This is a genomic window from Pseudohalioglobus sediminis (assembly GCF_008370495.1).
Taxonomy (GTDB): Bacteria; Pseudomonadota; Gammaproteobacteria; order Pseudomonadales; family Halieaceae; genus Halioglobus.
On record NZ_VTUX01000009.1, the window covers coordinates 114,603 to 172,273 of the forward strand.

The window sequence follows — 57,671 nt, forward strand, 5'->3', positions numbered from 1 at the left end:
CAACTGGGGCGAGGGCTTCCCGCAATCGGAACCGCCGGCGCTGATACAGCCGGTACGTTCACGCTCGGTCGGCGAGTGGGCCGATCCCACTTACCAGTAGCACTGCGCAGCAGCACGCTCCATGCCGGGTTCTGCCCGGCTTTTTTTTGCGTTCTTGTCGGAGCCTGACTGCCGGGGCGTTTGCTGATGCATTTACATCGTTATGCTGGCTGCAAGCTTCGGTGTTGGGTCCTGCGGGGGAAAGGGTTCAGGGCTCGGAAGGCCAAGATACTCGCTCTGAACCCTTTCCCCCGCAGGCCCTTGCAACATCGAGGTTGCGTTGAAGATTGTGGCAGGGCCGGCCTCGCGGTATTGGCCGCGCCATGCCCAGCGCCTCCGGCGCTACCAGACCCCTCGGCAAACCCTAAAGCCCGCTCGATAGTGCAAGGGCCTTCCCGATACTGGGTTCAGGGTGAGTATCCTGGCCTTCCGAGCCCTGAATCCATTATCGGGAAGGACCAAATACCCAGGCTCAAAGCCAAAGGAGCAAACTAGATGCCATTACCTGCCATGCCATGAACCCGCTCCCTCGCAAACCCTAAAGCCCGCTCGATGGTGCAAGGGCCTTCCCGATACTGGGTTCAGGGTGAGTATCTTGGCCTTCCGAACCCTGAATCCATTATCGGGAAGGACCAAATACCCAGGCTCAAAGCCAAAGCAGCAAGCTCGATGCTCCTGCCCGCTGAGCCATGAACCCGCTCCCTCGCAGGCCCTAAAGCCCGCTCGATAGTGCAAGGGCCTTCCCGATACTGGGTTCAGGGTGAGTATCCTGGCCTTCCGAGCCCTGAATCCATTATCGGGAAGGACCAAATACCCAGGCTCAAAGCCAAAGCAGCAAGCTCGATGCTCCTGCCCGCCGAGCCCTGAATCCAGTATCGGGAAGGACCAAACACCCAGCCTGGTACGATGCCCCGCTGCACCGGGCGCCCAAATCCGGGCAGCATTTCACAACTCTGGCCAGCCCCCACCCCGGATTCAGATTGAGTTCAGACTCAGCCGCATAATGCGCGCGTCGCGTTACATAATGCAGCAATAACAATCGCGCCCAACAACAATCCAAACAAGCGAGAGTGAGAAGATGAGAATTGTGACTCAATTAGCCGTCGTGCTACTGGGATTCAGCCTGCTGGCAGCGTGTTCCGACGGCGGCAGTTCGTCCCGCCCGGTGGCGCAACCCGAGGTGGAACAGCCCGCCGAGCCGGTGGACCCCAACCTGATCGTCATAGAAGCCGGTGAGGGCTTCCAGACCCGCCTGATCGAGGCGCTGATCGGTGCCGAGCCCGGCCACGTGATAGAGCTGCCCGCGGGTGAGTTCGACCTCGATACCGCACTGGGCATCGACGTGGACAACGTCACCCTGCGCGGCCAGGGCCTGGAGCAGACAGTGCTCAATTTCGGCACCCAGACCAGCGGCGGCGAAAGCCTGCGCGTAACCAGCAACAACGTGCTGCTGGAAGACTTTGCCGTGGTGGATCCGCCTTCTGACGGTATCAAGTTCAAGTTCAGCAACGGCGTTACCATGCGCCGCATCCGCGTGGAATGGACCTGCGGCGCCTGCGAGGAAAATGGCGCCTACGGCCTGTACCCGGTGCAGACAGAAAACGTGCTGATCGAAGACAGCATCGTGATCGGCGCCTCTGACGCCGGTGTGTACGTCGGCCAGTCTGACAAGATCATCGTGCGTCGCAATACGGTTTCGTTCAACGTGGCCGGTATCGAGATCGAGAACAGCACCAACTCCGAGGTCTACGACAACACCGCCGTGGACAACACCGGCGGCATCCTGGTGTTCGACCTGCCCAACCTGTCCCGCGAGGGCGCACGCACCCGCGTTTACAACAACGTGGTACGCGGCAACAACACCCCCAACTTCGCGCCGGAAGGCAATATCGTTGGCGTGGTACCCACCGGTACCGGCATGCTGATCATGGCCTTCTCGGATGTGCAGGTGTTCGACAACGTCATCGAAGACAACCAGTCCGCCGCCATCGTCATCGTGCACTACGACATCAGCGGCTTTACCACCGACGACCCGAACTACGACGGTGCGCCGCGTCGTGTGTACATCAGCAACAACCAGTACGCCAATAACGGCTACGAACCCGCAGACCTGGCCACCGACGTGGCCGGCCTGTTCACCGGCCCCGGCGGCATCCCGCAGATCGTCTACGACGGCATCGGCGAAGCCGGCAGTCCGTTTGCCGAGGAAGACCGCATCTGCATCAACGAGGACGAATCCGTCACCCGTGGTGTGATCTTCGGACCCAACGGCACCGAGGTAGGCAGCGAGTTCTTCAACTGCGCCCACGCCTCCCTGCCCGAGGTGGTACTGGATACGCCGGATGAGATCCTCGAAGGCGAGAAGCCCCTGACCCAGGAAGAGATTGCCGCGCTGTGTACACCGCAGGGCAATGGCCCCAACTTCGAGGCGCTGGAAGTGAACTGCCCGTCGCTGGAAGGCTACAACCTGTTCAGCGACGCGCTGGAGCCACGCCGCGCGCCCAACAGCGGCATCGCCTATGACCTGATCACGCCGCTGTTCACCGACTACGCCGAGAAGTACCGCTTCATCTACATCCCGGAAGGCAAGCAGGCGGCCTACTCCAGCCGCGACAGTCTGGACTTCCCGGTGGGCACCATCATCGCCAAGACCTTCACCATGCCCAACGACTTCCTCAATGAGTCTGCCGGTGAGGTGATCATCGAGACGCGCCTGTTGCTGCACCGCAAGGACGGCTGGGCCACCCTGCCCTACACCTGGCGCGAAGACGGCACCGGCGCCGACCTGACCCTGGCCGGCGGCACCCGCTCACTGACCTGGATCCACTCTGATGGCAGCACGCGCAGCACGGATTACGTCATCCCCGACGCCAACAGCTGCAAGACCTGCCACAACGCCACCCGCCCGGAAACCGGCAGCGGTCGCAACATGGAAACGGTCATCATCCCCATCGGCCCCAAGGCTCGCTTCCTCAACATGGACAATGTCTATGCCGGCAAGCGCGCCAACCAGCTGGAATACATGTGGGAGCAGGACGTACTCGTGGGCCTTCCGGCTGACCTGGACAGCATCGACACGGTACCGGCCTGGGACGACCCGGCAGCAGACCTGGAAGCGCGCGCCAAGGGCTACCTGGATATCAACTGCGCCCACTGCCATACCCCGGACGGCTTCGCCAGCAACTCTGGCCTGTCGCTGGAATACTGGCGTGAGGTCGACACGGCCTACGGTATCTGCAAGCAGCCGGTCGCCGCGGGCTCCGGTTCCGGCGGCCTCAAGAACGACATCGTCCCCGGCGACGCGGACGCTTCCATCACTGTGTACCGCATGGACTCCAACGAGCCGGACGTGCGCATGCCGGAGATTGGCCGCAGCCTGGTTCACGACGAGGGCGTAGCGCTGATCCGCGAGTGGGTGAACAGCCTCTCTGGCGGCTGCGAATAAGCCACCCCTCTGGCAACTGTCTCGCAAGGCCGGTCATTTGATCGGCCTTTTTTTTGCTATCGCGGTGAGCATTGCATAGATGGCTTTCTCGTCGGGTGTTTGGCCTCACGCGGTACAGGGTTCAGAGCCTTGAAGGTCGGTGAGCCTTGCATAGATGGCTTTCTGGTTGGGTATTTGGCCCCGCGCGGTAAAAGGTTCAGGGCTCGGAAGGCCAAGATACTCGCTCTGAACCTTTTGCCACGCAGGTCCCGGCACCATCGAGTTTGCTTTGCAGAACGCTACTGGGTCCTTGTGCTGGGAACCGGTCTGTCCCCGGAAGGCCGACCCCCGGAAGGCCGGCCCCCGGAAACTCGTTTCTTGTCATCCCCGCGCAGGCGGGGATCCAGGGGCTGGCCATCCAGGGGCTGGCCATCTAGGTAAGTGACGGAACTCACTGGATTCCGCAATGGCGGACCACCGCCTTCGCGGGAATGACGGTTTTAGCGAGATATCCATGTTTTCTGACTGAAACCAGTTAGCGTCAGCTATATGGGTTAAAGACTCAATGGCAACTGGATCAGAGTCGGGCGAGCGGCTGAAATGACCGCTGCAAGTGCGCGCCGCAGGAGTGGAGCGAGAGGGTCTGCCCCGCTTTATCGGGTACAGCGAAGCGCTTTAAGGCTCGCGACCGACTAAGGGTACCCCGGAGGTGGTGCGGCATTCCGAGCGCGTGTTCAAGACGGCCAGTTTCAGGCACTCGCCCGACGGCTTTGGCGCCACGCGATCCCATAGCAAACCACAAAACCCGCTCGATGATGCAGGGGCCTGCGGGGTAAAGGGTTCAAGGTGAGTATCTTGGCCTTCCGAACCTTGAACCCTTTACCGCGCGGGGCCAAACGCCCAACCCGAAAGCCATCGGACAGCACTGTACATCCCTGCCTTCCGAGCCCTGAACCGTTTACCGCGCAGGACCAGGAACTAACCTCCAAAGCATTTACCTCCCGCAAAAACCCGCAGAACCGCTACCGCTTGATTTTCGCCACCACTCCCCGCAACCTGTGCAGACCGATAACGAAGAACCGCCGCCATGAACCTGAACCAGACCATCACGCTTTCACCCGAAGTCATTTCCCAGGAAGTTTCCGGGGAGACCGTGTTACTGGACCTGCAGAGCGAGAACTACTTCGGCCTGGACGAAGTCGGCACGCGCATCTGGCAGCTGATACAGGAATCCGGGCAGTTGCAAACCGTCTACGATACGTTGCTGCAAGAATACGACGTGACGCCCGCACAGCTGCAGCAGGATCTGGAAAAGCTGCTGCAAGCCATCCAGGCTGCCGGGCTGGTCAGCCTGGAAGCAGCCAGCAACGAGACAGCGGCCAACGATTAACACCCACCCACCGAGGGAAAGCCCCATGCCTACTACCCACCGCCGCGCCTGCCACCTCTGTGAAGCCATCTGCGGGCTGGTCATCGAAACCGAGGGCGAGCAGATTCTCTCCATCAAGGGCGACAAGGACGACCCCCTCAGCCGCGGCCACATCTGCCCCAAGGCGGTGGCGCTGCGGGACATCCACGAGGACCCGGATCGACTGCGCCAACCGGTGAAAAAAGTCATCGGCGACAGCGGCGAGACCCGCTGGGAAACCCTCTCCTGGGACGAGGCCCTGGACACCGCCGCCGCGGCCCTGGTGCGCACTATCGGTGAGCACGGCGTGCATGCAGTGGGCGTTTACGCCGGCAATCCCTCGGTACACAACTACGGCATGATCACCCATGCCGGCAACCTGTTCCGGCATATCCGCACCAACAACCGTTTCTCCGCCACCTCGGTGGACCAGTTACCGCACCACCTCGCCGCGTACTGGCTCTATGGCCACAAGGTGCTGTTTGCCGTGCCCGACATCGATCGCACGCAGTATTTCCTGATGCTGGGGGCCAACCCCCTGGCCTCCAACGGCAGCCTGTGGACGGTGCCGGATGTGAAGAAGCGCATCAAGGCGCTGCAGGCGCGCGGTGGCAAACTGGTGGTGGTCGATCCGCGGCGCACGGAAACCGCGGAGCTGGCCAGCGAGCATTTCTTTATCACCCCCGGCAGCGATGCGCTGTTGCTGCTGGCACTGCTGAACACGCTGTTCAGCGAAGGCCTGGTGGACCTCGGTCACCTGGCGCCCTTCACCACCGGGCTGGCGGAAGTGGAGCAGGCCATCGCCGGGTTCACCCCGGAGTTCGCCGCGCCCCATACCGGCATCGAGGCCGACGCCATCCGCCGGCTGGCGCGGGAGCTGTCGGCGGCGGAGGCCGGCATCTGCTATGGGCGCATGGGTTGCTCAACCCAGCGCTACGGGGCCCTGTGCCAGTGGCTGATCCAGCTGATCAACATCGCCACCGGCAACCTCGACAAACCGGGTGGCAGCCTGTTTGCCACGCCGGCGGTGGACACCGTGGCCACATCCGGGCCCGGTGGCTTCAACCGCCACCAGAGTCGCGTGCGCGGCCTGCCCGAGTTCGACCGGGAACTGCCCGCCGCGGCCATGGCCGAGGAAATCACCACCCCCGGTGAAGGCCAGATCCGCGCGCTGTTCACCGGTGCCGGCAACCCGGTGCTGTCCACCCCCAACGGCGCGCAACTGGACGCGGCGCTGGAACAACTGGATTTCATGGTATCGCTGGACCCGTACATCAACGAAACCACCCGGCACGCCGATATCATCCTGCCGCCCACATCACCACTGGAGCATGACCACTACGACCTCACCTTCCACCTGCTGGCGGTGCGCAACACCACCCGCTACAACCCGCCCCTGTTCGACAAGCCCGAGGGCGCCCTGCACGACTGGGAGATTTTTTCCGAACTCGGCAAGCGTGTCGCCGCGGGCCTCGGCCAGGACGCCCAGGAGGCGGTGCCGCCGGAGCAGATCGTCGATATGGGCCTGAGGGCGGGGCCGTGGCAGGAGCGCGGGCTCAGCCTGGCGGAGCTGAAGAACAACCCCTCGGGCATCGACCTCGGGCCATTGCAGTCGCAGCTGCCGGAGCGGCTGATGACCCCCGACAAACAGATCCGCTGCGATGCCGCGGCACCACTCGCGGACCTGGCCCGGCTGCACGCGGAATTTGCCGATGCAGGGCAGCAGGCCAACGGTGACGGCACGCCACTGCGGCTGATTGGCCGGCGCCATGTGCGCTCCAACAATTCGTGGATGCACAACTACCGCCGGCTGGTCAAAGGCCGCGATCGTTGCACCCTGCTGATGCACCCGGACGACATGGCCGCGCGCGCTATCGCCGATGGCAGCAGCGTACAGGTGCGCTCACGGGTCGGTGAGCTCGCGGTGACGGTGGAGGCCAGCGATAGCATGATGCCCGGCGTGGTCAGCCTGCCCCACGGCTACGGCCACAATCGCCAGGGCATCCGCATGGACATCGCCGAGGCCCACGCCGGTGTCAGCTGCAACGACCTCACCGACGACCAGTACCTCGACGAGCTTTGCGGCAACGCCGCCGTCAATGGCGTCCCGGTGGAAGTATCCGCGGCCGCGCCCTGAGCGCAGGCTGCTTGCCAGCTAAAAACTCCTCGCGGCTGTGGCCGCTCCTACAAGCACCAGCAACCCACCCCGTGGGAGCGGCTACAGCCGCGATAACCCCACGCCACAAAAGGTACCCGCCAGCTAAAAACTCCTCGCGGCTGTGGCCGCTTCTACAAGCACCACCAACCCACCCCGTAGGAGCGGCAACAGCCGCGATAACCCCACGCCACAAAAGGTACCCGCCAGCTAAAAACTCCTCGCGGCTGTGGCCGCTCCTACAGGCCCCACCAACCCACCCCGTGGGAGCGGCTACAGCCGCGATAACCCCGGGCAGAGAAATGTGCTAAAACAACGACTCCAGCTGCTACTATGCAAGCCGGTATACTAGACTCGTGCTTTCATGGCACCACTTCCTGGGGGAGACAATCACATGTCCGGATTCACGATATTCCTGCTACTGGCACTGGCGCTGGCGATCTATGTCGTCAGCATCTACAACAAACTGGTCAGCCTGAAGAACCGCTTCAAGAACGCCTTCGCGCAGATCGAGGTGCAACTGAAACGGCGCTATGACCTGATCCCCAACCTGGTGGAAACCGCCAAGGGCTACATGGCCCACGAGCGTGAAACCCTGGAAGCGGTCACCACCGCTCGCAACGACGCCGCCGCCGCACTCAAGGCGCTGGAAGGCGGCAACCTGGGCGGTGCCGACATCGCCAAGCTGGCCAGCGCGGAAGGCGCACTGCAGGGTGCGCTGGGCAAACTCAACGTCACCATGGAAGCCTACCCGGACCTCAAGGCCAGCGAGAACATGCAGCAGCTGTCCGAGGAACTGACCACCACCGAGAACCGCATTGCCTTCGCGCGCCAGGGCTACAACGACGCGGTGATGCAGTACAACACCTACCGCCAGAGCTTTCCGCCGGTGTTCTTCGCCGCCACCTTCGGCCACCCGGAAGATGCCAAACTGCTGGAATTCGAGGATTCCGCAGAGATCCAGGCCGCGCCCAAGGTGACTTTTTAAGCGCAGATGCGCTTGTACCCGCAGGTCTTGATCGCGGCTGTAGCCGCTCCTACGGGGGTCGGCGCGTGTAGGAGCGGCTACAGCCGCGATCGGCACTAAGATGGACTTCTTCCAGCAACAGGACATCGCTCGCCGCAACACCCGCGGCCTGGTGCTGGTATTCTGCCTGGCGGTGCTGGCGCTGATTGTGCTGACCAATGCCGTGGTCGCCGGCTTCCTGTTCTTCGCCGACGACTACAACGTCTACAGCGGCAGCCGCGGCGGCCTGCAGGCCTTTCTCTCCTACTTCAGCTGGCAGCGTTTTGGCGGCATCGGCATTGCCGTCACCGCGGTGGTGGCGCTGGTGGTGCTGGTGCGCTGGATACAGCTGTCAACGGGCGGCAAGGTGGTCGCTGAAAGCATGGGCGGCGTGCGCATCCTGCCGCAAACCCGTGACCGCGCCGAGCGCCGCTGCCTCAACGTGGTAGAGGAAATGGCACTGGCGGCGAACATGCCGGTACCGCCGGTCTACGTGATGAACCACGAGCGCGGCATCAACGCGTTCGCTGCCGGCATCGTCCCCGCCGACGCGGTAATCGCCGTGACCCGCGGCACCATCGATCACCTCAAACGCCATGAACTGCAGGGCGTGATCGCCCACGAATTCAGCCACATTCTCAACGGCGACATGCGCCTGAACATCCGCCTTGCTGCCATGCTCAAAGGCATTACCTTCATCGGCGACGTGGGCCACATCCTGCTGCGCAGCAGCAACCGCGTGCGCACCGGCGGCAGTTCCCGGGGCCAGGGCGCGGCCCTGCCTATCCTGGGCCTGGCGCTGTGGGTGCTGGGTTGGCTGGGCGGGCTGGCGGCGGGTTTCATCAAGGCCGGTATCAGCCGGCAGAAGGAATACCTGGCCGACGCCAGCGCGGTGCAGTTCACCCGCGATCCCCGTGGCATTGCCGATGCGCTGAAAGTCATCGGCGGCTACCTGCCTGGCTCGCTGGTACACGCGGCGCGGGCGGCCGAGATGTCGCACATCTTTTTCGGCGAGATCGAGCACCACCTGTGGCAACTGTTCGCCACCCACCCACCGCTGCAGGAGCGCATCCGCCGGCTGGACAAACAGTGGGACGGCAACTACATACAGCGCAAACCCAAGCACTACCCCAACCCGAAGATCGACCCCTCCGCGGTGGAAGGCCACGGGCGCGCAGCCATCGTTGCCGCGGCCATGGCCTCGGTGGCCGCAGCAGACAACCTGCAAGCCCGCCCCCAGCTGGAGGATGCCGACTTCCCCGATGACGTCCCCGGCCAGACAGCCCCGGACTACGAGGCCGAGACCGCCGAACAGGAAGGCATTCCCGTGGCCCTGGTGCGCCACAGCCATGAGCCGCTGGGTGCGCACGCGGTGATCAGCGCCCTGCTGATGAGCCCGGACGAGGCCATCTACCAGCAGCAGATGACCGTGCTGCAGGGCAGCGCAACGCGCGGCCTGGCCGAATTGACCCACACCCTGTACCCGGCGGTGGCGGCGCTGGGGGCACCGCGCCGGCTGCCGCTGATGGAAATGTGCCTGCCGGCGCTGAAAAGTATCTCATTCGGCCAGTACCGCAGCCTCAAGCAGACCCTGCTGCGGCTGATACAGGCGGACGCCCGCATAGAGCTGCACGAATGGTGCCTGTACCAGCTGGTGCGGCACTACCTGGACCCTGAGTTCATCCAGGTCAAACCCAGTAGCCCTCGGTACCGCAGGCTGGCCCGGGTCAGGCAGCCCCTGCAGGTGACGCTGTCGGTGCTGGCGCACGAGGGCGGCGGGCACACGGAAACGGTTTACCAGCTGGGCATGGCCGAGCTGGACCTGGCCGATACACCGCTGCTAGCGCGCGAACAGTGCAGCGTGGCCGCGTTCAGCAAGGCCGTACACACCCTGGCCGACGTCTACCCGCTGCTGAAACCGCGGGTGCTCAAGGCCATGACCCTGGCCGCCGGTGAAGACGGCCGGCTCAGCCCGGAAGAGAAAGAGATCATCGCTGCCATGGCCGCGGTCATGGACTGCCCTTCACCCGAGCTGCTCTGAGCCGGCGGCGCATCAATTTCGCCCTGCGACTTTCCAATCACCCCACCTGTGCTAGCCTGAATAATGCGCCGCCGGATTGCGGCGCCAAGCAATTACTTCCGTCAACCACAACAAGGATGTTATGGCCATGGAACAGACACTACCCCTGGGCGCGGGGGCTTCACATGCCTGCGCGCAAACCACTACTTTCCCGCCGGCGGCGCGCTATCGCACCACCGATCGTGTACTGCAGATACTGCTCAATGGTGACCTGTCGCGGCTGCGCGCCGAATCCGTCGCCGAAAGCCTGGGCATGAGTTGCACCACCCTGCGTCGCCGCCTGCGCGCGGACCAGACCCACTACCAGTTCCTGCTGGATCGCGCCCGCCAGTACCGCTGCGAGCAACAGCTGCGCGACCACTGGCTGCCGGGGAAATGCCTGGCGGACCAGCTTGGCTACCTGGAAGTGAACAGTTTCTACCGCGCCTTCCGGCGCTGGACGGGGCTGAACTACAGTGAGTACAAAGAGCGCTACCACAACTGACGGCGGGGTGACGCGAGTGCGGACGCACGCTAGTTAACCAGGCTCAGGCCCTTGTAGTTGCCGATCATCACCTTGTTGCGGCCGTTTTCCTTGCCGTGATAAAGCGCGGTGTCGGCGCGGGCGATACAGGCATCGAGGGATTCACCCTTGCGGAAAGCGGCAATGCCGAAGGTCATGGTGATGCTGAGGCGCTGGTCATCGAAGGCGACCAGGTTCTGCTCTACCGCCTCGCGCAGTTTCTCGGCCACCACGGCGGCGCCCTCGGTGTCGGTCTCGGGCAGCAGCAGGATGAATTCCTCGCCACCCCAGCGCGCCACCCGGTCCACCTCGCGCAGGCGGTCCTGCAGCAGTGCAGCGGTGCGCTTGAGCACGTGGTCGCCACAGACGTGACCATACTGGTCGTTGAACTGCTTGAAGTTGTCCACATCGGCCAGTACCACACAGAACGGTTTGCCGGAGCGGAAGGTGCGGCGGATCTCGCCCTCGGCCTCCTCGGTAAAGCCGCGACGGTTAAGCAGGCCGGTAAGGTGATCCACCCGCGCCACCCGGGCCAGCTGGCGGTTGGCCTCGCTCAGTTCCGCGGTGCGCTCGGCCACCTCGGTCTCCAGGGCGGTGTACATGGTGGTAAAGCGGTTGGCGAGCGACACCATCATCGACACCAGCACCGCCAGGAAGCCTAACGGCGCCAGCCGCGGGCTCTCCAGGGGCACCAGGTCGATGAGCATGTCGTTCAGCGCCGTGCACACGAAAATCAGCGTGCCCAGCAGCACGGTGCGCGCCTCGGCGTTGCCGGCGCGGGTCTCCCGGAACAGCACCCAGGGCGCCAGCACCATGCTGGGCAGGCACAGCAACTGCCACCACTCCAGGGTGAGGTAGTGCACGGTGTGCCCGGGTATGGCCACCACCAGCAGGGCCGCCAACACGAAGGTCAGCTGGTAGGCGCGCAGCCAGCGCTTGATGGGCAGGCGCAACAGCGACCAGATCATCTGGATGGCTACTGCCGGAAACAGGTAAACGGCCCCGAACTCGATCTTCTTCATGGTCAGGAAGGTGAGATCAGTGGCGTACTTCCACTGCGTCAGCATGACCCCGTAGATCGCGATATTGCAGGCCATCAGCCCGAACCAGAAAAACGTCTCCAGGCTGCGATTGCGCCAGTACAGGTAGAGGTGATAACAGCCGAAGAAGAAGGTCAGTACCGCGAGGATAAGCCCCGGCACTTCCGCGAGCACCGCATCGATCAGCAGGTCACGGTGGTAGCCCAGCACATAGCTCCCGGAAATCGCGCCGGCACCCCAGGCCTCTACCAGTTCCGCCTCGCCGCCCCACACGCGCAGCGCCAGCACCAGGCGGCCATCCGCGGCCACGGCACTCTGGGGAATCGAAAATACGCGCTCGCGATCGTAATCCACCTCATTGAGCGGCGGCAGGCGGCCCACGCTGCCAATCAGTTCGCCGCCGGCGTAGAGTTCGTAGGCACTGAGCACCTTGCCCATCTTCACCGCCACTTCCTCCAGCAGGCGGGTGCCGTGCAGGGCCGGGTCCACACCCAGGGTCAGGCGGTACCAGCCCATGTGCCCGTATTCCGGGTAACCGCTCATGGGCCAGCGCTCCGGCACGCGCAGGGTCTGCCAGTGCTTGTCTTCCAGCGCGGGATCGGCCCAGTTGACGTCGTCACCGGGGCGGAAACGCCACTGCCCGCGCAGGGACAGTCCCTCACCGAGATTTTCGGCGGAGACGCGGGGAATTTCCTGGGGTACGGATTGCGCGCGCGCCCATTGCCCCGCAGTGAGCAGGCAGACGGCAAATATGAGGGCCAACAGTGGCCATACCGCTCTGTTTGTTGTTGTCGGGTACATGGATCTGTTCGATCACCCCTGGCGGACGCGGCCTCATTATATGCCGCAGCGCCCGGGCGACCGCGCCACGGTGCCGGAAACATGAATCAGTTCACAGAAAAATGTGCACTTAAATCCAGCCGCGGTAGCGGTAGTAGAGGTAACCCACGTATTCGCGAATGGCCCAGGTGCTGCGCGCGAGGTCATCCACCGTCGGTAACCAGCGCGGCACGCTGGGCTCGGCCACCTGGCGCTGGAAGTCAGTGGGCGCGGGGATCACCGTCAGGCCCTGCTGCGCAAACAGTGGCACCGCACGGCGCAGGTGAAATGCGGAGCTCACCAGGTGGATGCTGGTGGCGCCCTGTTCTGCCAGCAGTCGCGCCGAATACTGCGCATTCTGCCGGGTGTCGCGGCTCTGGTTTTCCTGCAGCAGCGCCCGGGGCGGCACGCCCATCAGCACCAGGTGATCCGCCATCTGCTCCGCTTCCGGCCGGCCGCCCTCGGCGGCGCCACCGGACAGCAGCACCCGCGGTGCCTTGCCGGCGCGATACAGCGCCACCGCGTGCGTCAGCCGATCCGCCTGGGCGTTGAGGTCCGCCATGCTGCCCAGGTGGGTGTCTCCGCGCGAGGCCCCGCCAAGCACCACGATGGCATCCGCCACCGGCAGCACCGACATCGCCTTCGGCCGGTAGGCATCCTCCAGCGGCCCCAGCAGCGCATCGGCCACCAGCGCGGTACTGCAGGCGTACAACCAGGCCAGTGCGCACAGCAGCAGGCCGGCAGACAACCGCCGCCAGCGCCAGCACAGCAGCGCCAGCAGACCCAGCAGCAGCCCCTGGCTGAGCGGGTACACCAGCAGTGAGAGCAGTTTGGTCACGGTAAAGGAAATGCTTACAACTCCTGTATACTTGCGCGCTATCACTATAACAAGCTACCGAGGATCGCGCCCATGGCCTACGTCGCCCTTGTCACCCTGCTGCTGTTAATCCAGTACACCGTATACACCCTGATGTGCGGCTTCGCCCGCGGCAAGGACACCGTGGTGGCGCCGGCGACGAGCGGCGACGAGACCTTCGAGCGCGCCTTCCGCGTGCAGATGAACACCCTGGAACAGCTGATGGTCACGCTGCCGGCAATGTGGGTGTGCGCGTACTTCTATAGCCCCTACTGGGCCGCCGGTTTCGGGGTGATGTTCATGATCGGCCGCCTGGTATATCGCCAGGCCTATATGAAAGACCCGGCCAGCCGCGGCCCGGGCATGATGATCGGCTTTATCGCCAATGTTGCCCTGATAGCACTGGGCGCCTGGGGCGCCCTGTCACAGCTCTGACCCGGGACCTTCACCGCCTCGCCCGCGCACAGTAGCGCGACCAACGCGATCAGCTGTTGTAGCCCTGCGGGTTGGCCTCCTGCCAGCGCCAGGTGTCGGCGCACATTTCTTCCAGCGAGCGCGTGGCCTGCCAGCCCAGCAAAGTTTGCGCCATGGCCGGGTCCGCCCAGCACTCGGCGATGTCTCCGGCGCGGCGCTCCACGATCTCGTAGGGAATGTCCCGGCCGCTGGCGCGTTCGAAGGCGCGCACCATGTCCAGCACCGAGGCGCCCTTGCCGGTGCCCAGGTTGACGGTCAGCAGGCCCGGTTGTTCCAGGATGAAGCGCAACGCGGCCACGTGCCCTTCGGCCAGGTCCATCACGTGGATGTAATCGCGCACACCGGTGCCGTCCGGGGTGGGGTAGTCGCCGCCGAATACCGAGAGCTTGTCACGGCGCCCCACCGCCACCTGGGCGACAAAAGGCATCAGGTTATTGGGCCAGCCCTGCGGGTCCTCGCCGATGCGCCCGCTGCTGTGCGCGCCCACCGGATTGAAATAGCGCAGCCGGCCGATGCTCCACTCCGGATGCGCCGCATCCCAGTCACCGAGAATCTCTTCCACCATTAACTTGGAGCGGCCATAGGGATTGGTGGCAGAGGTGGGAAAATCCTCGCGGATCGGCACCGAGGCCGGGTCGCCATACACCGTGGCCGAGGAGGAAAAGATAATGCGGCTGACCTGCGCCCGCTGCATTGCCGCGAGCAACACCAGCGTGCCGTTGACGTTGTTGTCGTAGTATTCCAGCGGCTTCTCCACCGATTCACCCACCGCCTTGAGGCCGGCAAAGTGCATCACCGCGTCGATCGCGTGCTCGGCAAACAGGGCATCGAGGCAGGCGGCATCGCGCACATCACCGCGCACCAGCGGCACCTGCGCGCCACTGATCTCTTCCACCCGCCGCACCGCCTCGGCGCTGGCGTTGCACAGGTTGTCGAGCACAACCACGGTAAAGCCGGCGCTGATTAGCGAGACACAGGCATGGCTGCCGATATAGCCGGCGCCGCCGGTGACCAGTACGGTTGAGGACATAGATAGACTCGCTGATGCTTCCCGGTGAATGATGCAGTAACGCGCACGATGGTACACCGGGGCGCAGGCCAGACCAAACGTGCGGATGCAGCCGGTGACGCGATCGCGTATTCTCTTGCCCATGTCGACTGTGGCTACTACTCATCCCCCCTTGCGGCTCCGCTGCCTACTGGCCCTGTTGGCGCTACTGACCGTGACACCCGCGGCGCTGGCGGCGGGCACCCTGGAAGACGGCTACGACGCCTACGAACGCGGCGATATCGCTGCCGCCGTGGGCATCTGGCAGGAACTGGCCATCCAGGGCGATGCCACCGCGCAGCTGAACCTGGGCCAGTTGTACCGGCTGGGCCAGGGCGTAAAGCAAAGCGATGAGCAGGCGGTGGAGTGGTATATCCTCGCCGCGCAGAATGGCTCGGAGATCGCCGCTGTCACCCTGGTGCAGATGGAGCAGGATGGCCGCGCCAGCAAGGCCGATGTCGCCAAGGCGTTTCCGGATAACCAGGGCACCCTGGCCAACAGTCTCGCCGTCATGGCGGGGGGTACCGCGCCTGTAACGCCACCGGAACCGGAACCGGAACCGGAACCGGTTGCCGCCAGGCCCGCACCCAGGCCGGCAGAGCCCGCCACCGTGGCCGTGGCAACGCCTGTCCAGCCAGCACAGCCGGCACCGGCCGCCGCCCCTGCGCCGGCAAAACCGGCGGCTGCAGCACCCGCGCCCCGGGTGGCAGTGAGGCCCACGACCAAAGCCTCACCGGCCGCACCGCGCCAGCGCATTACGCCGCTGCCCCGGGGCCAGTACGTGATCCAGCTGCTGGCCTCCGCCAGCCGCGACCCGCTGGCTAACTATGCTGGCGAGAAGCTGTCCGGCTCGCGCGAGCGACAGCACATCGTCTATACCCGCCGTGGCACCAAAAAGGAGTACCTGCTGTTGCTAGGCCCCTATCCCAGCCAGGCCGCTGCCAACAGCGCCCTGGGCCGACAACCGCAGGCCGTGCGCCAGGGAATGCCCTGGGTGGGGGGGCAGCCCTGGGTGCGTACCACCGACTCGGTGATGAAAATTGCGCACTATGCCACTGAATAAGTTCAGATTTTGCCTTTATTCGAACGCCTAAACCCTTAAAATACATACTAAATAGAACCGGACACATCGAAGCAGACAGTGGCGCTGCCGCTCGATACCAGCCCGGCAAAAAAACTGCGCCCAAATTGATTTGACAGCAGAATATCCCTTGCTATTGTGTGGAGACGTGAAGGACGTCACGCACACCAATAGGGAAAGGATTCCGTATGTTACTCAGCACTTTGGCTATCGCCTCATTTATCATCGCACGGCTGTGCATTGCCAGCGCGCCGCGCCTGGGCCTCGTTGACCACCCGGATACGCGCAAGCGGCACGTTGGCGCCATACCCCTGAGCGGCGGTATCGGCATTTTCCTCACCATACTTTTTGGCACCCTGTTCCTGGGCATCGCCCCCTACACCCTGCCGATGCTGGTGCTTGCCTTCCTGGTATTCCTGGTGGGCGTGGTAGACGACTTCCGCCACATCCACGCCGGGGCTCGACTGCTTATCCAGTTTGGCGCCGGCGCCCTGCTGGCGAGCTATGGCGGCATCGCCATCTACAATGTGGGTAACCTGCTCGGCTTTGGCGACATCCACCTGCTCATGCTGAGCGTTCCCCTCAGTGCGCTCGCGGTGGCGGGCCTGTCCAACGCCTACAACATGATTGATGGTATCGACGGCCTCGCCGCCTCCACCATCGCCCTGCCCCTGCTGGTGCTGTTTATCCTCGCCACGCTGGCCGGCCACCCCCACGCCAGCTTCCTGCTGCTGATGCTGGTGCCGCTGGGGGTATTCCTGGTATTCAACCTCGGGCCTGACAACGCCCTGCTGCCGAAAATGTTCCTCGGCGATGGCGGCAGTATCACCCTTGGCTTCCTGGTGACTGCCTCGCTGGTGTTTTTCTCCCAGGGCGAGCAGGCCCTGATCGAACCGGTCACCGCCCTGTGGCTGGTAGCCGTGCCGCTGATGGATATGCTGGCTACCATGCTGCGCCGCAAACGGGCCGGCCGGCCGCTGATGGAGGCGGATCGCTCCCACCTGCACCACGCCCTGCTGGACCGCGGCATGGGGCCGCGCCGGGTACTGCTGGTGATGCTGATCCACGCGGTGGCTGCGGCCATCACCGGCCTGCTGCTGGAAGCCACGCCGGCCTGGTTCAGCCTGTTCTGCTACTTCCTGCTGTTTTTCGGGCACTGCGTATTCGTGCTGCGCTCGGAGCGCCTGGCAAAGGCCGCGCTTACCGCCTCGAAAGCGGCTGCCAACGACGCACTGCACCTGGATAGCTGCAGCGAAAAAGCCGCATCGTGATGTGCGGGCACATGACAGCCCCCGCTGTTGAACCCGCCCTGCTGCCTCAGTAAATCATCCGCGTAATCTGCAGGGCGCCATCGGCGCCGCGATCAATCTCAAAGTCGATACTCGCCGCCAGGGTCTGTGCCTGGCCGCGTCGCCTCGGTGCGCCGGTGATATCCATACGCGCCCAACCGCGGCGCGGCGCGGCCCCCGGTTCCCAGTTGACCTCGGTCACCTGTAGGCCCTGTATACGCACTCCGGCGAATACCCTCTGGAAATACGCACGGATAACATCACTGCCCTGCGCGTCAGGGGTTTGCGCATCCGCGGCAAACAACGCGGTGAAGGCCGCCGCATCCATGGCCCGGTAATGGGTGGTGAAGGCCCGTAGCAATTCACTCAGTTCGGCATCGGTGATGGGGGCAACATCCGATTGCGGTTCCACCAGGGCAACCGCGTTGCTGTCTGTCGCGCTGTCAGCGGCACTGGCGAGCCCCACCACCCCATCGATGGCCGCGCTTTCGACCGGGGCGGGTTCATCCAGGGTCAGCACCACCTCTTCCGGTGCCTGCGTTTCTTCGCTGCTGTCCCCGGTGTCGGCCCGGGTGTCTGGCTCAGGCTCAGGCTCGGGCCCTGGCTCAGGCACGGCCGTGCCAGGCGGGCGCTGCAATTCGGACACCGACGACACGGTCAGCTCCGATGTACGATCGAACAGGTACCAGCCGCCTGCCAGAACCAGCACCAGCGCCACCGCGGCGTACGGCAGGGGCCCGCGCGAGCCGTTGCCGGGGGCATCGGTATCTGTTGCCTGGGCCACAACCGGGGGCGCGGGTGCTGCTGTCACATCGGCTTTGGGCGCTTGCACTGCAGGGGCAGGCGTCGGCTCGGGGGGTGCTTCATCCGCTGGCTCAGCGGCTGGTTCAGCGGCTGCTTCAACAGGTGGTTCAGCGGGCTCGCCCAGCGCTGCCCAGGCGGTTTCCACCCGCTGCGCATGCCGTTCCGCCAGCTCCGTGCTGGCCTCACCCCAGTCCAGGGCAAACAGCTGCTGCAGCCGCTGGTAGTGCTGCCGGATCTGCGCGGCATCCGCATCCGCGGGCACACCGAGCACGCGGTGGTCGTCCCCGAGACCGGTAAACAGCAGTAACTCGATATAACGCACCAGGGCGTTGCGACAATCGTCCGGGTCGACTGCCAGGTCGGCGGCCGTCTGCTCGATGTTGTCATCACTCAGGCAGTGTGACGGCGCCGCCAGCAGTTCACCCACGCCAGGCGGCAGCGGCGCGGTGGAGCGGCGCTCGTCGTAGGGGCTGGGATAGCGGTAGTAATCCAGCGCCAGGAACAGGAGTTCAGGTATGTGTCGCATGCCTATGGGTCCCGATTCATGCGGGTTATTGGGCTGACACTATCATATTCGGGCCGCGTGCCAGAACCGTAAACCGGCGCTTGTGCAAGATTGCCCGTTGCGCTGATCGCTCGCACCCCGGGCCTACTCGTCGTCCATAAACGGGTTGCGTTGCGTGCTGGCCTCGCCCACCGGGCGCAGCTGCGGTCGGCTGCGCTCGGCTATTACCTCGCCCTTGCGCGCGCGCACCGGCTTCGGCGGCTCTTCCCAGGGATAGAAAAAGACCCCGGCAAAGAAGGCAAAGTAGGCCAGGTTGGCGGGCACAAACAGATTGAAGTCCACCAGTTCGTGCAGCAGGGTGAGCAGCATGGCCAGGCCCGCGCCCACCTGGATGTAACGGAACTCACCCCACTCGCCGGTTTTCCACAGGGCAAACCAGCGGCGCACGTACAGCGCCAGGAAAGCGACAACAAGCACCGCGCCGGGCACCCCGGCGTTGAACAGCCACTCCAGGTAGCTGTTGTGGGCCTGGTTCATGGTCACGCTGGCGTGGGCCAGGTCCTGGAACGGCGGGAACACCTGCTCAAAAGTGCCACTGCCCGCCCCCAGTGGCGAGAACTGGGCGATACCCTCGATCACGCCCTGGAAAGTGGTCCAGCGGCCGTCAGACATGGGGTCGCGCGCGGCAAAGCGCTCCCATACCGGGCCGAGGCCGATAGCAATGGCACAGGCCACGGCGATGGAAGTGACGGTGCCGGTGAGCCCGTAGGTATTGCTGCCGCCGATGCGCCGCGAAAACAGCACCCCCACCAGCAGCACGCCAACGATGGCCAGGCCGATGCCGGCGCGGGAGCGGCTGAACACCACCGCCAGCAATAACAGCACCGAGAGCGCACCGTAGAGAAAAGCCTTGTGCCCCTGCAGGGTAGACAGGTACAGCAGGCGCTCGCGCAGGTTGCGCGCACGCTGCACACGGCGCTGCCGCCCCAGCGTGGCCATGAACAGCGCCAGCGTGAGCATCAGTGTCATGTCGAGGAAATTGGCGTAGCTGTTGCGCCCGCGCCAGGTGCCCTTGGACAGCCCGCCGGACTGGTCCATGCCCACCATGAACGGCGAGTCCGGCCCGGTGCCGTACTGCAGCAACCCCAGCACCGCCTGTGCCGCGGCCATCACGAACACCAGCACCAGCGCCGTGCGCAGCTGTGCGTAGGGCAGCGCGCGCACCAGCAGGAATACCGACACCGGCAGCAGCAACACCATCCAGCCGAGCAGGGTTTCCCGCGGCAGCAACGTGAGCCGGGTGCTGGCCTCGCTGCCCACCAGTTGCAGGGCACTGAAGTAATCCGCCTGGCCGGGCAGGCTCAGCCGGCTGAGGCCTGGCAGCGGCAGCAACTGCAGCAGCGGCAGCGCCAACAGGGCCAGCAACAGCAGTTTTTCCAGCCCGCTGACGGCGATCACCCGGGGCCGCCACAACAGCAGGGCCAGGGCAAACAGGGCCAGCAGTTCCAGCACCAGCAGCGCCAGCGGCGTCTTGCCGGAGCGGAACAGGGGCGCCAGCAACAGCATCGCCATCAGGGCATAAAAGCCCAGGCGCGTATACCAGTCCATGACCCCGTCGCGGCTCATCGCAGCAATCCTATTTGCATATCGTCGAACCAGATGGCGCCGTTGAGTTCGTGGTCCACATCCCGGGAGCCCGCGGAGTAGAGGCGCAGCACCTGGCCGCTGCACTCGGCGGGCACGCTGACATCAAACTCGAAGGTGCGCCAGTCGCCGGCGCCGCTGAACAGTTCGCTCTCACCCAGCACCCCGCCGCTGCCGCTGCTGCAATACAGTCGCCACTGCAGGCCGCGGCGGGTTTGCAACTGGTCCGGACGCGCGCGCCCGCTCACCCGGTAGTTACCCGGGCCGAGGAAAATATGCTGGTATACATGACTGAAACGCACCTGCCGGCCGCGGAATGACAGGCGCAAGGCGCTGTCGTTGGAAGCGCCGTAGGTGTCGCCGCGGGTAATGCGGATGCCGCTCTTCTGCGGCGGGCGGGCCACCCAGCCGAAACCTGAGTCGTTGGCAAAAGGCTGCTCGAAGCCGCCATCGTAGAGGTAGCCGAGATAGGCAAGCTGCTCCTTGCTGAGGCCATTCACCCAGTACAGGTAGGCCTCGGACACCAGCCCCTCGCGGCGCAGGCGGTTGATAAAGCGGTTGCGCTCGTACTCCTGCAGCGGCAGTGCACTGGAGGCGTCGCGCAAGGCCACCAGCCCGCGCAGGGCATCCAGGTTTTCGGCCTTGTCGGCCACGTGGGCGAAGAAGCCGTTCCACCAGGGGAAGGGCCTCGGGTCGGCGGCGATGGCCAGCAGCACCTCGCGCGCCTCCGGGTCCGCCGCCACCTCCATCAGCAGGGGGTAGTATTCGCGCACGCTGCTGCGCTGGCCCACCATGGCCCGGGCGATGTGGCTGACGGCGCGGCCCAGTTCCTGTTCCACCAGGTAGTAGCGCGCCAGGTTGCGTTGCACCCGCGGGTGCACCGGGGCCAGCCGGTCCGCGAGTTTCGCCGCTTCTGCGCCGCTGCCACCGGCGCGCTGTTCCGTTAATGCCAGCAGGGCCAGGGCATTGCCCCGGGCCGGCTCCACGGCTATGGCGCGCTGCAGCAGGGCCCGCGCGGCGTCGAGGTCGCCGGGGGCGAGATCTTCATCAGGCTGTTCCAGCAGGGCCTGGGCCCGGGCCTCCAGCGCGCGGGGCTGGCTCGGGTCCCACCACAGGGCGGTGTCGAGGTAGGAGGCAAAGGCCTCACCCTCGGCATTCAAGGCCAGGCGCGTGGCGTTGTCCGCCAGGTGCAGTTGCAGAGCCTGCCAGGCGATCAACAAGGCGCCCGTGACCACCGCCAGGCGCCGCAGCCACAGCAGGTTGCCTGTACTTGCGCCAGCCATCAGTAGGTCATCCTGGTGATCAGCAGGTCGCCGGAATCGGCGCGGCCCACGTCAAAATGGATCTGTGCCTCCACCGTGGAGGCATCGCCGCCAGCAATCGGTGCAGTGGTAATGCGGACCCGCGCCGAACCGCTGCGCAGGAGCTCACCGCTGCGCCAGCGCACCTTGCTGAAGCGCACGCCCTGGACCTCGTTGTCGGCGAAGAAGCCGGCGTATAAATCGCGGATGTTAGTGCGCCCGCTGGCATCCGTGGTGCGCGCATCCGGCGCAAACAGCGCGGCAAAGGCTGCCGCATCGCGGAATTCGTAGTGGTATGTGAAGGCCAGCAGCAGGTCTTCAAGTTCCGCGTCGGTGATAGGGGCGGGGGCCGCTGCGGGCTCGATCGCGGCTGTAGCCGCTCCTACGGGGTCTGGTGCAGCGTCAGGCTGGGGCGCAGCAGCAGGTTCGGGTGCGGCCTCGGCCACCCCTGTTGGAGCGGCTACTGTGGGAGCGGCTACTGTGGGAGCGGCTACAGCCGCGATCTGGTCTTGCGCGTCAACCGCCGCAATTTTTTGTGCAGGATTCTTCGCGGCTGTAGCCGCTCCTACGGGGTCTGGTGCAGCGTCAGGCTGGGGCACAGCAGCGGGTGCGGGTGCGACCTCGGCCACCCCTGTTGGAGCGGCTTCTGTGGGAGCGGCTACAGCCGCGATCTGGCCTTGCCCAACATCCACCGCAATTTCCTGTGCAGAATTCTTCGCGGCTGTAGCCGCTCCTACGGGGTCTGGTTCAGCGTCAGGCTCGAGCACAGCATCGGCGACCGTTTCTGTGGGAGCGGCTACAGCCGCGATCTGTCTCGGCGCGCCCAGCACGGCGCGGGTGGCCTGGGCGACGCGGGCCTGGACCCGGGCCTCGATTTCGGCATCGCTCTCGGGGCTGCCGTATACCGTGCCGCTGCTGCCCGTCGGGGCTGCGTCAAGCCCGGTCTCGGCCGCGGCCGCCGCGACGGCCAGCTCTTCCCCAGCCTCCTGTTCACCGCCACCGGTATCGGGACCATCTGCGGTGGCGACAGCCGCGACGGTCAAGCGCGGCGCCTGGCTGGACTGGAACAGGACAACGAACAGCAGCCCAACGAGAAAGACCACGAGTGCGGCGTATAGCCAGGGCTTGCGCCAGAGGGCGGTGGTCGTGGGGGCCGGAGTGGGGGGTGAGTGCATCGCGGCTGTGGCCGCTGGTACGGGTTTGGTGAGCGGGGCCGGTTCTTGCGTGGCTTTGATCGCGGCTGTAGCCGCTCCTACGGGTTGCTGCTCGGGCGGGGCCGGAGGCGCCAGTTGCGCATCGTAGGCAGCGCGCTTGCCCGCATTGCGCAACACGTTATAGGCCTCGTTGATGCGCGGGGCGTACACATCATCCCAGCCATCGCCCTCGGTGTCGCGGTCCGGGTGGAACAGGCGCATAAGGTGAAAATAGTGTTCCTTGATCTGTGCCGGCTCGGCGTCCCGGTTCACGCCCAGTACGCGGTAGTGGTCACCGGGCACCTCGAACAGGACCTGCTTGATGAAGAACAACACCGCCTCGCGACAGTTCTCGGGCGTATCCCCCAGCACGTTCGCTGTGGCCTCGACCTGCTCGTCACTGAGGCAGCCACCCGGCGCCGCCAGCAACTCACCCATCCCCGGGGGCAGCGGGCCGTAAGGCTGGCGCAGCTGCTCGAAGCGACGCGGGTCGTGGTAAAAATCCAGCGCCAGGAACAGGGGTTCGGGGACAGGCTGCATGTTCAGGCAGACTTGCGTTCGTCGTTGTCCACGCCGTAGCTATAGCTGTAGGCGTAGCCGTAATCGCCGCCGTAGCCGTAGCTGGCCTTGTTCAGGTCGTACTTGGTGAGCACCCCGCCAAGCAGGTTGGCGCGGGAGTGACGCAGGCGCTTGAGCCCGGCCTCCACGCCACCATTGCGGGCCTCACCCGCGGCCACCACCAGCAGGGTGCCTTTGGCAACGTCCGCCAGCAGCAGGGCATCGGCCAGGCCCAGCAGGGGCGGGCCGTCGATTACCACGTAGTCGAAGCGCTTGGCGGCCAGGGTGGTGAGGTTGAGCATGCGCGAGCCGTGCAACAGCTCGGCCGGGTTGGGCGGAATGGGGCCGGAGGTCATCAGGAACAGGTTATCCACGCCGGTGGGCTGGGTCACCCGCGCCGGCTCGATGTCGCCGGTGAGGTAGTTGGTAAGGCCGTTGTCGTTGGGTTTGGCAAACACCTTGTGCAGTGAGGGGTTGCGCAGGTCGCCGTCGATCAGCAGCACGTTGCTGCCGGTTTGCGCGAAGGTAATGGCGGTGTTCACCGCGGTGGTGGTCTTGCCCTCGCCGGCCGAGGCGCTGGTGAAATGCATCACCTTGGGCGCGCCCTCGTGGGTGGCAAACATCAGTGCCGTGCGCATGGAACGGTGCGCCTCGGCCATGGCCGAGGTGGGCTCGAGATAGGACTGCAGGGCAATGCGCTCGCCCTCGGGCACGTTCTTGCCCATCAGCTTGGGAATAATGCCCAGCACCGGCTTGCCCAGCAGCTTTTCCAGGCCCTCGGCGGATTTGACCGAGTCGTCCAGCATCTCGAACAGGAAGGCCAGCGCCGCGCCGGCAAAACCGCCCAGCACCAGGGCCAGCATCAGGTTCATCAGCGGTTTGGGCTTGTGCTTGCCACGCGGCACCTCGGCCTTGTCTACCACCGAGATATTGTTGTTGGCCACGCCGGCGGCCACGCCCACCTCCTTCATGCGCTGCAGCAGGCCGTCGTAGAGCTCGCGGTTGGTGTCCACCTCGCGCTTAAGGGTCTGGAAATCGGTGGTGCTCTCATTGAGGCGCAGGATCTCGTCGCGGGTGGCGGCGATGCTCTCCGCGAGCTTCATTTCCTCACGCAGCTTGGCCTGGTAGCGGATCTTGATACCGTTGCGGATATTGGCGATCTCGCCCTTTACGTCCGCGTCCACCTGGTCGATCTGCTGCTGCAATTGCTGCATCAGCGGGTAGTCCGGCTTGTAGATTTTGAGCGACTCCTGGTACTCGGACTGCAGCTCAGTACGACGGGCCTTCAGGCCCTGGATAACCTCGCTGTCCAGCGCCTGCGCCAGGCCGTCTGAATCTGCAGTGAGCATTTCCTGGTACTGGGACTCGGCCTCGATGCGCTGGGATTCCACCTGCACCTGGGCGCGGTTCATCTCCTTGAGCTTTTCCATGAGGATGTCCTGCTTGTCCTCCTGGTTGATGATGCCCCGGGACTGGGTATAGGCCACCAGCGCCTGCTCGGAGTCTTCCAGGTCGGCGCGCACCTGCTTGATGCGGTCCTCGAGGAAACTCTTGGCGTAGGTGGAGGCCTCGAAGCGCCGCTCCAGGTTCATGTCCACGTAGGCGCGGGCGATGGTATTGACGATCAGCGCGGCCTGCTCCCGGTCGGGGCTGTCGTAGTGCAGGCGCACCAGGCGGCTGTTGCTGACCGGCTGCACGGTGAGGTTGGCAAGGAAGGCGCTCTCGAGATTCGGCGGCAGCGCCTCGCCCTCCTCTTCCTCGCCGAATATGAAGTCTTTGGTTGCGGACACCAACTGCCGGATAGCGCCCGGTTCAGCCTGCTCCGCCGGCGCCTCCTCCAGGCCGAGCTGGTCGATCACCCGTCGCGCCAGGGTGCGGCTCTGCAACAGTTCGTACTGGGTCTGGTAGAAGTCGCGTGAGCTGGCGGATTCCTCGGCGGTGACGTCCTGGAACTCCAGTACCTTGCCGGTATCGCGCTCTATCTGCACCACGGTGGTGGCGCGGTAGATGGGCGTCATCATGGCGGTGGCGATGGCGGTGACCACCACGATCACGGCCATGGTGATGATGATGGTCCAGCGCCGGCGCAGCAGCATGTTCCACAGCTCGCGCAGGTCAATAAAGTCATCGTCCGGCTCGGCCTGCTGTTTGGCCATGCCGGCAATGGCATCCTCGTAGCGCGCCAGCTGTTTTTGCATGTCGGCCAGCATCAGCTGCTGGTCGGGGGCGACGGGTTCGTTCTTATCCATTAATCAAGTCCAGGCCCTGTGTGGAGACGCGGCATCAATACGGCCGGAAGCCGATAAAGCCGCGCAGGGTATCGGTCACGCCTTTGATCACTGACTTGCTGCCGGACTCCGGCACCACCACACGGTCATTGCCGATCACTTCCGGGTCGCGTTTGTCGCCCGCGGTGATTTCATTGAGGTTAACCAGGTAGCCGATCACCTCACCGCTGGCGTTGGTGCGGAATACGACAATTTCCGCTTCATCCGCCAGCCGCTCCATGCCCCCGGCCATGGCCAGTGCCTGCAGCAAGGTGGTCTGGCCCTTGAGCGGGTAGACACCGGGCCTCTCCACCGCGCCGATTACCGTGACCTGGCGGCTGGCGTAGTCGACGATATCGATATTGACCTGCGGGTCCTGCAGGTAGCTCTCACCGTACAGTTCGGAGAGCAGATCCTCGGCCTGTTCGCGGGTGAGGCCACCCACCTTGACCGGCCCCAGCAGCGGCATGCGAATGTAGCCACGGGAATTCACCTTCTCGGTGCCGGACAGTTCTTCCACCTGGAACACATCGATGTGCAGCTCGTCTGCCGGACCGATACGGTAATCGCTCTCGGGCAGCACAATGGTGCCGCTGCCGGCATCCGGCACCGCGGGCAGGCGGGTCATATCCTTTACGGAGTCATCGCCCACCACCTTGACCGGCTCGCCCTCGGCGGCGGGCTGCCGTGACGACGCACAGGCAGTAGCCAGGCACACCAGCAGCAGTGGCAACAGTAATTTAGGGAGGGTATCTCGAAAAAAAACAGACTGGACCATGGGCTCCTTGCCGGCTCAGCAACAACATACCTTGAGAATACAGAAAAGCCGCGCCAGAAGGAATTGACCCAGCGCAGGTATTGACCCGAACTTGGCCCGCCTAGGAAAACAACCGCGCCAGCCAGGACTTCCTGGCCGGGCGCCGCAGTGCACCGGCCGGGGCGCCGGGGCGCAGGGCCGGCGGTGAGGTCACTGCATCCGGCGCTGCGTTATCCAGTATCGCCTGTGGCCGCTCGCGCACCAGCCGCCAGGACTCTTCCTCGCCGACAATCGCCGCCGCTGCAGCCCTGGCCTCGGCCAGCTGCGGCGTGCGGTTCTTAAGGTTGTGGGCGTCCGAGGCCAGCAAATGGGTGACGCCGTCTTCCAGGAAGCGCTCGGTGATGCGCTGGACCCGGGGGCCAAAAACCCCCAGCAGGCTGCCGCCGGTAAGCTGTATCCAGGCGCCCTGGCGGGCGGCGTTCAGGAACAGCTCGTAGTCGCTTTCGATATAGCTGAGCCGCTCCGGATGGGTGATAACCGGCACATAGCCGGATAACAGGGCGTTGTGCAGCAAGTCACCCAGGCGCGGCAGGGAAACGTGGTGCGGCGGCTCAAACAGGAAGTAGCGGCTGGCGGCAAGCGTGGGCAGGGTCGCGTCCTGCAGCTCCTGCACCAGGCCCGGGACCACCTGGATATCGGCGCCGTAGCTGAGCTGCAGGGGGATGCCTGCCGCATCCAGCTCTCCCCGAAAGCCTGCCACCGCCTCGCGGATGCCGGCGTGGGTATTCGGGAACAGGCCGGGGTAAATATGCGGGGTACACACGGTATGAGTGATGCCATCGGCCACGGCCAGCTCGGCCATGCGCAGGGCGGTGGCGAGGTCCCGCGCGCCGTCGTCAATGGCCGGGAGCATATGGCAGTGCACGTCAATCATGTTACAGCCCTACAGCGAAGCCTCCAGCATAGCAGCAATGGAATAACCCTTGTGAAAATACCGGTATTCGGGTTTGTCGATAGCCTGATCTGGTGTATTCTTAACCAATAGGAACGTGCCCTCAAGCGGCACACGTTGGAATATGACAACACGGAATGTCGATCATGAAGTCAATCAGACCCGTTATTCTCGCCACCAGCCTGCTGGCCAGCGGCGTGGCCATGGCCGCCGACAAGGAAACCATTCTCAGCTCCATGGAAGGCCAGGTGATGGTCAACCAGGGCCAGGCCTACGTGGCCGCCAGTGAGAGCATGCTGCTCTACCCCGGTGACCGCCTGATGGTCATGCGTGGCGGCAGCGCCCAGCTGCAGTTCGCCAACGGCTGCATCCAGACGCTGCAGGGCAATGAAATCGCCACCGTGGGCACCGCGGAATCCTGCAGCAACCTGCAGGCTGCGGGCACCTACAACCAGGTCGGCAAGGGCACCCCCGCAGCGAAAGGCGGCGGCGTATCCGGCACCGCGGCAGGCGGCACTGCCAGCACCGTAGGTGGCCTGGTCATTGCCGGCACGGCTATCGGCATCGGCGTCGGCATCGACAAGAACAGCGGCGGCCGCAGCGACCCGCCACCCGCCTCGCCCTGACAGCGAGGCCCCTGGACCACCCGACAACGCCCGGACACCACCCGGGCGTTTTTGTATCCGGCTGATGCGCACAAAGTGCTATCGCCCATCCACAGGCCGACGCACTCGTGCCACAATGCTGCCCATGCCGACCACCGCCCCATTACTCTCCCGCCCTCGCCGCGCTCGCCGACCGGGCAAACCCACGGCGCATAAAACCCGCTACGTACGCCCCAGGGCCGGGGGCGGCAGGCAAAAATCCAAAAACCGCAAGCAGCCGGCGCAGATTCTCCTGGGCATCGTGTTTATCGTTGCCCTGGTTGCGTTTTTCGACCAGGCCAGCATCCAGCCCGCCAAACTGCTCAGCGTGAGCGATGGCGACACCCTGCGGGTATCACTGGATGGACGGGAAGTGAAAGTGCGCCTGTACGGCATCGATACCCCGGAATACAAGCAGCCCTATGGCAGCGCAGCCAGCGAAGCCCTGCGCGGGCTGGTTGCGAACCGGGAGATCGAGGTAAAGGAGCGCGACAAGGACCGCTACGGCAGGCTGGTGGCCATTGTGTATGCGGACGGGGAAAACGTGAACCGGCAACTGGTGGAGAGCGGCTACGCCTGGTGGTACCGCGACCACGCCACTTTCAACGTGCCACTGGCGTTGGCGGAATTCAGCGCCCGGCGCAACGACCGCGGCCTGTGGCAGGATGAGGATCCCACACCACCCTGGGAGTGGCGCAGCAAGCGGCGTTGAAGGCCGGCTCAGGACACCCAGGTCAAAAGGGTCTGCAGCACCGGTATGGCCACCGCCACCAGGATCACGCCGAGCATCACGTTGATGCGCGCAAAACGCACTTCCATCTCGGCAAAGCGTGCATCCACCTGGGCGAAGCGCCGATCCATCTTTGCCTCTATTCGCGTCTCAAACTCCGTGAAACGCGTGTCCAGGTAGTCCCGGGTAACCAGGGCATCCATATTGTGTACAAAGACTTGCGTCATGGCTTTGGCGTGCACCTCCGCCTGCTCTCGCGGCACCCCTGAGGATTCCAGCGCGCGGGCGTATTCCAGCGGATCAAAAGCTATGGCTGCCATGCTACTCCCCTGATCAGTTCTTGACCAGCCTACCCAGGCGCCGCAGCGGGTGGAACATCAAAAACCGCCAGCTTCGGCCTTGCCATTCACTCGCCACTCACCGGCCGGGTTCCGCGGCCGCCGCCGTTACCAGCCACACCGCGCCGCCAAGCGCCAACTTGCCGTCGCGGAGGAACGGCGCCAGGGCCTCGGCGGCATCGTCGACAACGCGCGCTTTCACCTCGGGCGACTGCTCTGCCAGCAGGCGCGCTACCGGGCCCACCATCATCAGCTCCGTCACGGTTTCGCGCAGGCCGTTGCCGCTGCCGAAGGTCATCTCCACTGAGTGGGGCGCAATGGCGATATCGCCGAAGCCGCTGGCGGCGAGTATGGACTCCAGCCACTGCGGGTCGGCAAAGGCAAAGGGGCCGGGGGCGTGCGGGTCGGGCGATTCCGGCGCCGGCACATGGCGCAGTGCGGCCTGCACCGGCAGCAGGGTCCACTGGTTATCCCGCATGGCCTGCCAGCAGCAGAAGCCCAGGCGCGCATCCGCCTTCAGGGCCCGGCGCATATTGCTGAAGGCGGCGATGGGATCGTCGAAAAACATCACCCCGAAGCGGGAGAACAGCAGGTCGAAACTGGCCGCATCAAAGGCCCAGGTGGCGGCATCCGCCTGCAGGAACGTCAGTGCCGCCGCATCCTCGGGCTGGCCCCTGCCGCGGGCTATCTCCAGCATGGGTGCGGAGATATCCACGCCCAGCACACTGCCACCAGCGCCGATATGTTCCGCCAGCAACACGCTCTGGCTGCCGCCGCCGCAGCCGATGTCGATGGTATGGCTGCCCGGCTCGGGCTGCACGTGAGCCAGCAGATCGCGGGCAATCGGGTCCAGCAGCTTCGCCATGGTGGCGTCTTCCGCCGCCCAGCGAGCGCCTGCTTCACCGTTCCAGTATTCATGTTGCTGTTCGTTGGCCATGCTGATTCATCCCATTAAAAAGCCGTTATTCTGGCACACCACGCAGCAACCTGCCCGCAATGCCGGCGGGCAGCCGGCAGAGGTTTACAACCAAGAGGTTCAACGTTGGTGCGAGGGTTATGAAGCCACGGCAGCCGCCGGCAAAAGGAACCATGATTGCGAGTGAGAAAACAGCGTGGCGGCGAAAGCGCGGACGTACAGGAAAAAACGGCTCAGAACATCCAGGCCAGCAGGGTTTGCAGCATCGGTATGGCCACCGCCACCAGGATAACGCCAAGCAGTACGTTGATGCGGGCAAACTTCACATCCACCCCGGCGAAACGCTGGTCCATGCGCGATTGCAGTTCCCTGAACTGCATGTCCACCTGATGAAAGCGCTCATGCACCTGACGAAAGCACTCATCCACATGCTGAAAGCGCTCTTCCACCTGCTGAAAGCGCTCATCCACCTGCTGAAACCGCTCATCCACCTGATGAAAGCGCTCATCCACCTGGTGAAAGCGCTCATCCACCCGGGCAAAGCCCTGCTCCATCCTGGCATCCAGCCTGGACTCCAGGCGCGCTTCAAACTCAGCAAGGCGCGTATCCAGGTAGTCCCGGGTGACCAGGGCATCCATATTGTGTACAAAGACTTGCGTCATGGCTTTGGCGTGTACCTCCGCCTGCTCTCGCGGCACCCCTGAGGACTCCAGCGCGCGGGCGTACTCCAGCGGATCAAATGCTATCGCTGCCATGCTACTCCCCTGATCAGTTCCTGACCAGACTACACAGGCACAGCCACCACAGGAACATCAAAACCCGCCAGGCGATGCCACCCGCCCGCTACTTCAGGTTCCAGCCCACCAGGATCGAGTGGCCATCCACATCGGTACCGGTACTGAGCTGGTAGCCGATGCTGATATCTTCAAGGAAGCGATTGTCTGCAGACAGGTCTACACCAACGGAATAACCAAACTCATAGAAGTGGGTGAAGCCCAGCGCGTCGCGGTTACTGCCGGTGAAGGCGGTGGCGCCCACATGGGCGATGCCGAACAGGGACCTGCCCAGGAGTTTGGGGGCCCAGGGGTGTTTCATATCCAGCTTCAGCGACGTGGTACCGGTGCTCTCACTGAAACCCTGGAGATCACGGGATTCCGAGTAGCTGGCGATGTGGCTGTAGGTATAGCGCCCTTTTATCGACATATCGTAGCGCTCCCGCCACTGCCAGTTGTAATCCAGCCCTGTTGCGAGGCTGGCTACCCAGGCGTTGGTGTCCCAGTTGAACAGCACGCCATCGAGAATGGGGGCAAGTATCTCCTCGCTAAAGCCCCCGCTGTAATCGGCGTCGCTTTTCAGCCGACTCACGCCCAGATCAGCACCCGCGAGCAGTGACAGCCGCGGCGACAGATGCCAGCGCAGGCCGGCACCGAAGCCGGCACTCGCTGCCGTCCATTTCGCGTCAATGTCCTCCCCTTCCGATACAGTGAAGTCCGTTTCTTGCCGCGCGCGGCTGAAGGTGGCACGCAGCAGCACGTCTACATTGTCGTCAGCGCCAGGGATCTCGTACTGCAGGGGTAGCTTGAAAATATCGTAGTCGGCATCATCGGCTTTCAGGCGCGACGCGCTGATATTTGGCTCGATGAAAAAACTGAGCATGTGGACATAACCCGCGCCGATATTCGAGTTATTGATCTCTTTCTGCAAGGCGTCACGCAGATCGTCAAGCCAGTCATCGCCCGGGGAGGTTTGCGCCAGCCCAGCGGGGGTGTGCAACAGGCACATGCCAAGCACCCAGGGCAGGCACAGGCGCCCCGTGGAGCCGCTGCCTCGCCCGCCTGTTACCACCGGGCCCTGCCCTGCTGTATGTTGCTTCGCCGCGATGCGCACGGTGGCTCCTGCGTGGTGTCGATGAGTATCCGGACTGATCATACTAACTGCGCGCTTGCCGCGGCGCCAGAATCAGCGCGCGCCCGAGTGGTCAAAACTTGCCGCGTGAGAAAAGTGCCGATTGATAGCAGGCCAGCCGGGCAGATATCGCTGCATGATTTGCCGACTCTACGGAGACGGCGAACGGAATTGATGCGCAGGGCGGCCGGATCAGCCCAGCAGGCGGTGGATAAGCGGGATGACCACGCACACCAGGGTGATGCCCTGCATCCAGTAGAGCAGGTTGAAGCGGCCATCCATGCGCTCAAAGCGCACATCGACCTGCGCAAAGCGCCGATCCATCTCCAGTGCCAGATCAACAAAGCGCTTATCCGTGCTCGCCTCCATTTCAGCAAAGCGCTTGTCCATGTTTGCCTCCAGCTCAGCAAAGCGCGCGTCTATGCTCGCCTCCATTTCGGCAAAGCGCGCGTCCACAGCGCCGAAGCGCCTGTCCACATCGCCAAAGCGCTTGTCGATGCTCGATATCAGCTCGGCGAAGCGCCTGTCCATCTCACCCACGATCCGCGTTTCAAACTCATTGAAGCGGGAATCCAGATAATCCTTGGTTACCAGGGCATCGAAATTGTGCAGAAACATGGCGGTCATGGCTTTTGCGTGCACCTCTGCCTGTTCGCGGGGAACCCCCGACGCTTCCAGCTGGTGTGTGTACTCCAGCGGATCGAATGCGATAGCAGCCATATTACACCTCGAATTTACGCACACCAAGCGTACGCAAACGCGATGCGGGAGCGAACATCAAAAGCGGGCAATGAGCCAGGACAGGCCTCGACAGCAATAGAACCTGTAACCAGGCCCGGGTGGCATACGCGGTACTATCGCGGCTGTAGCCGCTCCCACAACATAACCAGCCCCCTGCCCCCTGCCCCCTGCCCCCTGCCCAACCCCCGTAGGAGCGGCTACAGCCGCGATCAACAATACCCTGGCCCATATCTAGTCCCGTAGGAGCGGCTACAGCCGCGATCAGAAATAGCCTGCCAATACCCTACCAGTGTAAACTTCAACCATTGGGGATTCGGGGGCCGACAGGGAAGCAAGACAGTGAGTAAACGCATATTCGTTGCCGGCCATCGCGGCATGGTGGGCGCTGCCCTGGTGCGGCAGCTGCAACAGCAAAGCGGCAACGAGATCATCACCCGCAGCCGCGCCGAGCTGGACCTCACCAACCAGCAGGCGGTGCAGCAGTTCTTCGCCGGCGAACAGATCGACGAGGTGTACCTGGCGGCGGCCAAGGTGGGCGGCATCCACGCCAACGACACCTACCCGGCAGACTTCATCTACGACAACCTCATGCTCGAGGCTAACGTTATCCACCAGGCCTTCGCCCACGGGGTGAACAAACTGCTGTTTCTGGGCAGCTCCTGCATTTACCCGCGCCTTGCTGAACAACCCATGAGCGAAGACGCGCTGCTAACCGGCACGCTGGAGCCCACCAACGAACCCTACGCGCTGGCCAAGATCGCCGGCATCAAGCTGTGCGAAAGCTACAACCGCCAGCACGACACCGACTACCGCAGCGTGATGCCCACCAACCTCTATGGCCCCGGCGACAACTTTCACCCGGAAAACAGCCACGTGATCCCCGCCCTGCTGCGCCGCTTTCACGAGGCTGTGCAAAGCGGCGCCAGCAGCATCACCATCTGGGGCACCGGTAAGCCGCTGCGGGAATTCCTGCACGTGGACGACATGGCCCGGGCCTCGGTGCACGTGATGAACCTGCCGCAGGAAGAATACGCCGCGGTGACCCAACCGCGCCTCAGCCACATCAACGTGGGCAGCGGCGTGGACTGCTCCATTGCCGAACTGGCGGAAACCATCGGCAAAGTCACTGGTTTTACCGGCACCATCGACTACGACATTAGCAAACCGGACGGCGCGCCGAGAAAGCTGATGGACAACAGCAAACTGCGCGCCCTGGGCTGGCAGCCCGAATACAACCTGCAAGCAGGCCTGGCCGACGCCTACCGCTGGTACCTGGAACACCTGGACACAGCCCGCACCTGAGCGAAGACACTAACCCTGTAGGAGCGGCCACAGCCGCGATCACCCAACAACCGCAACCACCACAACCGCCGGCGCAAAACGTCAACTCCGCGGAAACGTCGGCCAGAATTGATGTGTAGCTACCGATGCAGCGCTAAGCCACCCAAACCAGCACAGCCTGCAAAACCGGCACCGCCAGCGCTGCCAGAATCACGGCCAGCATTACATTCACTTTGGCAAAGCGGGTTTCCATCTCGGCGAAGCCAAGCTGCATACGCGACTCGAGTTCATTGAAGCGCAACTCGAACCGGGCGTCCTGCGCAGCGAAGCGGTGGTCAACCTCTGCAAAGCGCGCATCAAACCTGGCCTCAATGTCAGCAAAGCGAGCGTCAACCTGGGCGAAACGATGATCCAACTCCCGCCCTATCCGCGACTCAAATTCGGCGAACCGGGTATCCAGGTAATCCTTGGTTACCAGGGCATCAAAATGTTGCACATACATGGCAGCCAATCCCTCCGCGACAACCTTCGCCTGGGCCGGGGGCATACCTGCCTCTTGCAGTTGCTCCGCGAAACCTGTCGGCGTCAACACTATCGCTGCCATGCTACGCCTCCACTTAATGCCTGACCAGCCTACCCTGTGGCGTTACGAGCACGAACATCAAAAGTCAGCACCATCAAACGCCCGCCCCACCCCGCCGCAACAAACCGTCGATGGCCATGCCGTAATCACAGCGCTCGCCCTGCCAGTGCGGCACGCAGGTGAGGGGCGTGACCTGCGCGCCCTGGTGCAGCGCCAGCTGGGAGGACGTTTCCGCGGAAACGTTTTGAAACTGCGGGAAGATGCTTTCCTGCAGCACCTGCCCATCCTTGCCGGTGAAAATAAAACGCCGCTCACTCCGCGAACCCTCCGCACGAAGGCTGAACTCGCCGTTGTGTAACGCGCGGTGATGATGCCGGCACAGGGTGACCAGGTTATCGAGGCTGGTTTCGCCGCCGTCCACCCAGTGCACGATGTGGTGCGCATCTACATATTTGCGCTCACAGCAACCCGGCACCCGGCAGGTCTGGTCGCGCAGTGCCAGCGCGCGGCGTATCGCAGGCGGCACGGTGCGGCTGCGCCGGCCAATGTTGAGCACCTCACCCTGCTCGCCCTCCAGCACGGTGACCAGGCTGGCGTCGCAGCACAGGCGCCTTGCCGTGGCCGGACTCACGCCCTGGTTATGCTCAAGGTGGCAAGGCTCACCGAGCGCATCACCCTGCTCCAGCGCCCCGCGCAGGGCCGCCAGACTCACGTGCAACTGCACCTGGCAGCGCTCCGCCCCTTTCAGGGCCGAGGGGCCTTGCGCCGAGGCGAGGAAATGCTCCGCCAGCGTTTCCATGGCATCCGCACGCAGCTGCCGCAATGAGGGCCGCTCCGGTTCCCCCGCCAGCGCGGCAGGCCCTGCCTCCGGCGTTTCCGCGGAAACGTTTTCCAGCGGGCCGCCCGCCTCCTGGGCCAATGCCGCCTCGATGGCCTTCACCACCAGCGTACCCGCCTCGGGGGGAAGTTTGGCGTGCAGCACCCACATACCCTGCTCGTCCTGGTAATACACCAGTTCCCGTGCCGCCTGCTGCGCCGCCTCATGCTCCTGCTCACGGGCACGCAGCACACGGCGGTATTTATTCACCACCTGCTCCAGATGGCTGGCGGTGCCGTGGCGGGCGATCATCAGCAGGTAGTCCTCATTCTCCGGCGTGGCGACACGCGTCATGGCGCGCACCTTGGAGTAACTGATTTCCCCAGCGGCAAAGGCCGCGTCGATCAGGGGCAGCGATTCCAGGCAGTGCGCCACACGCACCTTCTCCCGCGCTGTGCCCAGGTCGATACCGCAGCGCCAGTTGAGCCAGTGCGCGCAGGAACGCACCGTGCCGCCGCCACTCCAGCCCTTGCTGTCGTCAAAGCGGGCAATGAGCTTGAGCAAGCGGTGATTGGCAGCGTTGATCTGCCCCGCCAGCAGGGTGATTTCACGGCCGAGGTCTTCCGGATCATCGCCCGGCACCCCTGAGTAAACGGCTGAGGAGACGGCTGGGGGAACGGCTGTGGCACAGGTCATGGTCAACACCTCCGATACTGTACATAAAACCAGTATTCACCAATGCACGGTGCTAACCCAAGCCCTGCAATCCATCAAAACCGGCCAGCGCCGAACCGCGACGGCACAAAAACAGGCACTGGCACCGGCATGCCACCCCGAACCCATCACCATCAATACAACGCTCACCACACCCTGTAAGAGATGATTGCCGAGGAGGCCAGTAGCGACCTGCAGGCAGCACGCAAAAACCGGCCACTACAGCGGGAAGGTTATGAAGTGAACCAGGTTCGAGAATAACCGGAGAGCCCGGTTAATTTGTAGAAGCGGCTACAGCCGCGAGTGGGCGGCCCAACTCAAGACACCCAACCAATCAGCGTCTGCAGCATGGGCACCGCCACGGCCACCAGGATAATACCTAGCGTGACGTTGATGCGCGCGAAGCGGACATCGACCTCGGCAAAGCGGACATCAAACCTGGCATCCATCTCAGCAAAGCGAGCGTCAAACCTGGCATCTATCTCAGCAAAGCGGGCGTCAAACCGGGCTTCCATCTCAGCAAAGCGAGCGTCCACCTGGCCGAACCGCTGATCCAACTCCCGCCCAATGCGAGACTCGAACTCGTTGAAACGCGTGTCGAGATAATCCCTGGTTACCAGGGCATCCATGTTGTGTACAAACATCTGCGTCATGACTTTGGCGTGCACCTCCGCCTGCTCTCGCGGCACCCCAGAGGATTCCAGCGCGCGTGCGTACTCCAGTGGATCAAATGCTATGGCTGCCATGCTACGCCCCCGGTCAAGTTTTGACCAGCCTACCTACCCACCCGCACAACAGGAACACCAAAACCGGCCCGCGATGTGAACCCGTAGGAACAGCACCAGCACCCTGACCCCACCGAACACATGTGGTATCTTCTACGCACCCTGAAAACACACAGAAAAAAACCCAACATGGAACGAAAAACAGCCCTGATTACAGGCATCACCGGCCAGGACGGCTCCTACCTCGCGGAATTCCTGCTGGAAAAAGGCTACGAAGTGCACGGCATCAAGCGCCGCGCCAGCTCCTTCAACACCGAGCGCATAGACCACATCTACCAGGACCCGCACACCGAGAACCAGCGCTTCAAACTGCACTACGGCGACCTCACCGACACCTCCAACATCACCCGCATCATCCAGCAGGTGCAGCCGGACGAGATCTACAACCTGGCCGCCCAGAGCCACGTGGCGGTGAGCTTTGAAGAACCCGAATACACGGCAGACGTGGATGGCATCGGCACCCTGCGGGTGCTGGAAGCCGTGCGCCTGCTGGGGCTGGCCGACAAGACCCGCATCTACCAGGCCAGCACCTCGGAACTCTACGGTCTGGTGCAGGAAACACCGCAAACCGAAAAAACCCCGTTCTACCCGCGCTCACCCTACGGCGTGGCCAAGCTCTACGCTTACTGGATTACCGTGAACTACCGCGAGGCCTACGGCATGTATGCCTGCAACGGCATCCTCTTCAATCACGAGAGCCCGCGGCGCGGCGAAACCTTCGTCAGCCGCAAGATCACCCGCGGCCTGGCCAACGTCAGCCAGGGCCTGGAAGACTGCCTGTACATGGGCAACCTGGATTCCCTGCGCGACTGGGGCCACGCCCGCGACTACGTGGAAATGCAGTGGCTGATGCTGCAGCAGGACACCGCCGAGGACTTCGTGATCGCCACCGGCCAGCAGATCTCAGTGCGGGAATTCATCACCCGCGCCGCCGCCGAACTGGGCATTACCCTGGAATTCAGCGGCAAGGAACTGGATGAAGTGGGCACCGTTGCCGCCATCGACACCGCAAAAGCGGATGCCGAAATCAACGTGAAGCCCGGCGACGTGATGGTGAGAGTGGACGCGCGCTACTACCGGCCCGCCGAGGTGGAAACCCTGCTGGGCGACCCCACCAAAGCCCGCGAAAAGCTGGGCTGGCAGCCCACCACCACCCTGGATGAGATGATTACCGAGATGGCGAATAACGACTTGCAAGCGGCGCGGAAAAACCGGCTGCTGGAGCGGGAAGGTTATGAAGTTACTCAGGCTCGGGAGTAACAGGTGGTGAAAAACGTTTCCGCGGAAACGTAACCAGGTGATGGCCCGCAACGAAGACCGACACGCCTTTCACCGCGCGGCACTGAAACCCTTCGTGCCGGGAACGCCAACGCCACGCGTAGAGGAACTTGTAGCTGGGCTAGGGCCTGGCGCACAAACCCCCTTCACCGACTTCCTGCTGCAACAGGGCATGGGCCCGCTGTGGGATAAGCTGCTCGAAACACAGCAAGCCGGGGAGGTTTTCAGCACGGAAGATCGCCAGCGCCTGCACCACAGCCGTTTGCAAGCCACCGGTGATTACCTGCTGCAACACCACAACCTGAAAGCCGTTCGCAGCGCGCTGGACGCCGCCGGCGTGGAGCACATCACCTTCAAGGGTTGCCACACCCGCGAGGCCTACTACCCCGAGCCCGCGCTGCGCCCGGCAGTGGACCTGGACATACTGGTGCCCCCGGAGGAAAAGCTAAAGGCGATCCGCACGCTGCAGGGCGAGGGCTACCACTTCCACGGCAAGCCGGAAAACATTTCCCACGAGTGCGACCTGGTTAAGGGCAAAATAGCGATAGACCTGCACTGGGATATACTGCGCCCCGGCCGCACCCGCGTGCCGATGGCCGACGAACTGATCAATGACAAAGTTGACTACCGCAGCCACTGGGGGCCAAGCCCCGCCGGCACACTGCTGCTGATACTGGTACACCCCGTGTTCAACAAGTACTGCAATGGCCCTCGCAGTTCATTGGTGCGTCTGGTCGATACACTGCAACTACTGGAGCGGTACCCAAACTGCTTGGAGGAAGCGATCCAGTTGCTACACCGCGCCGGCCTGGTAACTGCGGGCTGGATTACAGCCAACTGGCTGCAGCAGCTCACCGGCCATGAGCAAGCAGACCATATGGCGGCCTTATTGCAACCCGGCTACGTGCGCAGGCACTACCTTGAATGGTGGCTCAGAACGGATCTATCCTCACGCTGGCAAGAAAGCGCTGCAATCATACACCTGGGTTTCACACTGCCCGCTCACGACAACTTGCAAGATGCCCTGCGCGCAACCCAAACCGCTCGCGAGGCACGAAAACACGGCAAGGCAACGCTCAAGGCGCTAGAGCAAGCGCTGGAAGCTGGTTATCATAAACAGCAGCACACCATCGCTGGCCAGAACCCATAACATGTCCATCACCGTCATCACCCCCGTCTGGAACAACGCCGACACCATTGCCGACTGCATCCAGTCCATCAACAGGCAAACGCTGAAGTGCCAGCACATCATCGTGGATGGTGGTTCAACGGATGGCACGCTGGACGTTATCGAGCAACACCGCGCTGAGGACGCGATCCTCATCAGCGAATCCGACCAAGGCATGTACGATGCCATCAATAAGGGGCTGAAACTTGCTACCGGTGAGATCGTTGGCGTGCTCAACTCAGATGATTTCTACGCAACTGATACAGCGCTAACAAAAGTGGCGCAGGCTTTCCAGAACGCCACCGTAGATGCCTGCTACGGTGACCTGCATTACGTAGATAAAGTAGACACGGGAAAAGTGGTTCGTAATTGGAAATCCGGTGACTATAAGCGTGAAAATTTCTTCATGGGCTGGATGCCACCCCACCCAACTTTCTTTTTACGCCGCCGCCTCTACGAGAAATATGGCGAATATCGATTAGACATGGGAACAGCGGCTGACTATGAATTGATGCTAAGAATGTTATTCAAGCATAAGGTGAACGCGGCATATATACCGCAGGTGATGGTGCATATGCGCAATGACGGCATGAGCAATGCGAGTTTGAAGAATCGAATCCGGGCAAATCGCAATGATCGGCTAGCCTGGCGAGTCAATGAAATCACCCCGCGACCCTGGACGCTAATTGCGAAGCCTTTGGGAAAACTCGGTCAGTGGTTTTCTGGGGCGAGATGATTTAATTGTTGTGGTAAATATTTCATCTGGCAGTTGCCTGATTGATGTTGGCATTTTCGTTCAGGTCAGTTTCAGTTCAAGAACCGAGGCCTCCGGCCCACAGAAAGTAATCGATGATTTTGACCAGAGATTTTTTTAATGATCGCACAAGGGGTTTGGAATTAGATCTCTATAGGCGCCAAAACTCACCTAAATTGGCTTATGTTTCTCCCGCCGCTTAAGCTCCATGACTTTCAAATCAATCATGGTTTCATAGCTTTTTCGCATGGTGGCATAAGCTAGCCCAGGACGCCCATCAAGAAACCCCAGTCTAAAAAACAATAGGTATGCAAACACCAACCACGGGCGACAGGGGAGCCTATAGGCTAGCTGCTTCAGAGCTTTACGCCGAGCAGTTGGGTCTCCCGAAAATACATCTCTCCAAGGTATGCTCTCCCGGGCCTCGTCGACTAGTGCCTTTGCCTCCATGCTTGAGTAGCGATTATGCCGTTCGAACCAGTAAGTAATGCCTTTACTAAAAGGATAATGAATCAGGTGTTCTTGTAGCTGGGCTACCTGTCCATCCGTCACATACTCTTCATTGATTTCACGCTCAACCTTCACTTCATCGGGCCTGACCAGTCGTCCAAACCAAGTTGGATAACCACTACTACGCTTGATCCACTTACCAAGAAAGTGGTCTTTTCGGCGCATTCGATAAAGCGTCGTGGCTCTATCTGCCTGAGCAATCGCACTTCTCATTTCTCCTAGTAACTCCGAGGGTACCACTTCATCGGCGTCCACCATCAGAACCCAAGGATGCTTATAGGAAATTTCCTTTAGGCCGTAATTTCTCTGAGCCGCGTAATTGTCAAAGGAGCGCTCGAAGACTCGTGCGCCTCCATCTATTGCAATGTCTTGAGTACCGTCTGAACTTAGTGAATCAAGAACGACAACATCATCACACCAACCCAAAGATGCAAGACACCTTGGAAGATTTAGCTCCTCATTTAGTGTGAGAATGAGCACGGAAATCACGCTAATCGCCTGTCAAAATCGTCTAGTTGGTCCAGTAAAGTATTAACCGCCTGTTCAATACTCCCATCGTTAGACAAGACAATTAGGTTAGGCGAACTTTCTTGTAGCTGCCTATACGCTCTCTGCCGAAACTCAAAGTCCGGATCATCTCTACATTCTGGCCGACAACCTAAAACGTCTTCAACATGACGTGTTATCAGGAAGCTCTGCGCGTTATCAGGAAGGATCCTTTGAAACCAATCCCGCCAACGGCTTTCCAAAAATTTGTCACGCCTTGAATCCACAGCCAAGTCAATAAGGATATCGTTCACCCAGCGATCGCAAATAACCACATCTACGTTAATCCCTCTTAACCGCCAAGTGATCTTGAATCTGCCTAACCAAGTGTCCAACCAGGTGAGAAATATATAGATCGAGCAGAACGATTGCGATTTGTAGAACTCGTGGCGCCAAACCTTACCCTGTATGGAGTCGTATCTTTTTGACAAGCCGACCAAGCGACACAATGCGTGTACAGGTTTGATAATAATGTGGTTGTACCGCAGCCATATGTACTGAGATTGCACCCCTTTATCTTCCAACCTATCCTTGACGGCATCAATAATGGTGGTCTTCCCTGACCCATCAATACCACTAATGATTATGAACTTCGGCTTGGCCTTCATGTTTGTAACTGCGTAGCTTTTAGCCATCTGTTAGCCACTTCATCCCAGGTTGGGTGGCCTTCATATACGTGCTTGGCCGCGCGACACTTTTCACTATAGAGTTCTTTATTTGAAAGCAATTCCAACATTGCCTGAGCAAGCTTCTTCGGGCTAGCAAAGGGCACCGTCAGACCAAAATCGCCGATAAATTTACCCGTTCCATCTGGACCAGTCCCAATGACCGGCTTACCGTATTCAGCTGTCTCGATAACGGCCAGTGGTATTTCTGAAGGCACCAGCAAGAAAGGCTTCAGGACCGCGAAACAATTTCTTAGAAAGTAATCAAGGTCAGCTGGCCCCACCGATGTCCAAATACAATGGATTCTATCCTTGCAATCCATTCGTTCAATCATTCGTTTCCAATGCGATGCATCGAGGCCAGGGTCAGATCTGAACAAGCAAACAAGCTTGATATCCGGGTGTTGGCGTGCGACCGTCTTGAACGCTGATAGCATTTCTGCAACTCCGCGAATCTTTTGCGGCGGACCAAAAAACAGGAAATAGGGCTTGCCTTGCAAATCGTTTCGAAACTCGTTGAAGACAACGGGGGGTTCGTCCAGGATGAGCAGTTTTTCCTTACCAGGTGGTATGGAATGACAGGCCGAAGGCGGATAACCGTTCTCAACAAGCTTATTGCGTGAATAATCTGTCATGACAATTAGTGGTCGAACGCCACCTGCGGTCAATTTTTTCACAAATTGCCTTCTCGAACCTAAAACTTGTGCAACATATGGTAGAACGGCCTTCGAGCGCATATGAGCGGCGGCCTTAAAAACTTGGCCATGACCATACCAGGCACCGGGAATGTACCAAGTTACCCGAAGCCCTGTTATTTCAAGCTGTAGCAAATCTGTTCGTGGGCTCCGCCAATCAAGAGGCCAGTACAGAATATCGATATCCTCCTCTTTAAGAACGTGCGCCAGCTTCTTTAACGCCGAGTCACTTTTTGGTTTTAAAACATCCCTGACACGAACGTGACCTATTGCCCACTCATTCTTTACTTCTCGTTGCTTACCAGACAGAATTATTGACGTGTGATCGGCTAGGCAAAAACATCTACACACCTCGTAAATAGTACGCCAGGGCATCAGGTGACTATTCTCTTGTCGAAAGTCGTTACTATAGATAGCTATCCTCAATGTCCGGCCCCTGATCTCAATCCACACATCTCAATAACCAGTCGGCAGTGCGGTGAAGGTGCTTATCGAAAGTGAACTCCTCCTCAAAACGAAGCCTCGCATTTTTAGCCAGGCTTTCCCTCAAATCTCTATCTAGAGCACAATCAATAATCGCTGAAGCTAAAGCCTCCGGGTCTTTTGGTGGGACGATACGCCCCGATATACCATCAACGATTGACTCGGGATTTCCGCCTACGTCGGTCGCGACAATCGGCAACTTGGCACGCATGGCTTCCAATAGCCCGATTGAGTGGAACTCTGCTAACGACGGCAGCGCAAATAGATCGAGCGCGTTCATAAACTCCGGAATATTTTCTCGGTACCCTGCGAAATGAATGGCATGTGAGACTTTTAGTTGATTGCATTGACTTGCCAGTTGCGACTCGCAGACACCAGTTCCAAAAATTACCAGTTTCGCGCTGGGCACAGCGGAGATGACAGAAGGAAACGCATCAATGAGGTACTTTACACCTTTCACAGGATCCAAGCGTGAAGCTACTCCAACTACAAAGTCCGTTTCAGAAAAGCCGAGTTCGCTTCGTAATTCCGAGCTGTTACCAGAGATGGCATCTGGCGCAATTCCATTATGTATGGCCGTTACTTTTTCCGGTGGCACACCCTTTTCCAACAGGTAAATTCGTGAATGTTCGCAAACGGAAAGGATAGCTTTGGTTCTTCTCCTATACAGCCATTCTTGAATATAGTTAAACAACGGCACCATCAATTTTCGAGAAGGCTTAGGTGCGCTGTAGAGACCGTGGTAAGTCGCAACATAGTCACGCCATCGACCTGCACGCAGATTACAGATTTCTACGACAACTGGGCCATTGAAGCCGTGCACCAAGATTAAATCGGGGTTTAGCTTATCGATAAGCTCATTAGTTCGTTGAACCCAAGAAAAGTCCGCGCGATTGCGAATTGGAATCAGATGGGCATCAATTCGAAACAAATCCGTGATATCACATCCCCAGCTTTCTCCATAAATGCAGGCAGTTTCCACTGTAAGATCAATACCCTCAATCTTATTAATATCTTGGAGACCTAAAGCATATTTAGAAATCCCGCCAAGAGAGAAGCCCCACAGTAAACTAAGTACATGCATAAACTATTTTTCTGGCCAAGTATCTACAATCATTACTTCATCGTTGGCAAAATAATTGGCCGCAGTCCGCCCGCGTTTCAGAAGGATGATTGGTTCCTCATCGCCTCTCATTTTCTTCAAAAACGCTGGTGAGTCTGCGAGAAATAGATCAATCGGCTGTCCATATAGGAATGCAATTGCTCTTTCTCTCATAGTTATTGCAGCAGCAATCAGTCCATTAACAAAACCTTCTTTCCGCAAAATTCTTAGATCAAGATCACTCTTATCATGCCACGCCCCGCGAGTGGGACTTCCATAAATTGCTAGCGCTGCAATAGAATCTGTCGCTCTGAGGCGCACAGCCATTCTTGAAAGATACTCACAACTAGCTCGTTCACCAGAATTACGAATTCCTGGAAAGGTGAACAACATTAATGCCCACCAATTACTGTTTAGAATCCAAAACGTAGAATGTACAAGTAAAAAGCTGAGAATAAGTGTACCCCGATCAAAGAGCATGGTTTGAAGTAGCATCGAGATAGGCAAAAGAAGGATCGAGAAAGCAAGACACTCGACGGTAATTCGAACAAGAAATTCGGTTCTATCCATATAGAACAATGCTTGATGCAACCAGTTTCTTGGAATGTTTCGCAGCTTGGGCTTCTCTCCAGCAGAGCTCTTGCGTCCGCGCTTTTTGGTTTCGGAATTTTCTTGGCTTGCCATTCAGTACAACCTAGTAATGTGGGGAAGTAGTAGAACTCAACTAGAATACGGTGGTTGGGTTTATCGCTAAGCACTAATTACCAACTGCCACCTTGAGCATCATACCTCGCAATTTGTGAAACAAAAAATCCGTCATGGCCTGCTCATGATTCGTATTGTCAATCCAGTCAAGCCATATATTTCTAAAAGCACGCCATCGACTAGTCTTTCCAAATGTATCATTCCTAGAGTATTCTCAGTGAACTTTAGATTGCTGTGAAATCGATGTGTAAATATCCCCTGAATAGCTCAACGCACTACTAGAGTTTCCAGTCGATTTCGTGGCCACCAGATACTCCACTGGAGTCAGGTCCCCTATGGATTCATGAGGCCGCTGCTAGTTCTATTTCCTCATCCATTAGTTGGTCAGATCCCGCACTTCAGACAGTGAACTTAACAGATATAGGTCCAGGATTTCGTCTTTGTATGTCCCGTTGAATCGAGCCACATACGAGCTCTGTGTGGGCTTGCCTAGCTTCATAAAGTCCAGATGAACGCCTTGGTCATCTGCCCAGCCTGCCAACGCGATTTGCACAAAGTCTGGGCCGTTATCTCACCGCATTCTTCCGATTAGTCCTTTGTTCAGCAATTCGATCCAGCACTCGGATGACTCTGGCGGCTGGCAAGCTCAGATCTATCTCTATCGCGAGCATTTCCCTATTGAAGTCCCGCAGACGGACATCGCGCAGCGTGTCACTCATAAAGTCCATCGACCGGCGCTGATTAGGCATTCTCGACATCGCCAACGGCTACGGATTTCAGGTCGTTAGACTGCGCGTGCTTTGGCGATGCTTGTTTAGCCGCAGAAGGCAGTAAACGCGGTGCACACGCTCATGGTTCCAGCCGTATCCGTGACGCCCCAGCGTCTTGTACACCTTGCCGGGGAATTCCTCAGCGATCGCCTGTATCTCTTCTATCACTGGCGTGGACTTGTCGGTGTCCGACCGCAGCGGTAGACAGAACGACTGTGGTTTAGGATCTGGCATGCTGCACTGAGGCTTAGCCGAGCATCTGCTTGGCGAATCCACGAGCTAGCGCTTCGCTTCCGGCCTTAGAGTTTTGTTCAACCATATCCTTTAGGGCTTCATGCTTGAGGCTGACATCGAAGAACATGCGTTCGAGCCGTCCGTTCTCTTCCTCAAGCTCCTTCAATCGCCGGATATCAGATACCTCCATGCCGCCGTAGTTGGCTTTCCAGTTGCAACACAAAAGATTGCATTTGAGATGCCATACTCGCGACAGGCCTCCATCACCTGCCTGCCGCCCTAGACCTCCTTCAGCACCTTCACAATATGGGATGCAGTGAATCGGTATTTGAGCATTGTCGTATTCCTTGCCTGAATGATTATGGATAAGAACTCCAGATTTGCCCGGGACTATTGGATGGAATGCTTACACCTGCTCGACAAGTAAGCTATTACGCATATCAACTGCTCAGTTAATGGTTAAGCATCTAATGGCATTAGTTTCTAAACTTAACTTCCGAGCTTATCCAAGGTAAGCACACCGCGGTCACAAACCTAGTGCGAATTCGGAGAAGTAACTCTTAGAGGACTCAATTGTTTGGGTATCGAAACGAGGTTGATGGCCGCCGCTAAAGCGATTGAAATGGTCTTGGATGAACGCCTTTTTCTTGGAAGAACTTGAAAAGATATGGTTAAGATAATGACCATCCAGACCGCTATCAGTATAGAATCTTGCAAGTTTTGGTGCACTTCCGATACAAATGGCGTAACAACCCAAGGCGAGTGCCGCCACACCAGCGTGCAACTTAGTTGTTACTAGAAAATCAATACTATTCAGAACCTCTAAGACTGACTGGACACCAGTATACATTTCTAGCTCAACCACATATCCAGCAGCCACTAGCTGGTCGACGAACCTAATACAACTTTCGGAGGTTTTCGGCGTTGTAAAAGAGTCAGTAAAACAAATTATTTTCGATGGCTCGAACTGACATATTTCTACTCGTAGCAAATCCGCAAAGTTTCGCGCTAGAAAACTGTCGCCAACAACATAACTAGCCAAATGTATTCCGAGCACCCTTTCGCGAGAAGGGGGCTCACTATAACGCCCCTCTATTGAATATTCGGGATTCATTATCGACAGATTCCCGATTACCACGTCTGCCTTAACTCTAACTCCATCTGCGCCATATCTCCTTGCGTAGGAAGAAGAGGCTGAATTTCGAACGACCACTGACTCAGCACTACCAAGAATATCTCTGACTACAGCTCCTGCTAAAGGATACAAGCCAGGCCCGACCTCTACACCATCTACATAGTATGGAATTTGCGAGGCTCTGCACTTCCGAGCAATGCATTGATAGGGGTTGTTCTTAATATACTTAAGCTGCCAAGTTGGCACGGCAAAATCAGGCCATCCCATGTAACCCCCGCCCAAGAACAAACAAGCAGATAACTCGCTTGATATTTGATCGACCGCAATTGACTCTATTTCAACACCACATGCATGCAACCTTTCCAGAAACCACTTATCTGCGCCTATGGCGATACATTGGTGACCCTTGGAACTTATGTACTTTGAGTACATGGCGTACATTAGCAAGTCACCAAAATTATCCCCGGAACAAAACCCGGCAAGTCCTATCTTCAAACGTTTTTCTCCTTGCGCTGCTATTGAGTCGCCGATCTTTCCCGTCACGAACGCTCAATCTAATTAACGTGAATTCGAGTAACTCGGTTGGGGAATCGAAGGAACAAACTTCCTCTTTTCAGAAGCAAAGTTAATGTAAGCTGCTAAAAATATTAGGAGAGCCCACTGGTGGGTGACCAGTACCTGCCCTGTCATAGTTCTAATTAGAATAAGCGTTATCACAGTCCATGTTTCAACTGCAAATCCGCTGCTTTCGTCTACAGCCGGAACACCACTCTTGAAACCCTTAAAAATCGTCTTGAGAGAAACTGTAAAGAAGACCAACCAAAAAACGAATCCTAATAAACCGCTATTGACCAATATTTGCACATATGTGTTATGCATATGGGTCTGTTCGATACCAAAAACGGTCACCCCATAACGCACTCCCGCGTCATAGCCGTGACCCAGAATTGGAGACTCGATTATCATTGATCCCCCAACCTCAACCCATCTTGCCAATCGATCGTACATCGAAGAAAGTCCACCTTGCTGCTGCCCACGCTCAACGTATTCGACAACGCTAGTCGACGCATCCCAAGAGAAATAAAATGATGCGCTAATAAGGATCGGGCTTAATACAACAAAAAGAGAAGCAACTCGACTCATTCTCGGAATCGATATCGACATTATAACGAGGCCGAGAAGTACTCCTACCAATCCTGTCCTAGACTGGGCTAAAAACAAAACCGAAGCTCCTAGAATTGCCAAACCAGCCCAACCGAGCCTCTCTCCAAGGGACCGAGAAAAGAAGCTTCTACGAACTCCAACTAGGGTCAAAACTCCACTAATAAAGCCCAATTCATTTGGATTCATGTAAGGAATGGTGCCCTGAAGGATATAGCCCAGAGCTCCATTGCTTTTTTTAAGAGCCAACTCCGGGTAAACAAAAGGGCCTATTAGGGCCCCTGCACAAAATACAGCGATAAAAAAATAGCACAGTTCTAGATATACTCGAGCAGAGCCATATCGAAGCGCTTGCCGGAAGCAAACTAGGACAAGCAGACAGTCCAGTAGAATGAGCAACCCTTTGTAGCCAGAGACAAATGGCGCTGGGGAATATACTGCAGACGCGACACCCAACAAACCATACATCGCCAAGAACATCACACTGTTTGATCGAGGGAATTTGAGTGATCTTTCAGATAATAAAACAGCGAGCAAAAGAAAGCCCGCGAAGCCGATGCAAACAAGCTGGAAAATACCTGATGCATCCATTGAACCGACCGACGTTACGTTAGCTCTCCGCGTGAAATATACGCCCAGACCAAAAAAGACCAGGGACCACGCGAATCCTGTTGCGACAAATGGGGCAGGCAGGGTCGCAATTTTCTTGAATACAAAACGGGCTCTAAATATAAAACCGAAAAAGAAACCAGCCAATCCCAAAGCAGAAACGGTGTGTATTAGGGCAATCATGGCAGGATTACTGCAGCTCCTCTTGTTTTGATTTTTCTCTCCCTAAATCAGCAGACAACGTCCTATATAGCGAAGACGTCTGCAGACCAACGCACACAAAAAAGATCATGGCACTCAAAATCGACCCAACAGCGGCACCAAGAATTCCATATTTCGGAACCAGCAGTATTAGCAGTATCGTCGCAGAGACAAGCTTCACGAACGCCGCTAGTAAAATATCGAAATTCCTCCGCGCGCTCTGGAGGAGCGAAACCAAAGGAGTTGATAATGCCAGCAGCATAGATTGAAAAATAACCAATGCTGCCAAAGTAGCTACTTCGTTAGGATATGGCCCAAACAAGATACTAACGAGCAAAGGCGTGCTCATAATCACAATTAGGGATATGGAAGTCTGAAGACAAACTAGAAATAGAAATTTCTTCAAGTACTGACGAAACTCGAACTTTGAGAGTAAAGCAAATGGAGCACTTGGAAGAGTAATTGTCACTAGAACGCCGTTGAATATAGCGGCAATAATGGAAACTCTAACGGCGATGCCGTAGTAACCTATTTCAGAAGTTGTAACAAACTCACTGGCCAAAAGTACATCAAGTCGATTTCCAGTCAAGCTTATTGCTGCATAAATAATAAGGGGGGTAGCTGCATGCAACAGACGCAACGCCCTTTTTAATGCTCTGGTAACTTCCTCCGTAGAATCTTTAAGAACACTAAAGATTGGTATAGATGAAAGAATAATCGCACTGGCCATGTATACAACTATGACCGAATCTTTTTCATAGTGATTTAGCCTCCATAAAAACACTAAAGCAATGACGAAAACTACGAGGTTTGGTAGCGGTTGACGCAGCGCCACACCTCGAAAATCTAAGCGAGCACGAAAAGCTGCAATCTTGGTGTTGTAAAGCGAGGATATCGCGCCCAGCGCAACACCCATACAAGAAGCTTGAAAAAGCATAGAGTCAATAGCGAACGATAAAGAGGCCAAGACAAGGAATGCAGTCACTATCAGTAGTTTCGCAACCACCGCTGGCAGTATGTATTCATTTACCCCTTTCGCATTGCCCGGCGAATTGGCAGAGATTATCATCGCGTTGTCCAACTGATCGACAACAGTAGCGGATATCACATAGACAGTGAAGAATACTGTATAGACACCAAAAACTTCCGCCGTGCTATTTCTAGCAATGATTACTGATGTCGCAAAGCCTGTTATCTTCGCCATCACTAGACCCACGGAAACAAAGGTATAGCTTCTGAGTGATTCTTTAAACATTGAAATGTTATAGTTTATATCGCGTTTTAAAGATGCTGTTCACCATCTTCTTTTAACTCAATGGAAGTCTTTATCGAAATTAGCGCCGTGAGATTGGTGTAGTTTTATCGCAACGAGGATCACAAATAGTGTCGATGGATTATGCCTGTAACGCCCTATATAGATAGGCGATGATATGTATTGAATAGATCTCACCGAGCACATTATTTGCAGATTGGCGATAGCCAGGAGAAGCACACATACTTTAGCCTCCTGAGTAGAAAGAGAGTCTATATCACACGGCAATAGGACGTTAATCACCCATCTCCATCAAATAAATCCCGCGTGTGCACCTTTTTGCGACATCATTGATCTCGGCTGATTACAGCTACCTATTATCACACCACCCCGACGCTTGAAATCTTTGAGATTACGTATTGCTTTTGAACTGGAGAATTCTTTAATTTTGAGCGTGGGCTCGTACACCACCACTTCTCCACCCTTTGCTTAAACCGCTTCATCATTCCCTGCGCGGAACTAACCCATATATTCTCCGCCACCCTTTAATGACCAGGCGGTAGATCCCAACCACTTTTGGCTTCGCCTTTAGCACTTCGTTGACGATAAAGCCCTTGTGGCTTGATTTGCATCCACAATGGTCTAAATGATGTGGCTGATCACTTCCGCATAGTTAGCAGGTAGTTGCATGGAGTTCTTCGACAACCATCAGCCACCGTAGCCAAATCAATGATTGCTGCAGTGGGCGCCGATGCGCGAGTCCATGCCCACGAATCCGGTGCCCACGACGGTTATCTTCATGTTGTTTCACGCAACATATCTTAGGCCAGCACATCAAGCTTTAATGACCTTTTCAGAACCACCCCGGAAACGACCTCGCGTATCAACAATAACCGGCGCGTGCTCCAGTATCATGTCGTAATCGAAGGCCTCGTGATCGGTGGCCAGCACCACGCAGTCGTAGGCCGCCACTGAGGCGGGCGTAAGTTCCACGCTGGCCAGGTGAATATCGTAATCCCGCATGCTGGGAAACTGCGGCACGAAGGGGTCGGCGTAATCCACGTTGGCACCCAGGTCCGCCAGCCGTTGCAGGATTTCTGCGGAGGGGGATTCGCGCATGTCATTGATATTGGGTTTATAGGCCACGCCCAGCACCAGTATGGCGCTGCCGCGCACGGCTTTGCTGTGGTCGTTCAGCGCTGCGGCCACCTTGCCCACCACGTACTCGGGCATGGCGCGGTTCACTTCGCCGGCCAGTTCGATAAAGCGGGTATTCACCCCCACTTCCTTGGCTTTCCAGGTCAGGTAGAACGGGTCGATGGGTATGCAGTGCCCGCCGAGGCCGGGGCCGGGGTAGTAAGGCACGAAGCCGAAGGGTTTGGTGGCGGCGGCATCGATCACCTCGAAAATGTCGATGCCCATTTTGTCGGCCACCACTTTCATCTCGTTTACCAGGCCGATGTTCACCGCCCGGTGAATGTTCTCCAGCAGCTTGGTCATTTCCGCCACCTGAGTGGAGGAAACGGGCACTACCTGGTCGATCACCTGCTCGTAAAGCGCCTCACCCACCTCAAGGCAGGCGGGGCAGCTGCCGCCCACTACCTTGGGAATGCTGCGGGTGCTGAAGTTGGGGTTGCCCGGGTCTTCGCGCTCCGGGGAGTACACCAGGAACAGGGTCTGGCCAATCACTTGCCCGGTGGATTCAATGCGCGGCCGCAGTTCTTCCTCGGTGGTGCCGGGGTAGGTGGTGCTCTCCAGTGATACCACCTGGCCGGGGCGCAGATAAGGCAGCAGGCTGTCCATGGTGCGGGTCACGTAGCTGAGGTCCGGGTCGCGGTGCTCATCGAGTGGCGTGGGCACACAGAGGATCAGGGCATCGGCCTCGCTGGCGCGGGCAAAGTCGGTGGTTGCGCTGAAGCCCTGTTCACGGGCAGCGGTTACCCGCTCGTGGCCGTAATGGCTGAAGTAGCTGCGGCCGCTGTTGAGCGTCTCGATCTTTGATGGGTCAATATCAAAGCCCAGCACGGTATAGCCCACCTCTGCGTAGCGCAGGCACAGGGGCAGCCCCACGTAGCCCAGGCCCACCACGCCGATGGTGGCGGTTTTGTCATTGAGCTTTTTGATTAATTCAAGCTGGGTATCACTCATAGCTTTCGGGTCACGTTGTTGAATTGTTTATGACTGGTTTTTGACGATAACTTGGCGGCACTCACTCAGAAAGAACTCTCATCGCCCGTTAACCGTCCACACCAAACAAGTCGCGGGTGTAAACCTTGTCTGCCACATCATCAAGTTCAGCATGATTGCGGTTACTGATAATCACATCACTGCGATGCTTGAACGCATCAAGATCGCGCATCACTTCTGAACCGAAGAATTCCTGGTTCTCAAGCGTCGGTTCATACACCACCACCTCAACCCCCTTCGCCTTAATCCGCTTCATCACCCCCTGCATTGAAGAGGCCCGAATATTGTCAGAGCCTTCCTTCATCACCAGCCGGTAGATGCCAACCACTTTTGGTTTTAGCTTCAGCACTTCATTGGCGATAAAATCCTTGCGGGTGGAGTTGGCATCCACAATGGCCTGGATAATGTTGCTGGGCACGTCCGCGTAGTTGGCCAACAGTTGCTTGGTGTCTTTGGGCAGGCAGTAGCCGCCGTAACCAAATGAGGGATTGTTGTAGTGGGTGCCGATGCGCGGGTCCAGGCCCACGCCTTCGATGATGTTGCGGGTGTCCAGGCCGTGGGTAGCGGCGTAGCTGTCCAGTTCATTGAAGTAGGCCACGCGCATGGCCAGGTAGGTGTTGGCGAACAGCTTGATGGCCTCGGCCTCGGTGCTGCCGGTGTGGAGTACAGGGATGTCTTCTTTCTCTGCGCCTTGTACCAGCAGTTCGGCAAAGCGTTTGCCGCGCTCACTGCTGTCGCCCACCACGATGCGCGAGGGGTGCAGGTTATCGTAAAGGGCTTTGCCCTCGCGCAGGAACTCGGGGCTGAAGATGATGTTGCTCAGGCCGGTTTGTTCACGCAGTTGCCGGGTAAAGCCTACCGGGATGGTGGATTTGATCACGATGGTTGCCTGCGGGTTTATGCGGGCGGCTTCGCCCACCACCGCTTCCACCGTGGAGGTGTCGAAGTAGTTGGTATCCGGGTCGTAGTTGGTGGGTGTGGCGACTAATACGTAGTCCGCGCCCTGGTAGGCCCGTTCGGGCTCGGTGGTGGCGCACAGGTTAAGCGGTTTTTCTTTCAGGTAGTGGGCCAGTTCGGCGTCTTCGAAGGTGGTCTCGCCGCGGTTGACCAGGGCCACGCGCTCGGCGTCGATGTCCAGCGCCACCACTTCGTTGTGCTGGGCCAGTAATACGGCATTGGCCAGGCCCACGTAACCGGTACCTACCACGGCGATCTTGGTCATGCGCTCAATAAGCCCCGCTTGTGTAGTGTTCAGGTTTCATCGGCTGTGCGCCCCAGTTCTGCACGCAGGCTGGCGATCTCGCTTTCCAGCTGTTCGTACTCGGCGACCTTCTGGTTCAGGTAGCTGAGGGATATCTTGGTTTTGGCTTTTACGCCGCGCGGTGTCAGCAAATAGAGATAGGCGGCCTTGTTGCGCGAATTTTTGAAATTCCTGGCTTTGATGAGGCCCTTCTTGATAAGCGCCTGCAGGCAGTAGTTGACCTTGCCCAGGCTGACGCCCAGTTCACCGGCGATCTCGCGCTGGGTGGCATGCGGGTTGTGTTCCAGCAGGCGCAGCAGTTTGTATTGGGCTTCTTCGGTCATATTTTTTGCTGGATTCCCGCTTGTTACTGGATTCCGCTTCTTACTGGATCCCGCATCTTACTGGATCCCCGCCTTCGCGGGGATGACAAAACAAACCGCGGGGATGACAGGTAAAACCCACGGGGGTGACGAAACAAACCGCGGGGATGACGGGTAAAAACCGCGGGATGGCGAAACAAGCCGCGGGGTGACGAAACAATCCGCGGGGATAACAAAACAAACCGCGGGGATGACAGAGACGCTACCGCCCTACCCTGTTGTAGCGGGCATGGCGGGGTTGGGCTTGTTTGTTATTGGTTTGTTCAGTAGTTGAACATAGTGGTGTAGGAATGGGAAGTGGGGTGTGTAAATTTACCGGATTGGGGTGGGTGATGGCGTTGTAGGAGCGGCTATAGCCGCGATGGGGTTGGGTTTGTGGGGGTGGTTGATCGCGGCTGTGGCCGCTCCTACGGGGGCGGCGTGTCAGGCGGAGAGGGCGTCGAGTTCCACGGTGACGGGGTTAGAGCGGCCGAGGAGTTCTACCAGCAGCAGGGCGCGGTGGTCGCTGTCCTGCATCTGGTACACGCCGCTGAGGCCGGCGAAGGGGCCTTCGAGGATCTCTACGCGGTCGCCGGGCTGGTAGCGGGGGCTGTGGTCTTCGCGCGCGCCGGTATCAGCGGTTTCCATCGCGCGCAGGTAGTCGATCACCGCGTCTGGCACCGGGCGCAGCAGTTGGCCAAAGCGCACCAGCTGGCTTACCCCCAGGGTGGAGCGCACGGGGGCCAGGCTTTGTTGGGATGGGTCAACGTGGATGAACAGGTATCTTGGGAACAGGGGTTCGGTTACCTGCGTCCACTGGTTGCGGCGGCGTTTGCGCTGGGTGATGAGGGGCAGGTAGGTGGTAAAACCCTGGCGGTCGAGGTTTTGCCTGGCGAGGTTTTCCTGCCGGGGTTTGGATTGAACCGTGTACCAGTGGCTGGGCATTTTGAGAATCCGTTCTCGAGTTTGCATAAGAGTATGTGTTGTTGGGGATGGGTGCAATGGGTTTGGGGGGCTGGATTCCCGCCTGCGCGGGAATGACGGGGGGGGGGGTTATTGGTGATTGTGGGGGGTGATCGCGGGTGGGGTGATCGCGGCTGTAGCCGCTCCTACAGGCGTGGTTACGAGGGTTCTTCGGCGGTGTAGTAGTGGCTGTATTGGTAATGGGCCTTGCCGACTGCCTTGATGTCGAACTGGTTCAGCACCACGCCGGCCAGGGGTTCGTTGTTGGCGAGGATGGCGTCTATGCCTTTTTGCACCTGGGTGGCGGGGGTGGCGTCGGCTTTCACCACGTAGATCACAATGTCTGAAAGCGCCGCCAGCACCAGGGCGTCGCTCACCGGCTGCATGGGGGCGGAGTCGATCACGATGCGGTCGTAGCGCTGGCGCAGTTCTTCCAGGGCGTAGGCGAATTTGCGTGAGCTCAGCATTTCCAGCGGGTTGGGCGGAATCAGGCCGGAGGTCATCACGTCCACGCCCATGTCTTCCATGTGCACGATGCACTCTTCCAGGCTGGCGGTCTCGGAAACAAAGTGGCTGAGGCCGGGGCGCTTCGGGTCCAGGCCGCACTTGGAAGCCAGGCCGGGCTGGCGCAGGTCACCGCCCACCACCAGCACCTGCTCCATCTGCCCCAGGGCCACGCCGAGGTTCAGCGCCAGGGTGGATTTGCCCTCCCCCGGCACGGTGGAGGTCACCACGATCACCCGCGCCGGGTTATCCAGCTGGTTCAGCAGCAGGCTGGTGCGGATGCTGCGGATGGATTCGGCAAACACGCCGCGCGGTTTCTCCCAGATGTGCTGGATGTAGCCGTGGGCAGCGGGCTTCTCCCGCGGGATCGCCCCCAGCAGCGGCGCGTGCAGTTTCTCGCCCACGTCTTCCGGCTTCTTGATGGTGTTGTCCAGCATGTCCAGCAGGATGGCCACGCCGCAGCCGAGCATGGTGCCCAGCACAAAGGCCAGCACCAGGCTCATTTTCATATTGGGCTTGTAGGGGCGCTCGGGCGGCAGGGCCCGGTCTACCAGGCGCGCGTGCGGGCTTTCGAAACCGCCGGTCTCGGTGAGCGCGCGGATGCGCGAGAAGAAGGCGTCGTAGAGTTCGCGGTTGGTGTTCACCTCGCGCTGCAGTTCGCGCAGCTGGAACTCCACGCGGTTGAAGTTCTGCATTTCGCTTTTGCGCGCTTCCCAGTTTTCCTGCAGCTGCTGTTCGTTGCGCAGGGCCACCTCGTACTCGCGGCTGATGCCGGAAACCACCTTGCGCACTTCCCGCTCCAGGGAATCGTTGGCGGCGGCGAGGTCGGATTGCGCGGCAATCATTTTCGGGTGTTTGGGGCCGTAGCGCTTGCCGAGTTCGGCCACGGTGCGCTCGGCGGAGGCCTGCTCGCGCTTGATGTCGCGGATCACGTCGTGCTGCAGCACCGCGGGAATGGTCATCAGCTCGTCCACGCTGGCGCCGCGCATGTTCTGCACATTCTCCATGATGGTTTGCGCCTCGATGCGGGCGCGGCGCGCCTCGTCCAGGCGCTGGGAGAGCACGTAAAGCTCACTGCCGCCGAGGCTGGTCTCGCCGTCCACGTCTACCAGGCCTTCCTGCTCGCGGAAGTCCTGCAGCGCCTGCTCGCTCTCGCGCAGGTCGCTTGTCAGCTCTTGCAGGCGGGTGGTCATCCAGTCGGTGGCCTGGATGGAGCCGGAGGTGCGGGTTTCCAGGTCCTGGGCGATAAACTCTTCCGCCAGGGTGTTGACGATGGTGGCGGCGAGCCTGGCGTCGGTGGAATCAAAGCTCAGGTAGGCCACGTGGCTGTATTCCACCGGCTGCACGCTGAGGCCGCCGGTGATGTAAGCGGCGGCGGCCTGTATCTCCAGCTCTTCCTTTTGCTCCGGGGTCAGCTGCACCGGGGGTTCCTGCTCCCGCGCCGGCAGCAGGCTCTTCAGGCTGAAGCTGAAGCCGGGCTCATCGCCCTCGCCGTCTTTGGGCTGGAAGATGGCGTGCTTGTGCAGCTGCAGTTTGCGCGCCACCCGCTCCGCCAGGCTGCGGCTCTTGAGGATTTCAAACTGGGTCTGGAAGTAGTCGTACTCGCGGTAGGTGCTGTAGGCGTACTGCTGGTCCTGCGGCACCAGCGGGTTGCCCTGCTTGGCCTCGATCACCACCGAGGCGGAGGCGCGGTAAGTGGGCTCCTGGGTGTTCACCCACAGGCCGGTGATCAGGGTGATGGCAAAGGCCAGGGCGAGGATCGCCCACTTGTGCTGCAGCACCGCGTTGATCAGGCGGCTGAGGTCGATGAAGTCGTCGTCCTGCGGGTGCTGCGGGCCCGCGCCTGGCTGCGGCATCGCCGCGGCGTGCCTGGGCAGGTTGGAAGCGGGCGTGGCGGGCATGTCGGGTGGCTGGTTCATCAGAAGAAGGTGTCCTGCACGGTGAAGATGTCGCCCGGTTGTACCTGGTATTCCAGGCCCACTTTCTTTTCCCTGCGCTCGGGGTCGCTGTCGGCGATAACGAGTATCTCCTTGCGGTTGGCGCGCTCGGTAAAGCCGCCGGCCAGGGCCACGGCCTTGCGCAGGGTGAGCCCGGGCTGGAAGTCTACCCCGCCGGGACTCTTGACCTCGCCGTTCACGAAGAAGGGCCGGTATTTGACGATGCTCACGGAGATGCGCGGGTCTACCAGGTAATCGGGCTTGAGGCCGTTGGTGATCTGGTCCTGCACCTCGGAGGCGGTTTTGCCGGAGACCTTCAGTTCACCGAGAAAGGGGTAGGAGATGCGCCCGTTCTGGCCAATCAGCAGGGACTGGAAGGTGAGGTCCGGCTCGCCGTACACGTAGATGCGGATGGTGTCGCCGGCATTCAGGGTGTAGTTGGATTCCTGGGCGTGGCTGAGGGTGGCGGCCAGCAGCAGGGTGAGAATGGCAAAAAGGCGATGGGTGGCGGTGGTTGGCATGGTGTCGGGCTTGTTGGGCGGTTCCTGGTTGCT

The 57,671-nt window shown here is 60.0% G+C and carries 48 protein-coding genes and 1 pseudogene (1 of these 49 only partly in view); 16 read left to right on the top strand and 33 right to left on the bottom strand.

All coding sequences use genetic code 11. From position 1 onward, the window contains the following. The 7 genes from F0M18_RS17005 to F0M18_RS17035 all read left to right on the top strand — a co-directional run. Window positions 1–100, top strand: the final stretch of a protein-coding gene (locus F0M18_RS17005) for a DUF4437 domain-containing protein (protein ID WP_149612664.1). 797 nt of this gene lie to the left of the window's left edge; only the last 100 of its 897 coding nucleotides appear in the window; its start codon lies beyond the left edge, outside the window; the stop codon is at window positions 98–100. Between the two features lie 1,026 nt (window positions 101–1,126). Further along, window positions 1,127–3,484, top strand: coding sequence for an SO2930 family diheme c-type cytochrome (locus tag F0M18_RS17010; protein WP_188109778.1), 2,358 nt, complete (start codon window positions 1,127–1,129; stop codon window positions 3,482–3,484). Between the two features lie 1,066 nt (window positions 3,485–4,550). After that, window positions 4,551–4,853, top strand: coding sequence for a PqqD family protein (locus tag F0M18_RS17015; RefSeq protein WP_149612666.1), 303 nt, complete (start codon window positions 4,551–4,553; stop codon window positions 4,851–4,853). 25 nt (window positions 4,854–4,878) lie between these two features. After that, window positions 4,879–7,008, top strand: a complete 2,130-nt coding sequence (locus F0M18_RS17020; RefSeq protein WP_149612667.1) for a molybdopterin oxidoreductase family protein — start codon at window positions 4,879–4,881, stop codon at window positions 7,006–7,008. A 412-nt stretch (window positions 7,009–7,420) separates the two neighbouring features. Continuing rightward, a complete protein-coding gene (locus F0M18_RS17025; RefSeq protein ID WP_149612668.1) occupies window positions 7,421–8,014 on the top strand; it encodes a LemA family protein in 594 nt (197 codons plus the stop codon). A 100-nt stretch (window positions 8,015–8,114) separates the two neighbouring features. After that, window positions 8,115–10,073 carry a M48 family metallopeptidase gene (locus tag F0M18_RS17030; protein WP_149612669.1) on the top strand — a complete coding sequence of 653 codons (1,959 nt, stop codon included), beginning with the start codon at window positions 8,115–8,117 and terminating at the stop codon, window positions 10,071–10,073. A 127-nt stretch (window positions 10,074–10,200) separates the two neighbouring features. After that, the gene (locus tag F0M18_RS17035) at window positions 10,201–10,596 is read left to right on the top strand and encodes a helix-turn-helix domain-containing protein (protein WP_149612670.1); all 396 of its coding nucleotides are present in this window, start codon (window positions 10,201–10,203) and stop codon (window positions 10,594–10,596) included. 29 nt (window positions 10,597–10,625) lie between these two features. On the opposite strand, the gene F0M18_RS17040 is transcribed toward F0M18_RS17035, so the two are convergent. Further along, window positions 10,626–12,416, bottom strand: a complete 1,791-nt coding sequence (locus F0M18_RS17040; protein ID WP_188109779.1) for a sensor domain-containing diguanylate cyclase — start codon at window positions 12,414–12,416, stop codon at window positions 10,626–10,628. Between the two features lie 148 nt (window positions 12,417–12,564). Continuing rightward, window positions 12,565–13,311, bottom strand: coding sequence for a YdcF family protein (locus tag F0M18_RS17045; RefSeq protein ID WP_149612672.1), 747 nt, complete (start codon window positions 13,309–13,311; stop codon window positions 12,565–12,567). Window positions 13,312–13,383: 72 nt separating this feature from the next. On the opposite strand from F0M18_RS17045, the gene F0M18_RS17050 reads away from it, so the two are divergent. After that, complete coding sequence (locus F0M18_RS17050; RefSeq protein ID WP_149612673.1) at window positions 13,384–13,764, top strand: MAPEG family protein; 381 nt, start codon at window positions 13,384–13,386, stop codon at window positions 13,762–13,764. Between the two features lie 49 nt (window positions 13,765–13,813). On the opposite strand, the gene galE is transcribed toward F0M18_RS17050, so the two are convergent. Next, window positions 13,814–14,833: a UDP-glucose 4-epimerase GalE gene (gene galE / locus F0M18_RS17055; RefSeq protein ID WP_149612674.1), complete on the bottom strand. Its 1,020-nt coding sequence runs from the start codon at window positions 14,831–14,833 to the stop codon at window positions 13,814–13,816. 178 nt (window positions 14,834–15,011) lie between these two features. Between galE and F0M18_RS17060 the strand changes: the two genes are divergently transcribed. Further along, window positions 15,012–15,914, top strand: a complete 903-nt coding sequence (locus F0M18_RS17060) for an SPOR domain-containing protein (protein ID WP_188109780.1) — start codon at window positions 15,012–15,014, stop codon at window positions 15,912–15,914. A 206-nt stretch (window positions 15,915–16,120) separates the two neighbouring features. Continuing rightward, window positions 16,121–17,203 carry an MraY family glycosyltransferase gene (locus F0M18_RS17065; protein ID WP_149612676.1) on the top strand — a complete coding sequence of 361 codons (1,083 nt, stop codon included), beginning with the start codon at window positions 16,121–16,123 and terminating at the stop codon, window positions 17,201–17,203. A gap of 46 nt (window positions 17,204–17,249) precedes the next feature. On the opposite strand, the gene F0M18_RS17070 is transcribed toward F0M18_RS17065, so the two are convergent. From F0M18_RS17070 to F0M18_RS17100, 7 genes are all read right to left on the bottom strand, one after another. Continuing rightward, on the bottom strand, window positions 17,250–18,551 hold the full coding sequence (locus tag F0M18_RS17070; protein ID WP_149612677.1) for a J domain-containing protein: 1,302 nt from the start codon (window positions 18,549–18,551) through the stop codon (window positions 17,250–17,252). Between the two features lie 123 nt (window positions 18,552–18,674). Then, a complete protein-coding gene (locus F0M18_RS17075) occupies window positions 18,675–20,156 on the bottom strand; it encodes an O-antigen ligase family protein (protein WP_149612678.1) in 1,482 nt (493 codons plus the stop codon). Next, a complete protein-coding gene (locus F0M18_RS17080; RefSeq protein WP_149612679.1) occupies window positions 20,153–21,457 on the bottom strand; it encodes a tetratricopeptide repeat protein in 1,305 nt (434 codons plus the stop codon). Before F0M18_RS17080 ends, F0M18_RS17075 begins: the two co-directional genes overlap by 4 nt. Next, complete coding sequence (locus F0M18_RS17085) at window positions 21,457–23,208, bottom strand: J domain-containing protein (protein WP_149612680.1); 1,752 nt, start codon at window positions 23,206–23,208, stop codon at window positions 21,457–21,459. Before F0M18_RS17085 ends, F0M18_RS17080 begins: the two co-directional genes overlap by 1 nt. Before the next feature lie 2 nt (window positions 23,209–23,210). Further along, window positions 23,211–25,475, bottom strand: coding sequence for a GumC family protein (locus F0M18_RS17090; protein WP_149612681.1), 2,265 nt, complete (start codon window positions 25,473–25,475; stop codon window positions 23,211–23,213). Window positions 25,476–25,509: 34 nt separating this feature from the next. Then, complete coding sequence (locus F0M18_RS17095) at window positions 25,510–26,271, bottom strand: polysaccharide biosynthesis/export family protein (RefSeq protein WP_149612682.1); 762 nt, start codon at window positions 26,269–26,271, stop codon at window positions 25,510–25,512. Window positions 26,272–26,371: 100 nt separating this feature from the next. Next, window positions 26,372–27,184, bottom strand: a complete 813-nt coding sequence (locus F0M18_RS17100) for a tyrosine-protein phosphatase (RefSeq protein WP_149612683.1) — start codon at window positions 27,182–27,184, stop codon at window positions 26,372–26,374. A 164-nt stretch (window positions 27,185–27,348) separates the two neighbouring features. Here F0M18_RS17100 and F0M18_RS17105 point away from each other — a divergent pair, with 164 nt between their 5' ends. Both F0M18_RS17105 and F0M18_RS17110 read left to right on the top strand, forming a co-directional pair. Continuing rightward, window positions 27,349–27,828 (top strand): hypothetical protein, encoded by a 480-nt coding sequence (locus F0M18_RS17105; protein WP_149612684.1) that lies wholly within the window; start codon window positions 27,349–27,351, stop codon window positions 27,826–27,828. 124 nt (window positions 27,829–27,952) lie between these two features. After that, window positions 27,953–28,558 carry a thermonuclease family protein gene (locus F0M18_RS17110; protein ID WP_149612685.1) on the top strand — a complete coding sequence of 202 codons (606 nt, stop codon included), beginning with the start codon at window positions 27,953–27,955 and terminating at the stop codon, window positions 28,556–28,558. Window positions 28,559–28,566: 8 nt separating this feature from the next. Here F0M18_RS17110 and F0M18_RS17115 read toward each other — a convergent pair whose 3' ends face one another. The 5 genes from F0M18_RS17115 to F0M18_RS17135 form a co-directional block, all read right to left on the bottom strand. After that, entirely contained in the window at window positions 28,567–28,896 is a 330-nt protein-coding gene (locus F0M18_RS17115; protein ID WP_149612686.1) for a hypothetical protein, read from the bottom strand. A gap of 97 nt (window positions 28,897–28,993) precedes the next feature. Then, the gene (locus F0M18_RS17120) at window positions 28,994–29,851 is read right to left on the bottom strand and encodes a class I SAM-dependent methyltransferase (protein WP_149612687.1); all 858 of its coding nucleotides are present in this window, start codon (window positions 29,849–29,851) and stop codon (window positions 28,994–28,996) included. A 212-nt stretch (window positions 29,852–30,063) separates the two neighbouring features. Next, window positions 30,064–30,585 (bottom strand): hypothetical protein, encoded by a 522-nt coding sequence (locus F0M18_RS17125; protein WP_149612688.1) that lies wholly within the window; start codon window positions 30,583–30,585, stop codon window positions 30,064–30,066. 88 nt (window positions 30,586–30,673) lie between these two features. Beyond that, entirely contained in the window at window positions 30,674–31,717 is a 1,044-nt protein-coding gene (locus F0M18_RS17130; RefSeq protein WP_188109781.1) for an autotransporter outer membrane beta-barrel domain-containing protein, read from the bottom strand. A gap of 210 nt (window positions 31,718–31,927) precedes the next feature. Continuing rightward, on the bottom strand, window positions 31,928–32,455 hold the full coding sequence (locus F0M18_RS17135) for a hypothetical protein (protein WP_149612690.1): 528 nt from the start codon (window positions 32,453–32,455) through the stop codon (window positions 31,928–31,930). 360 nt (window positions 32,456–32,815) lie between these two features. Between F0M18_RS17135 and fcl the strand changes: the two genes are divergently transcribed. Next, window positions 32,816–33,778, top strand: coding sequence for a GDP-L-fucose synthase (fcl, locus tag F0M18_RS17140; RefSeq protein WP_149612691.1), 963 nt, complete (start codon window positions 32,816–32,818; stop codon window positions 33,776–33,778). Between the two features lie 133 nt (window positions 33,779–33,911). On the opposite strand, the gene F0M18_RS17145 is transcribed toward fcl, so the two are convergent. The 3 genes from F0M18_RS17145 to F0M18_RS17155 all read right to left on the bottom strand — a co-directional run bounded on the left by F0M18_RS17145 (window position 33,912) and on the right by F0M18_RS17155 (window position 36,617). After that, window positions 33,912–34,361 (bottom strand): hypothetical protein, encoded by a 450-nt coding sequence (locus tag F0M18_RS17145; protein ID WP_149612692.1) that lies wholly within the window; start codon window positions 34,359–34,361, stop codon window positions 33,912–33,914. A 73-nt stretch (window positions 34,362–34,434) separates the two neighbouring features. Further along, a complete protein-coding gene (locus tag F0M18_RS17150) occupies window positions 34,435–35,853 on the bottom strand; it encodes an HNH endonuclease signature motif containing protein (protein WP_149612693.1) in 1,419 nt (472 codons plus the stop codon). 335 nt (window positions 35,854–36,188) lie between these two features. Then, window positions 36,189–36,617 carry a hypothetical protein gene (locus F0M18_RS17155; RefSeq protein ID WP_149612694.1) on the bottom strand — a complete coding sequence of 143 codons (429 nt, stop codon included), beginning with the start codon at window positions 36,615–36,617 and terminating at the stop codon, window positions 36,189–36,191. A gap of 168 nt (window positions 36,618–36,785) precedes the next feature. Here F0M18_RS17155 and gmd point away from each other — a divergent pair, with 168 nt between their 5' ends. The 3 genes from gmd to F0M18_RS17170 are packed head-to-tail and all read left to right on the top strand — an operon-like array spanning window position 36,786 to window position 39,838. Further along, window positions 36,786–37,916, top strand: coding sequence for a GDP-mannose 4,6-dehydratase (gene gmd, locus F0M18_RS17160; protein WP_149612695.1), 1,131 nt, complete (start codon window positions 36,786–36,788; stop codon window positions 37,914–37,916). 40 nt (window positions 37,917–37,956) lie between these two features. Then, window positions 37,957–39,084 (top strand): nucleotidyltransferase family protein, encoded by a 1,128-nt coding sequence (locus tag F0M18_RS17165; protein ID WP_149612696.1) that lies wholly within the window; start codon window positions 37,957–37,959, stop codon window positions 39,082–39,084. A 1-nt stretch (window position 39,085) separates the two neighbouring features. Next, a complete protein-coding gene (locus tag F0M18_RS17170) occupies window positions 39,086–39,838 on the top strand; it encodes a glycosyltransferase family 2 protein (RefSeq protein ID WP_149612697.1) in 753 nt (250 codons plus the stop codon). Window positions 39,839–40,027: 189 nt separating this feature from the next. Here the strand turns inward: F0M18_RS17170 and F0M18_RS17175 are convergent, their stop codons facing one another. The 15 genes and pseudogenes from F0M18_RS17175 to F0M18_RS17245 all read right to left on the bottom strand — a co-directional run bounded on the left by F0M18_RS17175 (window position 40,028) and on the right by F0M18_RS17245 (window position 57,638). Further along, window positions 40,028–40,855, bottom strand: coding sequence for a glycosyltransferase family 2 protein (locus F0M18_RS17175; RefSeq protein ID WP_188109782.1), 828 nt, complete (start codon window positions 40,853–40,855; stop codon window positions 40,028–40,030). Next, on the bottom strand, window positions 40,852–41,520 hold the full coding sequence (locus F0M18_RS17180) for a thymidylate kinase (protein WP_188109783.1): 669 nt from the start codon (window positions 41,518–41,520) through the stop codon (window positions 40,852–40,854). Before F0M18_RS17180 ends, F0M18_RS17175 begins: the two co-directional genes overlap by 4 nt. Then, window positions 41,517–42,647: a glycosyltransferase family 4 protein gene (locus F0M18_RS17185; RefSeq protein WP_149612700.1), complete on the bottom strand. Its 1,131-nt coding sequence runs from the start codon at window positions 42,645–42,647 to the stop codon at window positions 41,517–41,519. Before F0M18_RS17185 ends, F0M18_RS17180 begins: the two co-directional genes overlap by 4 nt. 67 nt (window positions 42,648–42,714) lie before the next feature. Then, window positions 42,715–43,839 carry a glycosyltransferase family 4 protein gene (locus tag F0M18_RS17190; RefSeq protein WP_149612701.1) on the bottom strand — a complete coding sequence of 375 codons (1,125 nt, stop codon included), beginning with the start codon at window positions 43,837–43,839 and terminating at the stop codon, window positions 42,715–42,717. A 3-nt stretch (window positions 43,840–43,842) separates the two neighbouring features. Continuing rightward, window positions 43,843–44,541 carry a hypothetical protein gene (locus tag F0M18_RS17195; protein WP_149612702.1) on the bottom strand — a complete coding sequence of 233 codons (699 nt, stop codon included), beginning with the start codon at window positions 44,539–44,541 and terminating at the stop codon, window positions 43,843–43,845. A 235-nt stretch (window positions 44,542–44,776) separates the two neighbouring features. Further along, window positions 44,777–45,902, bottom strand: a pseudogene (locus tag F0M18_RS17200) (IS3 family transposase). A gap of 190 nt (window positions 45,903–46,092) precedes the next feature. After that, the gene (locus F0M18_RS17205; protein ID WP_149612703.1) at window positions 46,093–47,244 is read right to left on the bottom strand and encodes a polysaccharide pyruvyl transferase family protein; all 1,152 of its coding nucleotides are present in this window, start codon (window positions 47,242–47,244) and stop codon (window positions 46,093–46,095) included. Between the two features lie 15 nt (window positions 47,245–47,259). Continuing rightward, window positions 47,260–48,654: an O-antigen ligase family protein gene (locus F0M18_RS17210; RefSeq protein WP_149612704.1), complete on the bottom strand. Its 1,395-nt coding sequence runs from the start codon at window positions 48,652–48,654 to the stop codon at window positions 47,260–47,262. 7 nt (window positions 48,655–48,661) lie between these two features. Next, on the bottom strand, window positions 48,662–49,876 hold the full coding sequence (locus F0M18_RS17215; RefSeq protein ID WP_188109784.1) for an MATE family efflux transporter: 1,215 nt from the start codon (window positions 49,874–49,876) through the stop codon (window positions 48,662–48,664). Between the two features lie 882 nt (window positions 49,877–50,758). Then, window positions 50,759–52,072, bottom strand: coding sequence for a nucleotide sugar dehydrogenase (locus F0M18_RS17220; protein WP_149612706.1), 1,314 nt, complete (start codon window positions 52,070–52,072; stop codon window positions 50,759–50,761). Window positions 52,073–52,160: 88 nt separating this feature from the next. Further along, on the bottom strand, window positions 52,161–53,333 hold the full coding sequence (locus tag F0M18_RS17225; protein WP_149612707.1) for a nucleotide sugar dehydrogenase: 1,173 nt from the start codon (window positions 53,331–53,333) through the stop codon (window positions 52,161–52,163). A 29-nt stretch (window positions 53,334–53,362) separates the two neighbouring features. Further along, the gene (locus tag F0M18_RS17230; RefSeq protein ID WP_149612708.1) at window positions 53,363–53,695 is read right to left on the bottom strand and encodes a MarR family EPS-associated transcriptional regulator; all 333 of its coding nucleotides are present in this window, start codon (window positions 53,693–53,695) and stop codon (window positions 53,363–53,365) included. 462 nt (window positions 53,696–54,157) lie between these two features. Further along, entirely contained in the window at window positions 54,158–54,658 is a 501-nt protein-coding gene (gene rfaH / locus F0M18_RS17235; protein WP_188109785.1) for a transcription/translation regulatory transformer protein RfaH, read from the bottom strand. Window positions 54,659–54,834: 176 nt separating this feature from the next. After that, entirely contained in the window at window positions 54,835–57,099 is a 2,265-nt protein-coding gene (locus F0M18_RS17240) for a GumC family protein (protein ID WP_149612710.1), read from the bottom strand. Next, window positions 57,099–57,638: a polysaccharide biosynthesis/export family protein gene (locus tag F0M18_RS17245; protein ID WP_149612711.1), complete on the bottom strand. Its 540-nt coding sequence runs from the start codon at window positions 57,636–57,638 to the stop codon at window positions 57,099–57,101. Before F0M18_RS17245 ends, F0M18_RS17240 begins: the two co-directional genes overlap by 1 nt. Between the last annotated feature and the right edge of the window lie 33 nt (window positions 57,639–57,671).

Bases quoted from the DNA above. Each gene is read 5' to 3' on its own strand.
- F0M18_RS17015 (WP_149612666.1), top strand. From the start codon at position 4,551: ATGAACCTGAACCAGACCATCACGCTTTCACCCGAAGTCATTTCCCAG.
- F0M18_RS17020 (WP_149612667.1), top strand. From the start codon at position 4,879: ATGCCTACTACCCACCGCCGCGCCTGCCACCTCTGTGAAGCCATCTGC.
- F0M18_RS17025 (WP_149612668.1), top strand. From the start codon at position 7,421: ATGTCCGGATTCACGATATTCCTGCTACTGGCACTGGCGCTGGCGATC.
- F0M18_RS17030 (WP_149612669.1), top strand. From the start codon at position 8,115: ATGGACTTCTTCCAGCAACAGGACATCGCTCGCCGCAACACCCGCGGC.
- F0M18_RS17035 (WP_149612670.1), top strand. From the start codon at position 10,201: ATGGAACAGACACTACCCCTGGGCGCGGGGGCTTCACATGCCTGCGCG.
- F0M18_RS17050 (WP_149612673.1), top strand. From the start codon at position 13,384: ATGGCCTACGTCGCCCTTGTCACCCTGCTGCTGTTAATCCAGTACACC.
- galE (WP_149612674.1), bottom strand. From the start codon at position 14,833: ATGTCCTCAACCGTACTGGTCACCGGCGGCGCCGGCTATATCGGCAGC.
- F0M18_RS17065 (WP_149612676.1), top strand. From the start codon at position 16,121: ATGTTACTCAGCACTTTGGCTATCGCCTCATTTATCATCGCACGGCTG.
- F0M18_RS17070 (WP_149612677.1), bottom strand. From the start codon at position 18,551: ATGCGACACATACCTGAACTCCTGTTCCTGGCGCTGGATTACTACCGC.
- F0M18_RS17075 (WP_149612678.1), bottom strand. From the start codon at position 20,156: ATGAGCCGCGACGGGGTCATGGACTGGTATACGCGCCTGGGCTTTTAT.
- F0M18_RS17080 (WP_149612679.1), bottom strand. From the start codon at position 21,457: ATGGCTGGCGCAAGTACAGGCAACCTGCTGTGGCTGCGGCGCCTGGCG.
- F0M18_RS17085 (WP_149612680.1), bottom strand. From the start codon at position 23,208: ATGCAGCCTGTCCCCGAACCCCTGTTCCTGGCGCTGGATTTTTACCAC.
- F0M18_RS17090 (WP_149612681.1), bottom strand. From the start codon at position 25,475: ATGGATAAGAACGAACCCGTCGCCCCCGACCAGCAGCTGATGCTGGCC.
- F0M18_RS17095 (WP_149612682.1), bottom strand. From the start codon at position 26,271: ATGGTCCAGTCTGTTTTTTTTCGAGATACCCTCCCTAAATTACTGTTG.
- F0M18_RS17100 (WP_149612683.1), bottom strand. From the start codon at position 27,184: ATGATTGACGTGCACTGCCATATGCTCCCGGCCATTGACGACGGCGCG.
- F0M18_RS17105 (WP_149612684.1), top strand. From the start codon at position 27,349: ATGAAGTCAATCAGACCCGTTATTCTCGCCACCAGCCTGCTGGCCAGC.
- F0M18_RS17110 (WP_149612685.1), top strand. From the start codon at position 27,953: ATGCCGACCACCGCCCCATTACTCTCCCGCCCTCGCCGCGCTCGCCGA.
- F0M18_RS17115 (WP_149612686.1), bottom strand. From the start codon at position 28,896: ATGGCAGCCATAGCTTTTGATCCGCTGGAATACGCCCGCGCGCTGGAA.
- F0M18_RS17120 (WP_149612687.1), bottom strand. From the start codon at position 29,851: ATGGCCAACGAACAGCAACATGAATACTGGAACGGTGAAGCAGGCGCT.
- F0M18_RS17125 (WP_149612688.1), bottom strand. From the start codon at position 30,585: ATGGCAGCGATAGCATTTGATCCGCTGGAGTACGCCCGCGCGCTGGAG.
- F0M18_RS17135 (WP_149612690.1), bottom strand. From the start codon at position 32,455: ATGGCTGCTATCGCATTCGATCCGCTGGAGTACACACACCAGCTGGAA.
- F0M18_RS17145 (WP_149612692.1), bottom strand. From the start codon at position 34,361: ATGGCAGCGATAGTGTTGACGCCGACAGGTTTCGCGGAGCAACTGCAA.
- F0M18_RS17150 (WP_149612693.1), bottom strand. From the start codon at position 35,853: ATGACCTGTGCCACAGCCGTTCCCCCAGCCGTCTCCTCAGCCGTTTAC.
- F0M18_RS17155 (WP_149612694.1), bottom strand. From the start codon at position 36,617: ATGGCAGCCATAGCATTTGATCCACTGGAGTACGCACGCGCGCTGGAA.
- gmd (WP_149612695.1), top strand. From the start codon at position 36,786: ATGGAACGAAAAACAGCCCTGATTACAGGCATCACCGGCCAGGACGGC.
- F0M18_RS17165 (WP_149612696.1), top strand. From the start codon at position 37,957: ATGGCCCGCAACGAAGACCGACACGCCTTTCACCGCGCGGCACTGAAA.
- F0M18_RS17170 (WP_149612697.1), top strand. From the start codon at position 39,086: ATGTCCATCACCGTCATCACCCCCGTCTGGAACAACGCCGACACCATT.
- F0M18_RS17180 (WP_188109783.1), bottom strand. From the start codon at position 41,520: ATGAAGGCCAAGCCGAAGTTCATAATCATTAGTGGTATTGATGGGTCA.
- F0M18_RS17185 (WP_149612700.1), bottom strand. From the start codon at position 42,647: ATGCCCTGGCGTACTATTTACGAGGTGTGTAGATGTTTTTGCCTAGCC.
- F0M18_RS17190 (WP_149612701.1), bottom strand. From the start codon at position 43,839: ATGCATGTACTTAGTTTACTGTGGGGCTTCTCTCTTGGCGGGATTTCT.
- F0M18_RS17195 (WP_149612702.1), bottom strand. From the start codon at position 44,541: ATGGCAAGCCAAGAAAATTCCGAAACCAAAAAGCGCGGACGCAAGAGC.
- F0M18_RS17210 (WP_149612704.1), bottom strand. From the start codon at position 48,654: ATGATTGCCCTAATACACACCGTTTCTGCTTTGGGATTGGCTGGTTTC.
- F0M18_RS17215 (WP_188109784.1), bottom strand. From the start codon at position 49,876: ATGGCGAAGATAACAGGCTTTGCGACATCAGTAATCATTGCTAGAAAT.
- F0M18_RS17220 (WP_149612706.1), bottom strand. From the start codon at position 52,072: ATGAGTGATACCCAGCTTGAATTAATCAAAAAGCTCAATGACAAAACC.
- F0M18_RS17225 (WP_149612707.1), bottom strand. From the start codon at position 53,333: ATGACCAAGATCGCCGTGGTAGGTACCGGTTACGTGGGCCTGGCCAAT.
- F0M18_RS17230 (WP_149612708.1), bottom strand. From the start codon at position 53,695: ATGACCGAAGAAGCCCAATACAAACTGCTGCGCCTGCTGGAACACAAC.
- rfaH (WP_188109785.1), bottom strand. From the start codon at position 54,658: ATGCCCAGCCACTGGTACACGGTTCAATCCAAACCCCGGCAGGAAAAC.
- F0M18_RS17240 (WP_149612710.1), bottom strand. From the start codon at position 57,099: ATGAACCAGCCACCCGACATGCCCGCCACGCCCGCTTCCAACCTGCCC.
- F0M18_RS17245 (WP_149612711.1), bottom strand. From the start codon at position 57,638: ATGCCAACCACCGCCACCCATCGCCTTTTTGCCATTCTCACCCTGCTG.